The sequence below is a fragment of the Brucella oryzae genome (assembly GCF_041929965.1).
Taxonomy (GTDB): Bacteria; Pseudomonadota; Alphaproteobacteria; order Rhizobiales; family Rhizobiaceae; genus Brucella; species Brucella oryzae.
The window spans coordinates 227835-285505 of record NZ_JBHEEO010000003.1; the positions used below are offsets into that span (position 1 = coordinate 227835).

Consider the following 57671-nt stretch of genomic DNA (forward strand, 5'->3'; position numbering starts at 1 on the left):
TCTGGTGGAAATACCGCTGATCCAGCCTGCCGATCCATTTCTGGATATGGCGGGCGAGGATTTGCGCCGTCGTATTTTCCTCACCGAAAATGAAAATGGCGACAGCCTGTGCCTACGGCCGGAATTCACCATTCCCGTCTGTCGCAACCATATTGCGCTCAATGCAGCGACGCCGAAACGTTACGCCTATCTCGGCGAAGTGTTCCGCCAGCGTCGTGATGGCGCGGCGGAGTTTCTTCAGGCTGGGATCGAAGATCTTGGTGCTGCCGATGAGGCGGCTTCGGATGCGCGCTCGATTGCCGATGCGCTGTCCTGCGTCCGCGCTGTCGCGCCGCAAGCCAAGCTCGAAATCGTGCTGGGCGACCAGTCGGTTTTTGCCGGTATGCTCAAGGCGCTCGGTCTGCCGCAGGGCTGGCGCAAGAAGCTGCTGCGCTCCTTTGGCGATGCGCATTCCATGCAGCTGGCTCTGGCCGAGCTGACGGGGGCAAAGCCGCGCGATTCCCTGCCGGAAACGCTTGCCGTTCTCGTTGCCGAAGGCGACGAAACCGGGCTTGCGCGGATGCTGGAAGCAGAAATGCTGGAAGCTGGCATTTCGCCGGGCGCTGGCCGTTCGCCTGCGGAAATCGCCCGCCGCCTGATCGAAAAGGAAGATCTGGCCGCCACGCGCTTCCCCGCTTCGGCGCTCGATCTGCTCAAGCAGTTTCTGGAAACCCATGTCACACTGGATTCCGCATCGGTGACATTGCGTGCATTTGCGTCCGAAAATGCGCTCGATCTTGGTGCCGTGCTTCAGAAGTTTGAAGCCCGGGCCGAAGCGATTGCTGCGGCTGGCATCAAGACCAGCGATATCGTCTATGACGCCTCGTTCGGGCGTCCGCTCGATTACTACACCGGCCTTGTCTATGAAATTCGCGCCGCTGGCGTGGAAAAGGACGCGGTTCTGGCAGGCGGCGGGCGTTACGACCGGCTTTTGACCATGCTCGGCGCTTCCGAAAACATTCCCGGCGTCGGCTTCTCCATCTGGCTGGACCGGCTGCAAGCGCTGGCGGGAGCAACGAAATGAGCGTCACACTGGCATTGCCGTCCAAGGGGCGGCTGAAGGAACAGACGCTCGCCGTTCTTGAAAAGGCCGGATACAAGGTGATCCTGCCGGATGACGACCGCAATTACCGCGCGCGTGTTGAAGGCGAAGACGATCTCGATATTCTCTTCCTGTCGGCTTCCGAGATTGCCCGCGAGCTGGGCTATGGCAGCGTGGATATGGGCGTCACGGGGGAAGACCTGGTGCGCGAAACATTGGCCCATGCCGATGAGCGCGTGGCCATCGAGGCGCGACTTGGCTTCGGTCACGCCGACGTCGTCGTCGCGGTGCCGGAAGTCTGGCGCGATGTGACCAGCATGGCCGATCTTGACGATGTGGCAGCCGATTTCCGCCAGCGTCACGGTCGCCGTCTACGCATCGCCACCAAATACTGGCGTCTGACGCAGCAGTTTTTCTCGCAGAAGCACGGTATTCAGGTTTACCGCATCGTGGAAAGCCTTGGTGCGACCGAAGGCGCTCCGGCGGCAGGCTCCGCCGACATGATTGTCGATATTACGTCAACCGGTTCCACCTTGCGCGCCAATCGCCTCAAGGTGCTGGAAGATGGCGTCATCCTGCGCTCGCAGGCGTGCCTCGTTTCGGCGCGCCGCAGCCACGGCAATGCTCGTGTAGCGGAGGTAGCATCGCGCATTCGTAAGGGATTGGAGAACTAAAAGCTTTTTTAGGCACGTGCAACTCGAAAAGAAAAAGCCGCGCCAAATCAGATGGCGCAGCTTTTTATTTTTCGCAGGGCATCTAATCAGCTGCGCTTGGCGTCAATTGAAAACGAACCGGCGCCATGCAAGGCAAGGATGAAGAGACCGCCAGCAATTGCGAGGTTCTTCTGAGCCATCATGGCATTCATGCCCTGCGAAAAGTCCATATGAGCAATAAGTGTCGCGCCAATTGTAAAGAGGCCTACAATGGCAGCAGCGATGCGGGTCTGAAAGCCAACGAGAATTGCAAGGCCGCCGACAAACTCCACCAGGCCTACAATGACAGCCGTAACGGTCGGAACCGGAAGGCCAAGGCCAGCGAAATAACCTGCGGTGCCCGATATGGCGGTCAGCTTGCCATAGCCAGCAAGAATGAAGAGGATCGAAAGAAAGATGCGGGCGATGAGCGTTACAGCGCCATTGGACTGTGGAGTAATAGAGGACATGCGGGGCTATCTCCTGTTGAACTGGGGCATCAATTAACGATTGCTGACTGTCAAGGAAAGCCGTCTAATCCTCGACAGTTTGTTTACAGTATGAATACCAATTCACTCTGGTGCAATCATTCTCTCTGCGCGCACCAGCCGTTCGTAGTCTTCTTCTGACACCAATCCGCTCGCTAATGCCTCTTCGCGTAAGGTCGTTCCGTTCTTGTGTGCAGTCTTGGCAATCTTGGCTGCATTGTCATAACCGATCGCTGGAGCCAGCGCGGTCACAAGCATCAGCGAGCGGTCCAGCAGTTCCTTGATACGGCCCAAGTTCGGCTCGATTCCCTCGATGCAATGATCGGCAAACGACACCATGGAGTCGCCAAGAATACGGATCGATTGCAGAACATTATATGCGATCACCGGCTTAAACACATTCAGTTCAAAATGACCCTGGCTTGCAGCGACCGTAATTGTTGTCTGATTGCCAAATACCTGGGTTGCCACCATCGTCAACGCCTCGGCCTGCGTCGGGTTGACCTTACCCGGCATAATGGACGACCCTGGTTCGTTTTCTGGCAGCGACAGTTCACCGAGGCCGGAGCGAGGCCCCGAACCGAGGAAGCGGATGTCGTTGGCAATTTTGAAAAGATCCGCTGCCAAAGCATTTAGACTGCCATGGAAGTTGAGAATGGCGCCGTGACTGGCTAGAGCTTCGAATTTATTGGGTGCTGTCTTGAACGTAAGGCCTGTAATCTCGCTCACGGCCTCAGCGAAGCCCGTATCAAAGCCGATTGGTGCATTCAGGCCGGTGCCGACTGCAGTCCCGCCTTGCGCGAGCAAAAAGACGTCTGCGAGTGATTGCTCGATACGATGACGCGCATATTCCAATGCGGCGCGATAACCGGAAAACTCCTGTCCGAGTGTGACCGGCGTTGCATCTTGCGTGTGAGTACGACCGATCTTGATGATATCCTTGAAGGCCTCTTCCTTGACCTTGAGCGCCTTGGTTAGCTGTTCCAGCGCCGGGTAAAGGCGATTGGTCGCTTCAACCGCTGTGGCAATGTGAATCGCTGTCGGAAAGCTGTCATTGGAGGACTGGCTCATATTGACGTGGTCATTCGGATGAACCGGTTTCTTGGACCCCATTTCGCCACCGAGAAGCTCGATAGCCCGGTTTGAAATGACCTCATTGGCATTCATGTTCGATTGCGTTCCCGAACCAGTCTGCCAGACGACCAGTGGGAAATGGTCATCGAGTTTTCCCTCTATAACTTCCGAGGCCGCTACCGCAATGACTTGACCGATAACCGGATCGAGTTTGCCGAGGACGATATTGGTTTCTGCCGCTGCGCGCTTGACGACACCCAATGCACGAACCAACGGAAGCGGCAAGCGCTCTCCACCGATCTTGAAATTTTGCAGTGAGCGTTGCGTTTGTGCGCCCCAGTAACGGTCCACAGGAACATCAATCGGTCCGAAAGTATCTGTTTCGGTACGCGTAGCGGTCATTTCAGGTCTCCGGGGTAACTTGGGCTCGACACCGAGCTATCTAAAGCGAATATAGCACCGTCAGGTCCTTGGCGGACTAATGTTTCTTCGTAAAACCTTTATAACGCAATCATTTGATAAAATATGAATATAAAAGTCAATTTTTATTGACCAGGTCCGCGGTGGTCAAACGTCATCCTCTTCGCCGCTATCATCCGTTTCCGAAATCCAGGCGGTCGGTTCGATCTTGCGCTGGGTTTTGCTATCGGTGAACGTCCACCAGCCTGTGTCTGTCTCATCCCATTGACCGCCGCCAGCCTGTAATTGCGCTAGCGTTCGATACTGTGCAATGGACTCGTTGCGCTGATCGTCCTCGTCGGTCCAGACGACTGTTATCTTGCGGCCGTCTTTCGGGGCTGTGATAATAGGAAGTTCCTTGCGCATATAATCATCCATTCCATTGTGACTGCAGATAATCATAGGGCATACAATGCTAGCGGCAAGCCGGAACACTAACGTTCCGGCTTGGCGTGTTGTTTATGCTGAACGTGCAGACTTAAGAGCCTTGCCCCACCAGATCAGCTGATCCAGCATGTTTTTGGCTGCTTCTCCAAGATGTGGGAAATCGTCCAGCTTGTTCTCGCCTTTGACGACGGCGAGATAGTCAGGGAAAAGGATATGAACGCCAGTTTTGACTGACATGGAAGACATTTCGACTGCAATCATCCGCAGTTGTTCGACAGCACGAGCGCCACCGACGCCACCATAACCGACAAATCCCATTGGCTTCTGAATCCAGTCGCCATAGTCGATGGCGTTCTTCAGAACAGCGGTAGGAGCGTGGTTGTATTCAGCAGCAGTCAGAATGTAAGCATCGAATTCGCGTAGCTTGGTTTTCCACTTGTCCGCAGTTTCTGCTTGCGCAGTCGTAGTGGAGGTGTCGCCATAGAAGCTCATCGGATAGTCGGCGACATCAAGAATTTCCACGTCCAGTTCCGGCCGCTCTGCAGCGAGTTTCGCAATCCACTGAGCGGGAACGGGAGCAAAACGTTGTTCGCGCGTGCTGCCGATGATGACGGCGACTTTGAGCTTAGGCATAGATAGCACCTTTATTAGTGTGGTAACCATTGGAAACTGACGCTATAGAAGTGACTGATAGATGGCGCAAGGAGGCACTTTTATGAAACCCAGTGACTTCAAGGAAACCAGCGCATGCAGGACCGTAACCGAGATTTTGTCTCGCGTTGGCGATAAATGGACGGTGCTTGTGGTGAGTTATCTTGGCAATCATCCAATGCGGTTCAACGAATTGCGCCGAACGGTGGATGGTATTTCGCAGAAAATGCTGACGACGACGTTACGTAATCTGGAGCGGGATGGTTTCGTCAAGCGCACACTTTTCCCGACAATCCCGCCAAAGGTCGAATATGAACTGACTGAAATGGGGTGTGATCTCTTGCGGCCTGTACGCGCACTGGGTGAGTGGGCAATCGCCAATGAAGCGAAAGTGCTAGTCGCTCGTGCCCGCTATGATGCCCTGGCACCTGGTAAGGAGCAGATCGAAGCTGCGCAATGAGAGCTAGTTGTTGAGGAGTGCAAGTGGAAAGACAGGCCGAAGCCCGTCTTTCCTGTTGCCTGAGACAGGACTTCCAAAGTGCGGGGGCAAACAGGAAGTCCATCTCTATATCATTCGGGATTGACCATGATTGGCGGTTATGAGTCAATCAGAAGTTTCTAAAATAATGACTTTGCTGCCGCAAAGCGCGAGCAGAGTAAATTTTTTATAAATCACAAATGGTTACGCAACGTAAAAAGAAAGGCGACCCAAGGCCGCCTTTCTCGTATTTTCATCAAAGTAAGGTTATGGACTTTTTAGAAGTCCATACCGCCCATGCCACCCATGCCGCCAGGCATGCCCGCAGGAGCTGCGTCCTTCTTCGGCAGTTCGGCGATCATGGCTTCCGTCGTGATCAGGAGGCCGGCAACCGATGCTGCGTTCTGCAGAGCAGTGCGAACGACCTTGACCGGATCAACAACGCCAGCCTTGATCAGGTCGCCGAATTCACCATTGGCGGTGTTGTAGCCATAGGTTTCAGAGGCGTTCTCAAGGATCTTGCCAACGATAACCGAAGCTTCTTCACCGGCATTGGTCGTGATCTGGCGAGCCGGAGCCTGCAGCGCGCGACGAACGATGTTGATACCAGCTTCCTGATCGGCATTGATGCCCTTGGCAGAGATCTTGGCCGAAGCACGGAGCAGAGCGGTACCGCCGCCAGCAACGATGCCTTCTTCAACCGCAGCGCGGGTTGCGTTCAGGGCGTCGTCAACGCGATCCTTCTTTTCCTTCACTTCGACTTCCGTTGCACCGCCGACGCGGATCACGGCAACGCCACCGGCGAGCTTGGCAAGACGTTCCTGAAGCTTTTCACGGTCATAGTCCGAAGAGGTTTCTTCGATCTGCTGCTTGATCTGACCAACGCGAGCGTCGATTTCAGCCTTTTGGCCTGCACCGTCAACGATCGTGGTGTTTTCCTTCGAGATCGAAACCTTCTTTGCACGGCCGAGCATGTCGAGCGTAACGGTTTCGAGCTTGATGCCAAGGTCTTCGGAGATAACCTGACCACCGGTAAGGATCGCGATATCTTCGAGCATTGCCTTGCGGCGATCACCGAAGCCGGGAGCCTTGACAGCAGCGATCTTCAGGCCGCCGCGCAGCTTGTTGACGACGAGCGTTGCAAGAGCTTCGCCTTCGACGTCTTCAGCGATGATGACGAGCGGCTTGGAGGTCTGAACGACAGCTTCCAGAACCGGCAGAAGAGCCTGGAGGTTCGAGAGCTTCTTTTCGTGCAGAAGGATGTAAGCGTCTTCGAGGTCAGCAATCATCTTTTCAGGATTGGTGACGAAGTATGGCGACAGGTAGCCGCGGTCGAACTGCATGCCTTCAACGACTTCGAGTTCGGTTTCAGCCGTCTTGGCTTCTTCAACCGTGATCACGCCTTCATTGCCGACCTTCTGCATCGCATCAGCAATCATCTTGCCGATTTCAGCTTCGCCGTTGGCGGAGATGGTGCCAACCTGAGCAACTTCTTCCGACGTGTTGATCTTCTTGGCCTTGCCGAGAAGTTCAGCAACAACTTCGGTTACCGCGAGGTCGATGCCGCGCTTCAGGTCCATCGGGTTCATGCCGGCAGCAACAGCCTTTGCGCCTTCCTGAACGATTGCTTGGCCAAGAACCGTTGCAGTCGTCGTGCCGTCACCGGCAGTGTCGTTGGTCTTGGAAGCCACTTCGCGCAGCATCTGTGCGCCCATGTTTTCGAACTTGTCTTCCAGTTCGATTTCCTTGGCGACCGACACGCCGTCCTTGGTGATGCGCGGAGCGCCGAAGGACTTGTCGATGACAACGTTACGACCCTTCGGGCCGAGCGTTACCTTAACAGCGTCGGCGAGGATATCGACGCCGCGCAGCATCTTTTCGCGCGCAGTGCGGCCGAATTTTACGTCTTTTGCAGCCATTTTACTCTCCTGGGAATATCCCGGTCAGATTATGGTGAATTGGATTTCTTGGATAAAAGCGAAATGCTTCTGGCTAATCAGCCAACGATACCCAGAATGTCGGATTCCTTCATGATCAGCAGGTCTTCGCCGCCGATCTTGACTTCGGTGCCCGACCACTTGCCGAACAGAACCTTGTCGCCAGCCTTGACTTCCAGAGCGATCAGCTTGCCAGCTTCGTCACGGGCGCCAGCGCCAACAGCGACGATTTCGCCTTCCTGCGGCTTTTCCTTGGCGGTGTCAGGGATGATGATGCCGCCAGCGGTCTTGGCTTCCGATTCAACGCGGCGAACGACGACGCGGTCATGAAGCGGGCGGAACTTGATATCAGCCATGGTATAACCCTTGGTGTTATAGACGTTGAACCCTGTTAACGGATCGAGCCGATCCGCGCTTATTAGCACTCATACTGTGAGAGTGCTAACACGGCTCTGAGATAGAAGCCGGACCTTATCTTGTCAAGATTGCCTGAGAAATTTGACAGACAAATGATGGTTAGTTTGCACCATCCTTAACGCGGAGCAGCCAGAGGGTTCTAACCAACCCGGCATATGGTGATGTCGTTGGCAATATCAATCAACGAGACGCAGGTTGGACAGTTCGTCTCCGATCTGCCGGAAGGTTTCGCTCAATTCGCCACCAGTTGAGTTCCAGAAAAGCTTTACCGGTTTACCGCTTTCCATACGCACGCGTGAATTTGAAGAGCATGACCTCAACAGATCTATTTGCGCTTTCTCTGTGCTGTCCGTCGCGCTGAGATCCAGCGCAACTGTCATGACGATGATATTTGCAGACTTTGCATTGTCGCAAAGCTTTGCAAAGCGGGCGTTCATAGCCTTGGTGTACGTGCTGTTGTTTTGCGAAACCGAAACGCCGCTTTCCTGAAACAAACGGGTCTGACTGTAGTTTTTGGTTATGCGAGCAGTATAGCCATGTGCCGAATAGTACGACAAGTTTCCTGCGCGATCCGGCCCTGAACCAGCGAGCCCGTCATATTTATAGTAAGTGTTGGCACCATCGGTCAGTACGATTACGACCTTGTCGTTACCCCGCTCAGTTGCAGCGCGGGCCTCTGTGAACGGCGCGCCTTGGACGATTGTTCGCCATCCCCAGGCCATCGCTTCGGGGACGTTTGTACCGCCGGCTGGCACCATCGCCTTGATTGCGGTTTGGATCGTTTTCATCCCTTGTTCGGTCGTAACGTCTGTCAAGGGTGTGAGAGGTAAGGATGTGCAACTATAGTTAGGGCCGCCGTCTTTGGATCTTCCACCTCTGTAAATCTTGTCGAGGGAATCACGCAGGTAGTATTTTTTGAGGTCGCTTTGTCGTGATGAATAAGTCAAGGATATATCGTCTTGCCACCAGCTGTTCAAAGCGGTGGAGGTGACGTTTCCTCTACTGTTGGTGTTGTAATATTCAGCCGGGCCAAACATGGGTACAAACAACGTGTTTGGATTATTATCAGAAGGAGGAGTCACATCCAGAGCATAGGTGCCGGGACGAGACTCAACACAACCCTGCCAAGGTAGCCAGGTTTCCTTTGACCGCTGTGAAAGGTCGGCATAGAGTTCCGCGCGCGAAAAAGGCTTGTTATTACGCGCTCCCCAACCTGTACCTGATTTGTAGTATCGTCCGCTGCCTGCCGGTTTTTCTTCTATCTTGCGCGTACTGTCGATCGTGACTGGCAGTGTGAAGTTTTCGAGATTTACGGAAGACTTGCCTTCCGGGTCCATCCATGCTGCATTCAAGTATTGCGGGCCAACATTCACGGAACCTGCAAAAGGAACTAATGAAAACTGCACGGGTCTTTCGACGTGCGTTATGAGTGCAGATTGCGCGGCCATCGTCTCGACAAGCTGCGAAGCGGCTTCCTTTAGAAGATCAATGCGTTTTTTTGTTGATCCGCTTCTTGTCTCATTCATTGAACGGGAATTATCGAGGACCAGTGCAACTTCAATCGTGTTCTTAAGTCTGACGGAAGAGTTGAGCTTATATTGGTATTGGTCCCAGTTATCTCCTGTGAGGCGTGAAGCTACTATGCCAAACAGAGATCTGTAGGTAAATGCAGCAGTAGCCAGTATCTGTTGATCAGTCGTTTTATTCTGGGGGAAGGCAATCTGGAAATTGACTGCATCTGCGCTCAGCACTGTGAGGTTGGCGGTAAAAATTTTCGCGCCATAAACCTCCACGACAGTCTGACTTTCCCCGGTGGAAAACCTCTTGCCTACTGCCAGTGCTGCAGCATCAAGCGAAGCCTGCACATTGTTTCGCACGCGCATGAGATTGGCTGTGTCAACCGCAACCATACCGGCGAGAAGCAGAGGTACCAGCACCAAAGCCGTTATCATCGCAAAATTACCACGCTCGTCCTTGGTGAAGCGCGCGCTCGGTGATTGAAGCAGATGTTGAGAAAGCCTGAGGGCTTGAGTGATCCAGTTTTTCAATTTGGCCCCCGCCGACGGTTGTGTCTGTGATACATGAAATGAAAAGTTGTATCCGCTTCTATCAGCATCTTTCTAACAGTCAGTCACGAAGCACGGTAAACGATCGATGAAACACAATGTGGGATAATTGGACACGTTCTGCAGTTTGATATCTACGCCAAAGGCCGTGACAGATGTGATTGGCTGCGTTAGATGGAGCGCTGGCTGCCTTTTCGGCAGTCTTCCAGATGCCCATAGCGGTTCTCGCCTTACAGATGGATTATCAAGAGGAAATCATGAAGCAGCTCGAACGCCTCGACGATCTGACCGACCAGTACGATGTGCTCTTCTGCGATGTATGGGGTGTGGTGCATAACGGCGTGTCGGCCTATCCGGCGGCAATCGAGGCGCTAAAGCGCGCGCGGGCCAAAGGTATTACGGTTATTCTCGTGACGAATTCTCCAAGGCCGCATCCGGATGTAGAGAAGCAAATGCTGGGTCTTGGCGTTCCCACCGATACCTATGACCGTGTAGTCACTTCGGGTGACGTAACTCGCGATCTGATCGCGGAAGGTCCGCGTAAGGTATTTCATATAGGCTGTGAACGTGAGCTGACCATCTATGACGGTCTCGATGTTGAACTGGTAGAGGAATTTGAAGCTTCGGGTGTCGTCTGCACCGGACTTTATGATGACGAAAGTGAAACGCCAGCCGATTACAAGGAATTGTTGGTTCGGTTGCGCTCGCGCAATCTTCCGTTCATCTGTGCCAATCCGGACATTATGGTTGAGCGTGGCACGCGACTCATCTGGTGCGCGGGTGCCCTTGCACGCGAATATGGCCAGCTCGGCGGACGCACCCTTATAGCTGGAAAACCTCATCGCCCGATTTATGAGGCAGCACTGCGGTTTGCCGAAGATATTAGGGGCGAAAAAGTCGAGAAAAGTCGAATTCTCGGTATCGGTGACGGGGTTCTGACTGACGTGAAGGGTGCCGCTGACTTCGGGCTGGATGTGCTTTACATCTCCGGCGGAGTTCATGCAGCGGACTACACAACTGACGGTACGGTTGACATTGGCCGAATGGAAGCGTTTCTCCAAAAACACGGCAACCGCCCAGCTGCCTCGCTTAATGCTCTTGTTTGATTCCGGATAATCTTTTTACGATCAATCGAAGTTCAGACCAAATGACCAAATCCAGCTTTCAGCGCCTTTCTGGAACGGATTCCTTGCCGGAACGCTTGCACAATTGCGTAGTGGCAATTGGCAATTTCGATGGTGTCCATCGTGGCCATCAGGCTGTACTCGAGCGTGCACTGGAGATCGCTGAAAAACGCGGTTTGCCTGCAGTTGTCCTGACTTTCGAACCGCATCCGCGCAGTTTTTTCAAGCCAGATGCGCCGATCGACCGTTTGACCGCGGCGGCAAAAAAGGCTGAAATTCTGCGTGTGATGGGGTTTGACGCCGTGGTAGAACAACCGTTTACCGGTGAGTTTTCATCCCGCTCGGCGGAAGATTTTGTAGAACACATTCTGGTTGAAAGGCTGCGCGCGCGTTGCGTGGTCACCGGTTACGACTTTCATTTCGGTAAGGGGCGGCGTGGAACGCCCGAGTTCCTTCAGAAGGCAGGAGAAACGTCCGGATTTACGGTCACGCTGGTCGATGCTTTTACAGATGAAGGGCACAACCTTGTCTCATCGACTCGCATTAGAAGCCTGCTTTGTGAAGGTGATGTCGTCCAAGCCGCGGGGCTTCTTGGTTATCGCTATATGGTCTGCGGCGAAGTCATTCACGGCAAAAAGCTTGGTCGAACGCTTGGATTTCCAACAGCCAACATGAAAATTGATGCACAGGCGGGCCTGAAGCATGGAATTTATGCGGTCAGGTTCAGGCGCGAAAATGGCGACCTTTACGATGGAGTCGCAAGTTTGGGTCGTCGCCCGACTGTTGATAGTGACGGTACGCCTCTTCTTGAAACATTTCTTTTTGATTTTTCGGGCGACCTTTATGGTGAGATCGCTTGTGTATCTTTCTTCGGCTTTCTGCGTGGGGAGATCAAGTTTGATGGCCTTGATCCGCTTATTGATCAGATGAAGCGCGATGACGCAGAGGCACGAGCCCTGCTTGCAAGTGCGAAGCCACTGTCAGAACTAGATCGCTTGCTTTCTTTTGAGTGAGGCGAAGTTCTGGTTTCGTTTTCCACTTAAGATTTAAATCAAATTTTACTTATTCTCGACAAAAAGGGATAAATGCCTCAAAATTTGTTGGGCGCTTTTTGTTGGAGTTTAATGTGGCACGTATTGTTCCTCTGGCGCTCGTTGCGGGTGCCGCATTCCTAACGAGTAGTTCGCTCGCTTTCTCCGCCGATGTACAGCAAACCGATATTTATACGGCGGAAACCGTTCAGCCCGCGCGCAAGCATTTCTGGTCCGGCGATTGGTACCTCAAGGTTGGTGCAGCAGGTCTCGTTGCGCCCAAGTTCGAAGGCTCGAATAAATATCGCTTTTCCGCGCAGCCGCTGATTTCGCTTGGCCGTCAGGGCGAGGCGACGCGGTTTTCCTCGCGCAACGACAATGTCTCCTTCGCTCTGATCGACAATAACCGTATTCGCGCTGGTCTGGCAGGCAAGCTGCTGTTCGAACGCGACGACGACATTCACGGCCTGAAAGACACCAAGTTCGGTGGTGAAGTGGGTGGCTTTGCCGAAGTCTATCCGGCCGACTGGATGCGCGTGCGCGGCGAAGTGCGTCAGGGTATTCGCGCGCATAAGGGCGTGGTCGCCGATATTTCTGCTGACGCCTTTTATGATGTCACGCCGGTCATCCGCGTTTCGGCGGGTCCACGTGCGACTTTCGCGTCGAAGGACTATTTCAAGACTTATTACGGCGTCGATGCCGAGGAATCGACTGCTTCCGGCCTGTCGGAATATAATCCCGGTGGCGGTTTCAAATCGGCCGGTTTCGGCGGTGCCATCAACTGGAAGGCGACAGATAAGATCGATACCAGCCTGTTTGGCGAATATACGCGCCTGCAAGGCCCGGCCAAGGATTCGAGCATTGTCAGGGAGCGCGGGTCCCCGAACCAATTCATGGTAGGTGTTTCAGCGACATATCGCTTCGATTTCTCGCTGGATTGATCTCAGCCGTATCATTGTGAACATTTTCCGGGGCAGGGATGCGGTTTTATTGCGTCTTTGCCCCTCTGGCCTCTTTATTCCTGTGAAGCTCATTGCTAAAAGCATGCCCATGATGACGGATTTTCGGCTTATCATGACGGCCATACGAATTATTGGCCCGGCCTCCCGCTTTGCCTGAACGGCTGTTTTGCCAGGCAATATCTGGCGCGGAGGTCCGGGAGCGACCGGCTGTGTTCTACAGTCCCCTGTTTTCTTTGATCCACATGCCCGCCATTTCCGGCCGGGGCTTTACAGGCGAATACCCTCATGACTGAGACGACCAAAATCGATTATTCCAAAACCCTTTATCTGCCGCAGACCGAGTTTCCGATGCGCGCGGGCCTGCCGCAGCGCGAACCGCTGTTCGTCGAGCGCTGGGAGGGGATGAACCTCTACAAGAAGCTGCGCGAGCAGGCGAAGGATCGCCCACTCTATGTGCTGCACGATGGTCCGCCCTATGCCAACGGCAATATCCATATCGGCCATGCCCTGAACAAGATTCTCAAGGACGTCATCACGCGCTCCTTCCAGATGCGCGGCTATAACTCGAATTACGTTCCGGGCTGGGACTGCCACGGCCTGCCGATTGAATGGAAGATCGAAGAAAAGTATCGCGCCGAGGGCAAGAACAAGGACGAAGTTCCGATCAACGAATTTCGCCGGGAATGTCGTGAATTTGCTTCCAATTGGATCAAGGTCCAGACGGAAGAGTTCAAGCGCCTTGCAATTCTTGGCGATTTTGAAAATCCTTATACCACGATGAACTTCCACGCTGAATCGCGTATCGCCGGTGAACTTCTCAAGTTCGCGGCTTCCGGTCAGCTTTATCGCGGCTCCAAGCCGGTGATGTGGTCGGTCGTCGAGCGCACCGCGCTTGCTGAAGCCGAAGTCGAGTATCACGACGTTGAGTCGGATATGATCTGGGTCAAGTTCCCGGTAGCCGGTGAGAATGATCTCTCCGGCAGCGACGTGGTGATCTGGACGACCACGCCCTGGACCATCCCCGGCAACCGTGCCGTGTCCTATTCGTCGCGTATCGAATACGGGCTCTATGAAGTCACGGAAGCCGAGAACGACTTTGGCCCGCGTCCGGGCGAAAAGCTTATCTTCGCGGACAAGCTGGCCGAAGAAAGCTTCGCCAAGGCAAAGCTCCAGTTCAAGCGCTTGCGCGGCATTGCGGCAGACGAGCTGGGCAAGATTGTACTCGACCATCCGTTGAAAGGCTTTGGGGGCGGCTATGAATATGCCGTTCCGATGCTCGACGGTGATCATGTCACCGACGATGCGGGCACAGGCTTTGTGCATACCGCGCCAAGCCACGGTCGCGAAGACTTTGAAGCCTGGATGAATAGCGTGCGTGAACTGGAAGCGCGCGGTATCGATCCGAGCATCCCGTTCCCGGTCGATGATGGCGGCTACTATACCAAGGATGCGCCGGGCTTCGGTCCGGACCGCGAAGGTGGCCCCGCACGCGTGATCGACGACAACGGCAAGAAGGGCGACGCCAACAAGTCGGTGATGGATCAGCTCATCGCCCGTGACAAGCTCTTTGCCCGCGGTCGTCTGAAGCACTCCTATCCGCATTCCTGGCGTTCCAAGAAGCAGGTCATCTTCCGTAACACGCCGCAATGGTTCGTCTATATGGACAAGAACCTCGGCGATGGCACCACGCTGCGCTCGCGTGCACTGAAGGCCATTGACGATACGCGTTTCGTTCCAGCTGCCGGTCAGACGCGCCTGCGTTCGATGATCGAAGGCCGCCCGGATTGGGTGCTTTCCCGTCAGCGCGCCTGGGGCGTGCCGATCTGCGTTTTCGTCGACGAAGAAGGTAACATCCTTCAGGACGATGCGGTCAATAAGCGTGTTCTCGATGCTTTCGAGGCCGAAGGCGCTGATGCATGGTTTGCAGAAGGTGCGCGCGAGCGTTTTCTCGGCAACCGCGCCAATGAGCCCTGGATGCAGGTGCGCGACATTCTGGACGTGTGGTTCGATTCCGGTTCGACCCACACCTTCACGCTGGAAGACCGCCCGGACATGAAGTGGCCGGCAGACGTCTATCTCGAAGGCTCGGATCAGCATCGCGGCTGGTTCCATTCATCACTTCTGGAAAGTTGCGGCACGCGCGGTCGTGCGCCATACAATGCCGTCGTGACCCATGGTTTCACCATGGATGAGCACGGCAAGAAAATGTCGAAGTCACTCGGCAATACGGTAACACCGCAGGACGTCATCAAGGAATCCGGCGCGGATATCCTGCGTCTCTGGGTCATGACGACCGATTATTGGGAAGATCAGCGCCTCGGCAAGAGCATCATCCAGACCAATATCGATGCTTATCGCAAGCTGCGCAACACGATCCGCTGGATGCTGGGTACGTTGGCGCATGACAAAGGCGAAAACGTCGCTCATGCCGATCTGCCGGAACTTGAGCGCTTGATGCTACACCGTTTGACGGAGCTGGATGAGGTGGTGCGCTCAGGTTATGACGCATTCGACTTCAAGCGCATCGCGCGTTCGCTGATCGACTTCATGAATGTCGAGCTTTCGGCTTTCTATTTCGATATCCGCAAGGACGCGCTTTACTGCGATGCGCCGTCGAGCGTTCGCCGCAAGGCGGCATTGCAAACCGTGCGCGAAATCTTCGACCGCCTGACAACCTGGCTTGCGCCGATGCTGCCTTTCACCATGGAAGAAGCATGGCTCGACCGTTATCCGCAATCAGTCTCGGTTCACGCCGAGCAGTTCCGCCCGACGCCTGCCGAATGGCGCGACGACGTGCTGGCCGAAAAGTGGCGCAAGGTGCGCGCGGTCCGCCGCGTCGTGACCGGTGCGCTTGAGCTGGAACGCGCAGACAAGCGCATCGGTTCGTCGCTGGAAGCATCGCCGGTGGTCTATATATCCGACAAGAGCCTGAGCGATTCGCTTGACGGTCTCGATTTTGCGGAAATCTGCATCACCAGCGGCATCTCGTTCAGCGATGCAGCAGCACCGGAAGGCGCTTTCACGCTTGGCGATGTGAAGGGCGTGGCCGTTGTGCCTGCCCGTGCTGAAGGCGAAAAATGCGCGCGTTCGTGGCGCTACACGACCGATGTGGGTTCCGACCCGGAATTCCCGGAAGTGTCGGCTCGCGATGCCGAAGCGCTGCGCGAATTAAAGGCGCTCGGCAACCTCGACGCCTGATTGCAAGATCGCAATCCGCTCCGATTTTGTCTGGGGCGGATTGTTTGTTTGTGCGACAGGGCTTGCGGCTTCCCGCGTGAACATGGTGAAATAGCAGTTAATGCCGGATTGCCGCATGGGTTGCTCTCATGTACAAGGCAGTCCTCGGATAATTTCAATATCTGCCTTGGAGTTGCCGGTTTCTTCAGTCAAGGCTCGACGGAGCAAATTTTGGTGAAGATAAAGTCGGCAAGCGTAAAAGAAGTGGCGCTAATGAAGATTGAAGGACGAGTTCTGGTACTTATGACGGCGATAGCGGGTCTTTCGCTGTCGGGCTGCGTGTCTTCGCCAACCTACGGAACCGACAAGACGGCGGGCGCACAGCTCTTCGATGACGTTTCCAATATGGCGAGCTTCGGCCAGGGCAGGAACAAGAAAGAACGCATAGATTACAAGCCGCGGCCTGATCTGGTACGGCCAGCCCCGGGTGACAAGGGGCAGCTGCCAGCGCCACAGCAAAGTCTTGCAAGTGCCAATGATCCAAATTGGCCGGAATCGCCGGAACAGCGCCGGAAGCGCCTGCGTGACGAGATTACTGCGAACCGCGACGATCCGAATTTCGTGTCACCGGTCGTTCAGGACGGTCCCGTTGCATCCAATATTCAGGCTGCATTGCCGCGAGGCAATAGTCGCCGCGAAGATTATGAATCCCGTACACCGACGTTCGATCCGGCGAAGGTTGCTGCCTATAAAGCCGCACGCCAGCAGCAGACTCAAGGGTCCTCCACGACGCGCCGTTATTTGAGCGAACCACCGCTCACTTATCGCGAACCTGCGTCTACTGCGGCAGTTGGCGAGCTGGGAACGGATGAAGCGCAGAAGGAACGTGAGCGCAAGAAGGCCGCCGGAAAGTCCAAGGGCTGGCGTGATTATCTGCCCTGGAACTGATGGATGCCCGGATTTATTCGAGCTAATAAAAACCGTAGTAAATTGTATTTGCTGCGGTTTTTTGCGATCCTTTCGTAATTGTCGTCATTCCTGTGATTACTATTCTCATTTCTTTTAAAGATAAATGATTAAATATTTTTAATGTTTATATTTCTGACATTTACTTGATTTCAATCAAAGTTTTGTCTTGTGCATACCATATCATGCCAAAATCGGGATATAAGGTATGATATAATGAATAACACGAACACTATTTATGATACGTCATCAGGATACGGTCTGATTAGTAGGGCCCTACATTGGCTGATGGCGATATTGTTCCTTTGGCAATTTGTGTCTGCGCTCTTACGCGTTGCGGCTAAAGATACGCCGATTTACAGTTTCTTCTGGTCGGCCCATCATCAGCTTGGCTTTGTACTTCTAGTGCTTGTAATACTGCGTGGTGTGTGGGGCATACTGAATTTAAATTGCCGCCCGCACAAATCAGGCCATGTCGGCAAACTGGCTGCGCTCGGACATATTGTTATCTACGTGCTAATGTTTGCGGTCCCGTCACTGGCTTTGCTGCGTACCTATGGCAGCGGGCGAGGGTTCTCATTTGTTGGCATCCATATTTTCGAGCAGACGGGCGTGCAAGATGCTGCGCTGACCGCCCCTGGCAATGCATTACACGGTTTGCTGGGCTGGGCTTTGCTTGCAGTCATTATGGGGCATATCCTGATGGCTTTTATCCATCACTTCGCGCTACGGGACGATACGCTGCGCCATATGACTGGACGTAGGGTTCAGAGCCGAGGCTAGCGTCTGTCACGGAAGAAATCCCGCAGGATTTTCTGCGAATCTCCTTCGGAGAAGCCCGTATAAATCTCCGGCACATGATGACAGGTGGGCTGTGTGTAAAAACGCGGCCCGTGTTCTACGCCGCCGCCTTTTGGATCAGAAGCTCCATAATAAAGCCGACGGATGCGGGCAAAGGAAATGGCTGCTGCACACATCGCGCAAGGCTCCAAGGTCACATATAGATCGCAGTCAGTTAACCGCTCGGATTGTAACGCGTCACCAGCGTTGCGAATTGCCAGTATTTCTGCATGGGCGGTGATATCGTTGAGTTCGCGCGTGCGGTTGCCTGCTCGCGCGATAATTGTTCCCTGATGTACGATGATTGCACCGACTGGTACTTCGCCACGTGCACTTGCGGCGCGCGCTTCTTCCAGCGCGAGCTCCATCGGAGTGGCCGAATTTACTTCTAGGTTATTGGCAACCTTTTTCATGCCTGTTTCATTTCGTGCATCTTTCGGAAATTTCGCTCGCAAGCCACGGAGCGATTTGTTACTGCATAATCCTCGAAATCGGAACCGATTTGCGAACAGATTTATACGGCGTTCCTGTTTCCAGTTGTCCCTTGCCTGTCATTAAAGGTGTATGGTGACACGGCAGCGCTGTTGAAAGGCCAATATCAGATGACTACAGATGACGACAACACGGATGGCAAGCGTCCGCATGGGCGGGGGGGACGCGCAGAACGCCCCGACCGTGGCAACCATCCGCGCCGTGATGACGCTGGGCGTGACAAGCCACGTAAATTCCAACAGCGCGGTAGTGATGTGCAGGAGGATGCGAGTGAGCGCATCGCCAAACGTCTGGCACGTGCAGGTATAGCTTCACGTCGCGAAGCCGAGACCATGATAGCTGCCGGTCGTATTGCGGTGAATGGCAAGGTGCTGGAAAGCCCGGCAGTTAATGTCAAACGCACAGACATTATCACAGTCGACGGCAAACCGTTGAAGCCGACCGAACGGACGCGCCTTTGGCTTTATCACAAGCCAGCCGGTCTCGTGACGACAAATCGTGATCCCGAAGGGCGCCCAACGGTTTTCGAGGCGCTGCCCGCTGAAATGCCACGTGTTCTTTCGGTTGGCCGTCTCGATATCAATACCGAAGGGCTTCTGCTTCTGACCAATGATGGCGGATTGTCACGAGTTCTGGAGCTTCCGTCCACCGGATGGCTGCGCCGCTATCGGGTGCGCGCTCACGGCAAGGTTACGCAACAGCAGCTGGATGAGTTGAAGAACGGTATAGCGGTCGATGGTGTGTTCTATGGCAGCGTGGAAGCGGAACTTGAGCGCGTTCAAGGCGCGAATGTCTGGATTTCTATCGGACTGCGCGAAGGCAAGAACCGTGAAGTGAAGAATATTCTCGGTGCGCTTGGGCTCACGGTGGGGCGGCTTATTCGTGTTTCGTTCGGTCCTTTCCAGCTTGGCGATCTTGAAGAAGGTGCGGTACGCGAAATCAAGGGGCGCACCTTGCGCGATCAGCTTGGCGATAAGCTGATTGAGGAAGCGGGCGCTGATTTCGACGCGCCTGTCCTGAACGAGTTTTCCAATGCCGCTGTTCAGGGCCGCACTCGTCGGGAGATGGAAGAAGGCCAGCCGGAGCAAGATGGCGAAACTCGCCGTGCACCGCGTGAGCGAGAATGGATTTCTAGCCGCCCCGAACGCCGTCGCGGACGGGAAGACAAGACAGAGAAAGTCGAGCCGCGCCGTCGTGGAAACGCCAACGTCTGGATGGCTCCAGGCGCCCGCCCCAAGGGCGAGAAGGCGGCTGCAAAGCCGGCTCGTGTTGAACACCAGGTTCCTCATCGTTCGGCAAAGTTCAGTGGCGATCTGCAAATGCGGCCGCGCCGGGCTGGCGAAGAGGAACAGGGCCGCGAAGATGGCGGCGAACGTCGCTACAACAAGCGTCCGGAAGGCCGTTTCGACAAGGATTCTCGGCCACAGCGTCCACGCCCGGCAGGAAATCGTTCGGAAGAAGGACGTCCAGAGCGCCGTGAACCACGTGAGGATGGACGCAAAGAACGTCGTCCCGGCAAACGTGAGCGCGCAGAATTGCGCGATGCGGAAGGCCGAACTACAGAGCGCGGCAAGGGTAGCTTTGAGGGGCGTAAATCAGGCAAGCCGAGTGGACCGCGCGGAGAAGGCCGTTTTGGTGCTTCAGACCGCGATACACGTTCAGGTCCACGCAGCAGCGGACCGGGTAATAAGTCCCGTAGCTTTGATGATGGTCCGCGTCGCGGGCCGGGTAACAAAACGGGCGGTAAGCCTGGCGGAAAATCAGGTGGTGGCAGAACTGGGGGCGGCGGTGCGGATCGTCGGCGGTAAGTTTCGTGGGCGTGCGCTCGTAACGCCTTCGACCAACGCTATTCGTCCCACCACCGACCGCACACGCGAAAGCTTGTTCAATATCCTCGCGCATAATTTTCCGGACAAGGTGGAGGGCGCACGTGTCCTCGACCTGTTTGCCGGAACTGGTGCCCTTGGTCTGGAAGCTTTGTCGCGTGGCGCGCGCTACGCGATCTTCGTGGAAGAATCTGCGGAAGGACGGGGATTATTACGCCAGAATATCGAGGCCTTCAGTCTTCAGGGGCATACCAAGATTTTGCGCCGCGACGCCTGCCAGTTAGGTATTGTCGGCACGATGGAGCCGTTCGATCTGGTTTTTGCTGATCCGCCTTATGGACGGCGCATGGGCGAAAAGGCTTTTTTATCAGCACTTCAAGGCGGCTGGCTTAATCCTGACGCACTTTTGGTGCTTGAAGAGGATGCAGAGGCTGCGCTTGAGCTTGATGAACGATTCGTCATACTGGAAGAGCGCGACTACGGGGGCACAATCATTCGGCTGATCCAGCTGAAAGCCGCCGGTTGAATTAGCGGGCGATTCTGTTCGCATAAAAATATAACATACCGCCCGGAAGGGCCGGGCGGAAATAAAACCGATTGGAGATGTCGCTTGGTGAATAACCCCTCACTCCGGCGCTTGCTATTGTCCACAGCCTTGGGTTTTGTGCTGGTTTTACCGCTGGCAAGCGGTGTTGTCCAAGCCGAGAACCAACCTGCTACTAACAGCGAAACGCAACCGGCGCCTGTTTCACAGCCAAGTGCCGAGCAAGCAGCGCTTCCCGAAATTATCCGGTCGGATGGGGTCAGTCATTTTACCTTGCCGAATGGTCTGGAAGTAGTCGTTATTCCCGATCATCGTGCCCCGGTCGTGACACAGATGATCTGGTATCATGTGGGTTCGGCCGATGAAGCTCCGGGTGTTTCAGGTATAGCACATTTCCTCGAGCATCTGATGTTCAAGGGAACGAAGAAGCATCCGGCTGGTGAGTTTTCGGCAAAAGTTGCGTCCATTGGCGGACAGGAAAACGCTTTCACTTCTTATGATTATACAGCGTACTTCCAACGTGTATCTCCTGAAGCCCTGGAGATGGTGATGCAATTTGAATCGGACCGGATGGAAAATCTGGTGCTCAATGAAGAGGCAGTGAAAACGGAACGTGACGTCATTTTGGAAGAGCGTCGGATGCGGGTCGATTCCAACCCGGCGTCTATATTGATGGAAAACACCGACGCTGTTCTTTTCTATAATCATCCCTACCGCAAGCCCGTCATTGGCTGGCAGCAGGAGATGGAAAAGCTGAGTCTCAAAAACGCCATCGACTTCTATCAGCAATATTACACACCAAACAACGCCACGCTCGTTATAGCTGGAGACGTTTCACCGGAACGCGTGCGCGATCTGACTTTGAAAACTTGGGCAAATGTGCCGAAACGTGCTGAAGTCTTGCCGCGTGAGCGTCCGCAGGAGCCCGCGAAGCACGCGACTCGTATTGTGACTCTGCACGATGAGCGCGTTAGCACGCCGTCGTTCCGGGTGTCCTGGTTGGTACCGTCCTATGCAAATGAAAAGCGGTTTCCGAATGTAAAAACGGGAGATGCTCCCGCCCTTGATCTTTTGAGTGAAATTCTCGGAGGTTCGTTGCGCTCGCGTCTTTATCAGGAATTGATCGTCAAACAGGGTATTGCTGCAAATACAGGAGCCAGTTATGGCGGCGACGCGCTTGATGACGGCACATTCTCTGTTTACGGCACACCGCGCAACGGTGCTACGCTGGGAGATGTCGAAAAAGCCGTTGAAGCCGAAGTCGCGAGGATCATCAAGGACGGCGTCAGTCAGGCCGAGCTTGATCAGGCCCGTAATCGTTTCCTGAAAGCAGTTATCTTTGCGCGTGATAGCCAGACCGGTATGGCGCGGATTTATGGCTCGACGCTCTCCGTTGGACAGACTGTAGATGATATTCAGAAGTGGCCGGAAGTCATCAAGGGTGTCACAGTTGATCAGATCAGGGACGTGGCAACACGCTATCTCGTCAAAAGCCAATCGGTAACAAGTTATCTGCTTCCGCCAGATGCCGAGCCGGAAAGTGCTCGCGAGAACCCAGGCGCATCTGTAGAAGGTGCGGGGGCAAATGGTGCGGGGGGAGCGATCCAATGAAGAATATTATTATGTTGAACTTCAACCGTACCCCGGGACGGAGCTTTATCCAGTCCGTTGCCGCCATATTAGCTGCTTCTCTTACAGTGCTGATCGTGTGCGCCTTGCCCGCGCGCGCCATTGAAATTCAAGAAGTTGTTTCACCAAAAGGTATCCATGCCTGGCTCGTAGAAGATAATTCTGTCCCGCTTATCTCCATGCGGTTCTCGTTCAAGGGCGGCACATCGCAGGATCCTTCAGGTAAGGAAGGGTTGGCTAATCTGATGACCGGGCTATTCGACGAAGGCGCCGGTGACTTGAAATCGGATGCATTCCAGGAGCGAATGGATAATCTGGGAGCGGAAATGAGCTTTTCTGCAACGCCGGATTCCGTTTCAGGTGGTATCCGTATGCTTGAGGAGAACCGCGATGCAGTAACGAGTTTGCTCGCTCTTGCAGTCAATAAACCTCGCTTCGATCAGGATGCTGTAGACCGCATTCGTCAGCAGGTTGTTGCAAGCATTGAAGCTTCACAACGCAACCCCTCGACGATTGCATCGCGCAAGTTTTCTGAAGTCCTCTATGGTAACCATCCTTATGCGCGTTCCGATGATGGCACGGTGAAATCACTGCAGTCGATTACCCGTGACGATCTACTGAACTTTCATCGAAAGAATTTTGCGCGTGACCGTCTGAGTATCGGCGTGGTGGGGTCCATCAATGCGAAGGATCTTGGTGCGTTGCTGGACAAAGTGTTCGGCGATTTGCCGGCGATGGCAGAACTGGTTCCTGTGCCGGATGCCAAACTGGCACTTGGTACGACGACCAGTCTCAATTTCGATATACCGCAAACCTCGATCAGCTTCGTTTATCCGGCTATTCCGCGCAAAGATCCCGAATTCTTTGCCGCGTATCTGATGAATCATATTTTGGGTGGCGGCTTTACATCTCGTCTTTATGCCGAAGTACGTGAGAAGCGCGGCCTTGCCTATTCGGTATCGTCATCCATGATCATGCGTGACCATGTTTCGGCATTGATGATTTCGACTGCAACCCGTCCCGATAAAGCGCAGGAATCGTTAAAGATCATTCGTGAGCAGGTTGCGGCAATGGCAACGGGTGGACCTACGGAAGCAGAATTGGCCGCTGCAAAAAACTTCCTCAAGGGATCTTATGCTGTAAACAATCTGGATTCGTCTGCCGCGATCGCCGAAACTCTGGTTAGCTTGCAGGAGGCAGAACTTCCGCGCGATTATATCGACAAGCGTTCAGAGCTGATTGATGCCGTGACGCTAGATCAAGTGAAGGCTATTGCCAAGAAGTTACTTGAAGCCGAACCAGCTATTCTGATCTTTGGTCCAGCCCAAAGCTGAAAGGTGCCAAGTTGGAAAAAACAGTGCCGCCATCTCCCCGAATTGCCGTCGCTTTCGGCGGCGGCGGAGCGCGCGGCATTGCCCATATCCATATCGTTGAAGTGCTCGACGAACTTGGTATCAAACCAGTAGCTATCGCAGGTTCTTCGATAGGTTCGATTGTCGGTGCCGGTATGGCCAATGGGATGGCCGGCAACGAAATTCATGAATATATGGCGGCGATTTTCAATCGTCGCTTCGAAGTCGCGAAACTAATGTGGCAAACTAGGCCAGCTCACTGGGTAGAATTATTGAAGGGTGGCTTGCGCGTCAGTCAGTTCAACGTCGAAAAGATACTGAATGTCTTTTTGCCGGTAAGCTTGCCGACGAATATAGAAGAGCTGAAAATTCCAATGACTATTACAGCAGCGGATTTTCATGCTGCTCGGGAAATTCATATCCGAGATGGTGATCTGCGTTCTGCAATTGCTGCCTCTTGCGCTATCCCACCTGTATTCGCTCCGGTACGCCGGAATGGCCGTATTCTGGTAGACGGCGGACTATTCAATCCGGTGCCCTTTGATCTGTTGTTTGATAAAGCTGATATTGTCATCGGCATTGACGTTGTGGGTACACCAGTTGGGACGGAAGATTATATGCCGACCACGTTTGAGGCGATGATCGGCGCGAATCAGCTGACCATGTGCTCCATAATCGAAAACAAATTTCGCATTCGCCCCCCACATATTTTCATTCGTCCCAATGTCGAGCGGATCGGGCTTCTGGATTTCCTGAAATTCGAGCAAATCCTGTTACAAAGTGCCAGTGTTCGTGATGAACTGAAACGCGCTATCGAACTGGCAGTCGAGGGAAAGATTGTACCGATGAATTCAAGTATTACGACTTGAGGTCATCGGCATAGTAATGCGTTTTGCTATTCCGCTGGAATTGGTGATCCAATTGTGTCGCTTGACGTGGCCGTGGATACGATATCATCAGCGCCTTTATCAATGCGCTTTCCTTCGCGGGCGGGTTTGACCAGAGGTTCAGGGGTGACCGGTTTGTTGAAGAGCAGATGGCGGCCAGCCATGATGCCTTCCGAAGCCTGCACGTGGAGACGATCTTCGTCGCGCTGACGAACGTCTTCGCGAATTTCGTAGGCTTGGGTTTCGGCTATGCCGAGTCCTTCGAGCGTCCGCTGACCAAACAGCAAACCGGATTCGAATGTTTCGCGCAGCTCGTATTCCACGCCCTGAGCGCGGAGTTGCAACGTATGTTCCCGATCATATGAGCGAACGAATAATCTTACGTCTGGATATTCCGATTGTATGAGGTTGACGATGTGGTTGGTCGTTTCCTTTTTGTGGGTACAAACGGCGACAATCTTTGCTTTTCGAATTCCAGCAGCTTCCAGCACGTCCTTGCGGGTGCCGTCCCCGAAATAAATGCGAAAGCCGAATTTCCCGGCGGCACGAACACGGTTGGGAGAGCTGTCGATTACAGTTACATCGATACCACCGGCCAGAAGAATCTGCGATGCGATCTGGCCATAACGCGAGAAGCCGACCATCAGTACGTCGGCACTGGCGCCTTCGAAGTTTTCTTCAATTACATCGACTGCCTTGTCTTTGATAAGCAGCTTCGAGCCGATGGCCACTGAAAGCGGTGTGAGCGCCATTGAAACAGTGACTGCGGCGACAAGCTCCGAACCAAGCGCGCTTGAGATTATGGCCGCAGCAGAAGCTGCAGAGAACAGAACAAATGCAAACTCGCCACCCTGCGGTAGAAGAAAAGCAATCCGTACCGCATCGTTATGGTTGGACCGGAAAATGCGGCATAGTAGATAAATAATGGCAATCTTTGTTGCCATGAAGATGGGCACTGCAAGAAGGATAATCTTCCAGTATTGCAAGATCACCGTGAGGTTCAGCGATAAGCCGACAGCAACAAAGAACAATCCAAGGAAAATACCGCGAAAAGGTTCGATGTCCGCCTCAAGTTCGTGTCGATAAGAAGATTCTGCAAGCAGAACGCCTGCAATGAACGCACCCATGGCCATTGACAGACCGGCAGCCTGAAGCAGTCCGGCTGATCCCAGCACCACAAAGAGCGCTGCGGCGATCATTACTTCGCGGGCGCCTGTGTTAGCGATAATTCGAAACATCGGATTGATGAGATAGCGCCCTGCGATCACCAGTGCTGCGATAGCTGCTATTGCCGTGGCGAGATGGAAACCTGCGCTCGCCTGCGACGGCTCGTTTGGCGAAAGTGCCGGAATAATCGCAAGGATTGGCACTATAGCGAGGTCCTGGAACAGCAGGATCGAAAAGGCACGCTGACCGTGTTTCTGGTTCGTTTCGGCCCGGTCTTCCAGAACCTGCATGGCAAAGGCCGTGGACGAAAGTGCGAGGCCGAAACCGATGATGATCCCTGCTTCAGGGCTGAGGCCAGCAAAATAAATGCCAAGAGCGGTCAGAGCTGCCCCACAAAGCAGAACTTGGGCGGTGCCAAGACCGAAGATCGATTGGCGCAACGCCCAAAGTCTTGAGGGTTTCAGCTCAAGTCCGATAATAAAGAGAAGAAAGACAACACCGAGCTCGGAGAAGTGCAGAAAATCTTCTCCGTCGGCAATCAGGCGAGCTACAGGTCCAATCGTGATGCCAGCCGCGAGATAGCCGAGGACTGTACCGAGCCCCAATCGCTTGAACAGTGGTGCAGCGATAATGGCGCCGCCCAAAATCATCAGACACTGTAGGTAGAGACTTCCGCCAGTTGCAACCATGCCAAGCTCTTGGAATTTGGAGAAATGTAGGAGGGCCTGCCTTGAAGCCCTTTGATTTCGGCAATATACAAACAAGATATGGCTGTAATCAGCCCGATGTCGAACAATTTGACGATATTTTTAGTAAGTCCCGGTTGCGGTCCCGCTGTAGATTATAGCGAGAGGTTGAACCGTGATGAACTTGGGAAGTTCGGATTATATAATGATTTCAGATAATTCGGTGGAGAAACTTGTCGACCAGGCAGCCGCTCTTGTGGCTGCGGCTAAACGTGCCGGTGCCGATCAGGCTGACGCAGTCGTGATGCGCGCGCGCGCTGTTAGCGTGTCGGTGAGGTTAGGTAAGATTGAGGGAACCGAATCGTCTGAAAGCGATGATTTCGCTCTGCGCGTTTTCGTGGGACGTCGCATTGCAAGTATTTCGGCCAATGCTAGCGCCGACCCCGACCGCCTTGCCGAGCGAGCCGTCGCAATGGCGTGTGTTGCGCCGGAAGATCCCTATGAACAACTAGCCGATCCTTCGTTGCTTGTGATTTCTCCTCGCGATCTTGATCTATACGATTCGACGGAAATCGCTTCCGAACGTCTGACGGAGGACGCGCTTGCGACGGAAGCAGCGGCGCTTGCCGTCAAAGGTGTAACAAATTCAGGCGGGGCTGGCGCTTCGCGCAGCTTGGGTGGTCTGGTACTGGTCACGTCGACAGGTTTTTCAGGGCACTATGCTGCTACACGCTTTGGACGATCGGTCTCAGCCATAGCGGGCGAGGGCACAAAAATGGAGCGCGATTACGATTTCAGTTCACGCTTGCATTTTTCTGATCTTGATACGCCCGATGATATAGGTCGTCGCGCTGGTGAGCGCGCTGTGCGGAGGCTGGGCGCACGTCAGGCAAAGACGGGACCTGTTACAGTCGTTTATGATCCTCGTCTTGCGCGCGGTATCGCTGGACATCTTGCAAGTGCCATTAACGGCGCTTCGGTTGCGCGCAAGACGAGCTTTCTTCGCGATAGTCTGGGTAAGCAGGTTCTCAAACAGGGCGTAAACGTTACCGACAATCCGCTGCGTGTGCGTGGTTCTTCTTCGCGTCCGTTTGACGGCGAAGGGATTGAGGGGCAGCCTTTGACGATGGTTGAAAATGGGACTCTCAACCATTGGTTGCTTTCTGGATCGAGCGCCCGCGAGCTTGGCCTGCAGAATAACGGCCGTGGTGTTCGTTCTGGCTCTGGTGTTTCTCCTGCGTCAACCAATTTTGCCATCGAACCCGGTTCACAATCGCCGGAAGAATTGATCCGTGCAATCGACACAGGTTTTTATGTAACGGAGGTGTTCGGGCAGGGTGTTGACATGATCACCGGCCAGTATAGCCGCGGCGCATCGGGGTTTTGGATCGAAAACGGCGAACTTGCCTATCCGGTTAGCGAAGTGACGATTGCTTCGAACCTCAAGGACATGTTCCTCAATATGACACCTGCGTCCGATATCGACCGAAACTTCGGGATGACGGCGCCGACACTCGTAATTGAAGGCATGACTCTTGCCGGAAACTGAAAAACACGACGATATTTCCGGGGAACTGGTACTTCTGCGGGATGCCGCGCAGGAGGCTGGCCGCATTGCGATGCGCTATTTTGGTCGTTCCCCGGAAGTTTGGCTGAAGGATGGTTCGTCGCCCGTCAGTGAAGCGGATCTGGCTGTCGACCGCTATTTGAAGGATGTCCTTTTGAACGCGCGGCCAGATTATGGCTGGATATCTGAAGAGACCGTTGATGAACGGGTGGCGGAAAAACGCAGTCGCGCCTTCGTCGTCGATCCGATCGACGGCACCCGTGCTTATATCGCTGGACAGGATCAATGGTGTGTTAGCATAGCCATTGTTGAAAATGGCCGCCCGTTGGCCGGCGTCCTGGAGTGTCCAGCGCGTACAGAACTTATCGAGGCTGGTAAAGGCATCGGCGCTTCGCAAAATGGTGCTGCCATTCATGTCAAGTTACCATCGTCAGGTGAACAAGTCACCATCGCATCAGCCCGCAACATAGTGACGGCACTCCCAGAAAGCTGGCGAGACCGTGCAAAGGTTCATCCCTATGTTCCCTCTCTCGCTTACCGTATTGCGATGGTGGCACGGGGAGATATAGCGGGTACCTTCATTCGGCCAAATTCGCATGATTGGGATCTGGCAGCGGCTGATCTGATCTTGGGTGAGTCGGGCGGGGCAATCCTGACCAGCGATGCCTTACCGATCACATATGGTGGTCCGACGTTGAGCCATGGCGCTCTCGTTGCCGCCAGCGGGGACCTTCTGCAAGAAATGTTGAGTGTTGTCGCGGACTGACCCTTGGGTTAATCATGCCGCGAACCAAATTTATTCAGGGATAATTGTCATGAGCGTCGAAGGCGACAAAAAGCAGCTTCTTCATCTGGTGTTCGGCGGCGAGCTGCAAAAGCTCGGTACTGTTAAATTCCGTGATCTTGAGAACCTCGATATCGTTGGCATCTACCCGGATTACGAGTCGGCCAAGACTGCGTGGAAGTCGAAGGCGCAGCAAACCGTGGACAATGCTCATATGCGTTATTTTATCGTGCACCTGCATCGGTTGCTCGATCCTGAAGGCGTCACGCTGAAGGCGGATTGAGCAGTTTGCCTGCTCCCGGCCAATATCGGATGCAAAGCGGAGATAGCTCGGGTCGGACCACCGGGCATAGGAAGCAAGGCTTCGCGAAACGCCTCTGGCGGCGTATTCGCGGGCCGTTGGCACATTCTGCCGTGGTTAAAGCCATGCTGGTCTGGCTGATCACCGCATACTTCAAATTCGTCTATATGACCAATTCGCGTCTGAAAGAATCGGCCGATCCGCAAGCGCTGGTTGGCAAGGACGATCCTTTCATCGTGACGTTCTGGCACGGGCAACATCTCATGGGGCCGTTCATTTGCCCAAAGGGAATTGAACTGGTTGCCATGTTTTCGAGAAGTGCCGACGCGGAGTTGAACGCTCGTGTTGCAGAAAAGCTTGGATTATTGACGGTACGCGGTTCCGGAGGACGAGGTTCTCGTTCCAAGCCTGAGAAAGGCGGGGCACGCGCGCTTCTGACGTTAAAGAATGCGCTAAGAAAAGGCCAATCGGCGTCGATAATTGCAGACATTGCTCACGGCAAAGCGCGTGAAGCGGGGGAAGGCATCATTTTATTGGCGAAATTGTCCGGTCGTCCGATAATACCGGTTGCTTATGCTTTCTCACGGAACCATGTTTTGGAAAAGTCCTGGGACAAGACGGCGATTCCGCTGCCCTTTGGGCGTTCGATTATCGTGCGCGGCGACAATGTATGGGTCGACGCGGATGCCGATGAAACGCAATTGGAAGAAAAACGCATGGAGCTAACGCGCCAACTCAACGACGCGACCGCCAAGGCCTATGCTGCGTTGGAGAAAGCGAAATGAGCGAACGCTGGGCGCGCAATATGTTGTCTGTCTACCGCGTACTCGGCTCCGCGGCCTATCCTTTTATGGGGCCTTACATCGCCTATCGCGCTTCTCGGGGTAAGGAAGAGCGCATGCGTCGCGGCGAGCGCTACGGCAAATCTGCCATCGCACGTCCGCAAGGGCCGATTATCTGGGCCCATGCGGCAAGCGTTGGTGAAACCGTCGCGATCACACCATTGATTGAGCGGATTGCTGCAACGGGTATACATATCGTGCTGACGACAGGTACTGTGACGTCTGCAAAAGTTGTCGCGGATCAGTTGGGTAACAAGGTTATCCATCAATATGCGCCGCTGGATTTACAACCGGCAGTTAACAAATTTCTCAACCACTGGAAGCCTGATCTTGCCATCGGTTGCGAGTCCGAAGTCTGGCCCGCAACCGTTCTTTCGCTTGGCAGTCGCCATACGCCGCAGGTTCTGGTTAATGGGCGCATGTCCGACCGCTCCTTTGCAGCCTGGCAGAAGAGACCGGCTGTGGCCGAAGCGCTTTTTGAAAATTTCGCCTATGTGGTCGCACAGTCGGAACTTGATGCAGATCGCTTTCGGACACTGGGTGCACGACCGGTTAGTGTTTCAGGTAATCTCAAGGTTGATACGAATCCTCCGCCTGCTGATCCGCAGGCTCTGGCCGCATTGCAACGCCAGATCGGTGGACGGCGGACATGGGCCGCAATTTCGACCCATGACGGCGAAGAAGCGATCACGGCTGAAGTTCATCAGATGCTGAAAGTACGCTATCCGCATCTCATCACGATTATTGTTCCGCGTCATCCGGATCGCGCTCCTGCCATTGAGGCCATGCTGGTTGAAAAGGGGCTCAAGGTTGCGCGTCGCAGCGCCAATGAGCCGATTGAAGCCGATACTGATGTCCTGCTGGGAGACACTATCGGGGAGATGGGGCTTTATCTCCAACTGACTGAAATAGCGTTTATTGGTAATTCACTGACCAAGGAAGGCGGACACAATCCGCTGGAACCCGCGATGATGGGAACTGCCGTGTTGACGGGGCGCAATGTCCAGAATTTCCGTGAATCCTTCCAGCGCCTCATCAAGAACGGTGGCGCACGCATTGTGAAGGATCGCAATATGCTCGCAGGAGCGATCAATTTCCTGTTCAACAACCCTCAGCATCTCCGTGCCATGATCAATGCCGGGGTGAGCACGGTGAGGGACATGCGCGGTGCATTGGATCGTACGCTTGTCGCACTCGAGCCGTTTATCCAGCCGTTGATCCTGCAAGCGCAGTTGCCCGGTAATCGCAATGAGGCTGCCTATCAGACGGGCGGTCACTGAGCATGGTGAGTGAAGCACCGCCTTTCTGGTGGGAGAAACCTGATTGGCGCGCTTTGTCTCTTGCGCCTGCTGCCTGGCTCTACGGAGCGGTGGCGGGGCGCCGGCTTTTGAAAGCGAAACCACCAAAAATTTCTCTGCCGGTTCTTTGTGTGGGCAATTTCACCGTAGGTGGAGCAGGAAAAACGCCGACTGCAATTGCTTTTGCTGCTGGCGCAAAAGCGCGAGGTCTAAGCCCCGGCATTGTGTCACGCGGCTATGGCGGCGCTTACAAGGGACTACACGTTGTTGATCCCGCGCATGACAGTGCGCGTTATGTCGGGGATGAGCCACTCCTGCTGGCACGTCATGCCTCGGTGGCTCTTTGCCCTGATCGGCTAAAGGCGGCTCGACATTTACAGACGCTCGGTTGCGATTTCATCATCATGGATGACGGTTTCCAGAGTGCGCGGCTTTTTGCCGATTTTTCGCTGCTGGTTGTGGATGCCGCGCGTGGTATTGGCAATGGAAAGGTCATACCGGCAGGCCCCCTGCGTGCTCCGCTGACAGACCAGATGCGTAAGACCGACGCTTTGCTGCGTATAGGCAAAGGCGATGGTGCTGATTTCGTTATCCGTCAAGCGGCACGGGCTGGTCGGCCGATATATGAAGCGCAGCTTGAACCGTCGTCCTCCGCTCCGATAGCGGGCAATCGATGGCTCGCATTTGCGGGTATAGGCAATCCAGAAAAATTCTATGCAAGTGTTGCACAGGCAGGCGGTGAGATTGTGGAGACGCGCTCATTCCCCGATCATCATAGTTTTGATGCGGATGATATTCGCAATCTGATGGACACAGCTCGCCGTCAAGGATTGGGATTGATTACAACAGCCAAGGATCAGGTGCGTCTGGCAACGATGATTGGCGTTCCTGTCGGCTTTCTGGCGAAACTCGCGGTTCTCGATGTCGATCTCAAATTTGACCGCAACGACGGGCTTGACCACATTCTGGATACGGTCGTCGAGCGTTTCAAAAGCCGTGTTACGAGCTAATTTTAAGCCTTCTTACGGCTACGTAGTTCGGGATTGACTTCCAACTCACGCTCAAAAGAAATCAGGCCAGTTGCGTAGGGTTCCTGCCGCGCAACGCTCCAATATTTGAGTTCATCGAGCGGGATATGGGCACCGGTCACCGCGCAAGCGACATAGGCTCCGTGCCTGACGATCTCATAATCACCGTCGAGATAACGCAGAACAGCTTCGGAAGAGCGGGGCGATTCAAATTTATTCATGTGTCTAATACCTTTGTGGCTGACTCTAGCAAGTGCCGCGCATTGCGTCCAGCAGTACCGGCATCTTGCTTGGTCGTAATTCTATCAACGCCTACCAAAAAGCCGTTCGATATCTGTCAGTTTCAATTCGATGTAAGTCGGGCGACCGTGATTACATGTGCCTGAACCGGGGGTGGCTTCCATTTCACGCAGCAGGGCATTCATTTCTTCGGGCTTCAGCCGCCGTCCCGAGCGAACGGAGCCATGACAGGCCATGGTTGCCGCCACATGGTTCAGCATGGCTTTTAGCCCGTCCGAAGTATCGTGTTCGGCTATTTCATCCGACAGATCGCGGATCAGCTGCTGTACATTCATTTCTCCCAGCATTGCGGGCGTTTCCCGCACTGCAATGGCACCCGGCCCGAATTGCTCGATGCCGAGGCCAAAGCGTAAAAGCGTTTCTGCGTGGGTTGCCAACCGCTCGGCATCTTCTTCCGGCAAATCCACGATTTCAGGAATGAGCAGCATTTGTCCCGGTATCGGGCGAGAGTGCAGGGCGTTTTTCAACGCCTCATAAACAAGGCGTTCGTGAGCCGCATGCTGATCTACAATAACGAGGCTGTCTTCCGTCTGCGAAACAATATAATTCGCGTGGATTTGTGCGCGGGCGGCACCAAGCGGCTTCTGCTGGAGTTCAGCCGGGGCTTCATCGAGCGTCGCGCGGGCATCCGCGGCAGGCACATCGACGGTTGCAAGCGTCGCCTGATCGCTTTCCTGAAAAGACGATACGGCTGCGAAGTCAAGCGGACGATGTGCCGGATGCGCAGTCTGTGGCGACCATTCGTTTCGGGGGGCGGAGGCTGCGGGGCGCCAGCTCCCGGATGCATAGCCTGTCGAAGAAGGACGCGATGTGAAGGATGGCGCGGAGGCCTGGAACCCCTCCGCGCGGAAGGCTTGCAGCATGGCATCCGCACCGCTGGTCGCCGGTCGAATGCCCGATTGCGCCAATGCCTGCTTGATTGCTCCGACGATCAGTCCGCGCACAAGACCCGGATCTCGAAAACGCACATCAGCCTTGGCAGGATGCACATTAACGTCGACCAGTGCGGGGTTCAGCGTCAAAAACAATACGGCAACCGGATGACGATCGCGTGCCATGACATCAGCATAGGCTCCGCGCAACGCGCCGAAAAGCTGTTTGTCACGCACCGGACGGCCATTCACATAAGCGAACTGATGCAGGGCGTTGCCGCGATTGTGGGAGGGGATGCCGACAAATCCGGCCAGACGCACGCCGTCGCGCTCGGCGTCGATGGCAAGCGCGTTTTCGCCGAACTCTTTTCCAAGCACCTGATTGATACGCTCAAGCGTTGCATCTGCGCCGGTGCCGGTTGCTGCCAGTTCCAACGGTGTTCTGTCTGTCCCTGCAAGCGAAAAGCGGACATGCGGGAAGGCAATTGCGATGCGCTTGACGATATCGGTTATCGCTGAAGCTTCCGCGCGGTCCGTCTTCATGAATTTCAGACGGGCGGGCGTCGCGTAGAAAAGATCGCGCACCTCGGCGATTGTTCCGCGGTTCAGTGCGGAGGGGCGGGGGCCGTCGAGGTGCCCAGCGGAAACCGAAACTTCAAATCCGGAATCAGCGTCCTGCGGACGGGATTTGAGCGTCAGTTTTGCGACCGAACCGATGGATGGCAGCGCTTCTCCGCGAAATCCAAGTGCGCGAATGTCATGTACATCATCAGCAAGCTTGGAGGTGCAGTGGCGGGAGACTGCCAATGGAAGCTCATCGACGGGAATGCCGGAACCATTATCCGTCACGCGCAGCAATGTCTTGCCGCCGCCGCCGGTGACGACCTCGATACGGGTCGCGCCAGCGTCAATGGCGTTTTCGACAAGTTCCTTGATGACGCTGGCAGGGCGCTCGATGACTTCGCCCGCCGCGATCTGATTGATGATGGTTTCGCTTAAGTGTCGAATTGGCATGGACGGACTATAAAAGGATTCGCTCGCGTAAAGAACATGCTTCTACAGCCCGCCCAGACTGTCTTGTGTGCATCTGCGGGTGCCGCTGAAATACACAAGATCGTCAGCAGATAATCGCCTTACTGCGGGGCATAATCCTTATATGCTGGCAAATTCAAATCCGTGAGGCTGTCTGCGTTGATGACTGCACGTGCTACGGCTTCTGCCATAACAGTCGCTGCAATCGCACCGATGGCGGTCACATCGGCTTCCACGCCCTTTGCCTTTCCGGTGGAAAGGGCGAAGATCGTGTCGCCGTCCCACATCGTATGGATGGGGTTGATCGTGCGGGCGAAGCCATCGTGCGCCATGCCTGCGATCTTTTTCAGTTGAGCCTTGTCGAACGAGACGTTGGTCGCTATTGCGCCAATCGTTGTGTTGGCGCCGCCTGACTTTACTACACCGTGGCCCTGCATGATGGCGGACATTGTATCACGGAAGCCCTTGCCGTCCTCTGTCCTTGCACCAGCCAGAATCTGGCGTGAGTTCGGCGCATAGACATCACCGACAGCGTTGACAGCAACGATTGCGCCGACAACGATTTCGGTGCCGGGCACCTTGTAACTGGCAGTGCCGAGTCCGCCCTTCATGGCGTAATCCATGCCAAACATTTTGCCGACAGTCGCGCCTGCACCAGCACCGATATTGCCTTCTCTGGAAGCCTCGGCCTTTGCGGCCTTGCATGCCAGATAGCCGGCTTCTTCATCGGGGCGCACGGAAAAATCTCCGACGCCGAGATCCATCAGGATTGCTGCCGGTACAATCGGAACGACGCCTTTGCCGATCTTGAAGCCGAGATTGTTTTCTTCGAGGTAACGCATGACACCGGTTGCAGCCGCCAGACCATAGGCACTACCGCCGGAAAGCAGGATGGCCTGAACCTGTTGCACATAATTGATCGGATCGAGCAGATCAGTTTCGCGCGTGCCAGGGGCTGAACCGCGCACATCAACGCCCGCGGAAGCGCCTTCCTCGCAAAGAAGGACGGTGCAGCCGGTCGGGCGTTTTTTCAGCGTGTGGTGCCCCAGCTTGATTCCGGGTACATCCGTGATGCTTCCACCCATAAGTTCCAGCATGCTTGTTCCTCCCTCAGTAGCTGCCGATGCGGCATTGACGACAAAGGGTATTGCCCCAAGTCCCGCAAGCGACTTGGTAAATGTTCTGCGATCCATGAACAGTTTTCTCCTCCATTTTTTGCTCTATTGAGAGAGCGTATTCTTTTCGCGTGCCCGGCGCTGGCGCAGAACGTCGGCCACATAGTCACGTGACAGGGCATGATAGAGGGGCTCGTGAGAAATTAGCCGCGCAGTGCCGTAGCCCAGCATTGATGCACACATGAGTGGAATGACATTGTTATGATTGCCGGTCATTTCCAGAATGATGACGAATGCCGTCATGGGCGCTTGCACGACACCGGCAAAATATCCCGCCATGCCAAGAACGGCAGCAAGGCTGGCGCTGGTTCCAAGAACAAAGCCGATTGTGCTGCCCAATCCCGCGCCGACCGATAAAGACGGCGCAAATATCCCGCCCGGTATTCCCGAAATCATGGAGAGGAGTCCGGCAAGAAACTTCGCGATAAAGTAGAGAGGCGGAAGAGCCAGCCCTTCCACGGCGCTTCGAGCTTGGTCGTAGCCCGCACCGAAAGTCGATCCGCCGGATGCGATACCGATGATCGCGACGAGGAGGCCGCAAATTCCTGCGAAAAGCACCGCGTTGCGAAGGGGAGCTTTTTGAACACGACGTCGCACACGGCGTCCTAGTTCAAGCGCGAGCGCACTGAAGGCTGCCCCGAATGCTCCGCCGATTACACCGCAGGCAATAACCAGAACCCAATCCCCGCCAGTCGAAGCCGTAACGGTGGTCAGTCCGAAGTAATTATAGTTTCCAACAAGACCAAGCGAGGCGAGACCAGCGAGAATGACAGCGGACAGCACAAGGCCGTTGGTTCGGGCCGCATAGGCACGCCCCATCTCCTCGATCGCGAAGACGACACCCGCCAGAGGTGTATTAAATGCTGCGGCGATACCTGCAGCAGATCCTGCAAGGATGAGGCCGCGTGCCTGCTCCATGCCGCCGAAACGCGCTGACTGCATCATAATGGAGGCACCGATCTGCACGGTCGGTCCCTCACGTCCGATGGAAGCGCCGCTGAGAAGCCCCGCCAGAGCGAGAACGATTTTACCGATGGCGGTTCTGAGGGAAAGCAACAGAGTTCGATCTTCATGATCTTGCAGGTGGCGCGCGGCAATTGCTTGCGGGATGCCGCTTCCGCCTGAGTTGGGAAACCAGGCCAAGGCGACCCAGGAACAGGCCATAAATCCTAGCGGTGTGATAAGCAAAGGAAGCCAGGCCCGCCAGCAGTTTCCGCTCGTGAGCGTCTTGAACCAATCCTGTGCAATGTCAGCGGCTTCTGCAAAGCCGACGCTGATCAGGCCGATGGCCAGTGCGCCGCACCAAAAGACCAGCCGCGGTTTCCAGACATGTGGCGACATCCACATGGCTTTTGACCGTCTGACAAGCGGAACGCGTCTATAGGATTTTCTCACTTTGCCCCTGCAAAACTGCTGCTGCCCGATTTCGATGTGCAGAGATTTATCACGCAAATCCTTATCGGTAACTGAAACTTGTCAGTAAAAGGCTTTCCATTTGGTCATAACCGTGTTACCAGCCGGTGCCAATTCAACCTAGCAAATCAGATGTGTCGCTGCTCCCGGACCCATTTCCGGAGAGGCGGCTTTTCTCATTCGATAAAACCGGCAAAGGAATTGGCAATGGCTAAAATCGTGGAATCGCCCACTGGCGCTCTCGCTCTCACGTTCGATGACGTGCTGTTGCAGCCGGGCCATTCCGAAGTAATGCCGGGGCAGGTCGACCTGCGCACGCGCATCGCCAAGGATATCGAGCTCAATCTTCCTCTTCTTTCCGCCGCCATGGACACGGTGACGGAATCCCGTCTGGCCATTGCAATGGCACAGGCTGGCGGCATTGGCGTCATTCACCGCAATCTGACGCCCGAGCGTCAGGCCGAAGAAGTCCGTCAGGTCAAGAAGTTCGAATCCGGTATGGTCATAAATCCGGTCACCATAGGGCCGGATGCCACATTGGCCGATGCGCAGGCCTTGATGAGGGCGCACGGAATTTCCGGCATTCCGGTCGTCGAGAATGCAACCAAGGGCCCGGGACGTCTTGTCGGCATTTTGACCAATCGCGACGTTCGCTTTGCGTCCGATCCAAAGCAGAAAATCCACGAACTGATGACACGCGAGAAACTCATTACTGTTCGCGAGAATGTCAATCAGGACGAGGCAAAGCGTCTCCTGCACGCTCATCGCATCGAAAAGCTTCTCGTTGTCGATGATCAGGGCCGTTGCGTCGGCCTCGTCACCGTCAAGGACATCGAAAAGTCGCAGCTCAATCCAAACGCCGCCAAGGATGCCCAGGGCCGCCTGCGCGCCGCTGCGGCAACGAGCGTCGGTGAAGATGGCTACGAGCGCGCCGAACGCCTGATCGATGCCGGCGTCGATCTTCTGGTCGTGGATACGGCGCATGGCCATTCGCAACGCGTTCTGGATGCTGTCGCACGCATCAAGAAGGCTTATCCGAATGTCGCAATTCTCGCAGGCAATGTAGCAACGACTGCCGGTACGCAGGCGCTGATCGACGCCGGTGCTGATGCGGTCAAGGTGGGTATCGGACCGGGCTCGATCTGCACCACGCGTATCGTTGCCGGTGTCGGCGTTCCACAGCTTTCGGCTATCATGTCAGCCGTCGATGCGGCGCAGAAGCAGAACATCCCGGTCATCGCCGATGGCGGCATCAAGTTCTCCGGCGATTTCGCCAAGGCGCTGGCAGCGGGCGCGGTTGCGGCGATGGCCGGTTCGCTTCTGGCCGGGACGGAAGAAAGCCCGGGCGAGGTTTATCTGCATCAGGGACGCTCGTTCAAGGCCTATCGCGGCATGGGTTCGGTCGGCGCCATGGCGCGCGGTTCGGCTGACCGTTATTTCCAGGCTGAAGTGCGCGATGAGTTGAAGCTCGTGCCCGAAGGCATCGAAGGACAGGTCGCCTATAAGGGGCCGATTTCCGCTGTTCTTCACCAGCTTGCAGGCGGTTTGCGCGCCTCCATGGGCTATGTTGGCGCAAAGACGCTGGAAGAATTCCGTGAGAAGGCGACCTTTGTGCGCATTTCCAATGCGGGCCTGCGCGAAAGCCATTCGCACGGCGTCGCCATCACCCGTGAAAGCCCGAATTATCCAGGCGGTATGTAATAGCGTATCAGATGGTTGGTGAAGAAAAGGCGGCCCGGTTGGAGCCGCCTTTTTTGTTTTCAGTTGCTCGCAGTCTTCAGCTTCTTGACCTCGGCCCGGATTTCCCCGAAAGGGCCGACCTTATGCATTTCCGCCGGAAGGCTATCGGCATAGGGACCGTAGCTGGCGTCCACGGGCTTCTCCAGCCGGTTCGGGAAATCACCCTCAAGATTGGCTTTCGCAGGGCGCGGCTTTGACTGGAAGAAGGCAGCAATGTCCCATGCATCTTCCGGTTCCAGTTGCGGCTCTTCCAGCGACACGCCGTTGGGCATATTGGCATGGATGAAGTTCGCAGCCGAGATCAGCCGGTTCATGCCTGCGCCGTCGTTGAAACTGTCTGGTCCCCAGAGCGGCGGAAATTCATAGCCCTTTGCATCGCCTACGACACCGACACGTTTGCCTTGACCATCCGCCCCATGACAGGCCGCGCAAATTTCGGCATAGAGTTTCTCGCCGTGCGTCGGATCGGCCGGGCGTTTCAGTTCCGGTATTTTGCCAGAGCCGCGACCCTCGGTGTTTTCGCCGACAGTCGTCCCTGCGGAGACATATTTAATATAGGCGACCATGGCCTTCATCTCCGGAGAATCGATAGGCAGTGCTGTGCCGTTCAGGCTTCGGGTCATGCAACCATTGACGCGATCTTCAATCGTGCCGACCTGACCTTCACGCGAGCGATACTGCGGAAAGTCACCGTAGACCCCAACGAGCGGTAGTCCATATTTCTTGGTTCCGGCTTCCAGATGGCAGCTCTGGCAGGAAAGATTGTTGCCTGCAAAACGTTTCGTTTCATCAGCTACTTCCGGACCCATATGCGCATAGGTCTCGGTAATAAGATCGCGGCCATGGCGCACAATTCGCCCCCACGCATCGTCAGGCAGTGTGTCGGGATCTGGTATGTCCCAGGCAGCGTCTTCGATTGTGGCTGTTTTTGCGGGCACGTTTCCTGTGCTTGCTGCCGTTACCGAATTTTGCGGCGCTGTTGCCGTATTCTTAGCGACAGCATGGTTTGTACGCGGGGTAACTGAAGAGCGCGAACTGTCGCTCGTTACCGCGAAATAAGTCAAGCTTAGGCAAAAGACGACACCATAGGCCGCCAAATCGGACCACCTCATTATCCCCTCCAGGCAATAGGTTTCAGAATCAAAACGTTGGGTGGCTATGCTTCCAAGCTTAATACAGCCTTAAGAATGTGAGGGGTGGTCAATTCAGGGCAGCGAGAAATCCTGGTCTATTTTCAACCCACTTGCACTTTCGGTAATGCAGTCGGCGAGAGCTTGAAAATCCTTCCGACGCATGCTCTGTCTCCGCCAGAACAAGGCAATTTCCCGTTTCGGTTGTTCGCCTTCAAATGGCACGATGCGCATATGATTACTGCGTGTTTCAGCACGCACCGCGATTTCTGGAATGAGTGTAAGGCCCATGCCATGGCTCACCATTTGTAAAAGCGTGGTCATGCTGGTGGCACCATATTTTACGAACTGACGGTGCGAGGGCAGCGAGCAAACGGCTAATGCCTGATCCCGCATGCAATGCCCCTCTTCTAACAGGAGCAAACGGTCGAGAGCGACATTGTCCTGCGTCATCGGTGAAGCAAGAACCGTTTGATCGTTGGTGGAAGTCGCGATCAGAAAGCGATCATCGAACAATTTTCTTTGGGTAAGCCGTTCATCATCTATGGGGAGAGCAGCGACAATAGCATCGATTTCTCCCGCATGCAGCTCATCAAGAAGTTTGGCGGTTACGCTTTCTCGCAATTGAAGGCGGAATGATGGATGCCGTTCATGCAAAAGCGGAATAAGAACCGGGACCAAATAGGGGGCAACAGTCGGAATGATACCTAGCCTTAGCCGTGTCTGCAGCAGGCCTCTGCTTTGCGCAGCAATTTCTTCAAGTGCATGGAGTTCGCGCAACACTGTTTGGATGCCCGGATAAAGTTGCTTGCCGATCTCTGTCATTATGACTTGTCGTTGAGAGCGCTCGAAGAGCAGTGCGCCTGCAGCGGCCTCCATTTCCGCAATCTGGGCTGACAGCGCGGGTTGGGACACATGCGCCAATTGCGCGGCTTTGCGAAAATGTAGCGTGGTGGCCAGCGCTTCGAAATAGCGCATCTGACGTACAGTAAACATGATAGGGAAAACTTATCAAAAATAATCGGAAAAGCAATTGGAGATTATGATTGGAATAGGTCTAATCTGAGCGAGTTACCTAGCCACGGCGTGACACGGACGGACTGTGCCATGCTTTTAGCAAGGCTAGCCGTATTCCAATATTGGCTTTTCAGGAGGGAATTCCCATGACAGATCGCCCAATTATGACGACGAGTGCAGGCGCTCCGATACCGGACAACCAGAATTCCCTGAGCGCGGGCGAGCGTGGCCCGCTTTTGATGCAGGATTATCAGCTCATTGAAAAACTGAGCCACCAAAACCGCGAACGTATTCCGGAACGTGCTGTCCACGCCAAGGGCTGGGGCGCATATGGTACGCTGACAATCACTGGCGATATTTCGAAATACACCAAGGCCAAGGTTCTGCAGCCAGGTGCCAAGACGCCGATGCTGGCGCGTTTTTCGACCGTTGCCGGAGAGCAGGGTGCGGCTGATGCCGAGCGCGATGTGCGCGGCTTTGCTCTCAAATTTTATACAGAGGAAGGCAACTGGGATCTGGTCGGCAATAACACGCCCGTGTTTTTTGTGCGCGACCCGGTCAAATTCCCGGATTTCATCCACACCCAAAAGCGTCATCCCAAGACGAACCTGCGTTCAGCCACCGCCATGTGGGACTTCTGGTCGCTCTCGCCGGAGAGCCTGCATCAGGTGACGATCCTGATGTCCGATCGCGGCTTGCCGACTGACGTGCGTCATATCAACGGATACGGCTCTCACACCTATTCGTTCTGGAACGATGCCGGGGAGCGCTATTGGGTCAAGTTCCACTTCAAAACCATGCAGGGGCACAAGCATTGGACCAATGCTGAAGCCGAGGGTGTGATTGGCCGCACGCGAGAATCCACGCAGGAAGACCTGTTCACCTCCATCGACAAGGGCGATTTCCCGAAGTGGAAGGTTCAGGTGCAGATCATGCCGGAACTCGATGCGGATAAAACGCCATACAATCCGTTCGATCTTACCAAGGTCTGGCCGCATGCAGACTATCCGCCGATTGATATCGGTATCATGGAGCTGAACCGTAACCCGGAGAATTACTTCACCGAGATCGAGAATGCGGCTTTCTCGCCGTCGAATATCGTGCCGGGGATCAGCTATTCGCCTGACAAAATGCTGCAGGCGCGTATCTTCTCCTATGCAGATGCCCACCGTCATCGCCTTGGCACGCATTACGAAAGCATTCCAGTCAATCAGCCGAAGTGCCCGGTTCATCACTATCACCGCGATGGCCAGATGAATGTCTATGGCGGCATCAAGACCGGCAATCCGGATGCCTATTACGAACCGAATTCATTCAATGGGCCAGTGGAACAGCCATCTGCCAAAGAACCGCCGCTACGTATTTCAGGTGATGCGGATCGCTACAACCACCGCATCGGAAATGATGATTACGCGCAGCCGCGGGCCCTGTTCAATCTGTTCGATGACGGACATAAACAACGCCTGTTCTCCAATATTGCTGCGGCAATGGGGGGGGTGCCGGGCTTCATCGTCGAGCGTCAGCTCGGTCACTTCAAGCTGATCCATCCCGACTATGAGGCTGGTGTGCGTAAAGCCTTGAAGGATGCTCATGGTTACGAAGCCAACACGATTGCCACGAATGAAGAGGCAACAGCGGCTGAGTAAACCGTCTTAATAAGATAGAAAGAAAGCCGGAGCTCACCACTCCGGCTTTTTGTTTTGATTTGCCGATTGCCTTTTCCCTGCAAGGGAGGCTATGCCCAAGCAGGCATTCGAGAAGGAGACACAATGCGGCTTGGCGGACGCCTGCAGGCGGCTATCGAGGTTCTGGGCGAGATTGAAGCGGGCGCGCGCCCGGCTTCTGATGTGCTGAAGGATTGGGGGGCTTCCCATCGTTTTGCAGGCGCGGGTGACCGCGCTGTGATCGGCAACATCGTCTATGATGCGCTGCGCCGCAAACTGTCCATCGCGTGGCGAATGGACGCCGATGACGCGCGCGCTCTGGCTTTTGGTGCTCTGCTGGCTGATGGTGGTATGGATATTGCGGCTCTCGATGCGGCTCTCGATCGAGATAAGTTCGCGCCGGAAGTACTGGAGCAGCCGCGCCGTGTTGCCTGGGAAAGCCGGGACGTCGCCGAAGCTCCTGCCCATGTTCAGGCAGATGTGCCGGAATGGTGCGCATTGTCGCTGAAGGAACTTTTCGGCGCGCGCTGGATCGAGGAAGGCAAGGCGCTTGCCACCCGCCCACCGGTCGATCTGCGCGTCAACAGCCTGAAGGCGAAGCCTGAACAGACGCTTGCGGCCTTGGAAAAAGCCGGCGCTGCCCCTGCGCCATTTCTGGCACAGGCATTGCGCATTCCGCCGATTGAAGCGCTGGGCCGTCATCCGAATGTGCAGGGCGAACAGGCCTTTCTCGATGGCTGGTTCGAGGTTCAGGATCTGGGGTCACAGCTCGCCGCGCTCTTTGCCGGTGCCACGCCTGGCCAACAGGTACTGGATTATTGCGCTGGAGCTGGTGGCAAGACATTGGCTCTGGCTGCTGCGATGCAAAACAGCGGTCAAATTCACGCCTATGATGCGGAACGCGCCCGATTGTCGCCGATGCATGAGCGACTGCAGCGTGCAGGGGTGCGCAATACGCAGGTCCATGGAAATCTCGATGCGCTCGACTCACTCAAAGGACAGATGGACCTCGTGCTGACTGATGCACCTTGCACGGGTTCCGGCACATGGCGTCGCCGTCCTGATGCGAAATGGCGGCTGAACGACCAGCAGCTTGAGCGGCGCGTTCAGGACCAGAAGGACGTGCTGGAATCTGCCAAGCAATATGTGAAACCGGGCGGGCGACTCGCCTATGTCACCTGTTCTCTATTTGCGGAAGAAAACACGCGACAGGTTGCGCGGTTTCTCACAGGTAACGCTGATTTTTCGGAAGTCGCGCCACAGGCGATCTGGGACACAATTGTTGCCGATGCTGGTGAAGTGGAGCCGGTATTTCCGTCGCATGGCGCGGTATTTTCGCCATTGTCCACTGGCACTGACGGCTTTTATGTGAGCATTCTGCAAAGATTAAAATAAAACGGGGGAGACGATGTCAGCGCACCGCGTAGCAGAACCGGATTTCAAAGAGCGCGTCGAGGAAAGCTTTGGTCGACAGGCGGCCATGAAGCTGATCGGCGCTGAACTGACACGGTGTGAGCCTGGTATCGTTGAAGTCGAAATGCCGTTTCGTGAGGAACTGACGCAACAGCACGGTATTTTGCATGCGGGCATGATTTCTGCTGCGCTCGATTCTGCCTGCGGCTATGCGGCGCTGACGCTGATGCCTTCCGATGCGGCAGTACTGACCATCGAATTCAAAGTGAATCTGCTTGCCCCCGGCAAAGGGGAACGGTTCTTGTTTCGTGGTGAGGTTACGAAACCCGGTCGTACAATCATGGTTAGCGATGGACAGGCATTTGCGGTTACCGACACGGAAGTGCGGCTGATCGCAACCATGACTGGAACAATGATGGTCGTGCAGGACAGAAAAGGCCTGCAAGGATGATGAAGATCGTCGCCGGAAAGCGTCTGCTCTACGTTATGGCTGTTGATGCCGAATATGGGCGTCATTTGGCGAAGCTCTTCACGCCGGTCATGATCGGGGTAGGGCCGGTGGAGGCGGCTGCCAATCTCGCCTATGCTCTTGCAGCTCTGATGCAGGCGGGAGAAAAGCCTGACCTTGTGGTTTCACTTGGCTCTGCAGGCTCAGCCAGATTACCACAAGCGGAAGCGTTTCAAGTATCTTCCGTATCCTATCGCGATATGGATGCTTCGCCTCTCGGGTTTGAAAAAGGCGCAACACCATTTCTTGATCTTCCCAAAGTGATCGAACTCCCGGTTTCCGTACCGGAAATCCCTGCTGCATCGCTTTCAACAGGTGCAGATATCGTCTCCGGCAAAGCCTATGCGGCGATTGATGCGGATATGGTCGATATGGAAACCTATGCCTGTCTGCGCGCATGCCAGCTTGCAGGAATTCCGCTTTTTGGACTTCGCGGTATCTCCGATGGTGCAGGCGAGTTGCAACATGTCGGGGACTGGACACAGTATCTGCACATTATCGATGAAAAGCTGGCCTATGCGGTCGAGCGACTGGAGGCTGCAATCGCGGATGGTCTCCTGTCGGATCCTGACAATGGTATGTCAGTATAGGTCGATTTTTGGCAACGCACTTGTTGAGCATGGCGTCTATAATCCATATAGGCATTGCATCCCGGTCACTTTTTAAATAGATGCTGCACATGAGCACCACGGCACATCCCGACACAATCCTAATTATCGACTTTGGCAGCCAGGTTACGCAGCTGATTGCGCGTCGCGTGCGCGAAGCCAACGTCTATTGTGAAATCGTCCCTTTCCAGTCTGCGGAAGGGGCTTTCAAGCGGCTGAAGCCGAAAGGTGTTATCCTTTCAGGCAGTCCCCATTCGACGACTGATATTGGGTCGCCGCGTGCGCCACAGGCGGTCTTCGAAGAAGGCATCCCGGTCCTTGGAATCTGCTATGGCGAGCAGACCATGTGCGCTCAGCTGGGTGGCAAGGTGGAAAGCGGTCACGACCGTGAGTTCGGTCGTGCTTTCCTGGATGTGCAGGAAGACAGCCCTCTCTTTGAAGGCATCTGGGCCAAGGGCACTCGTCATCAAGTCTGGATGAGCCACGGCGACCGCGTAACATCGCTGCCTGATGGTTTCACAATTGTCGGTACGTCGCCAAATGCACCATTTGCCGCAATTGCGGATGAGAAGCGTAAATATTACGGCGTGCAGTTTCATCCTGAAGTCGTGCACACGCCGGACGGCGCAAAGCTTCTTCAAAACTTCGTTCATCGCATTGTCGGCGTGAAGCCCGGTTGGACGATGGGTGCTTATCGCGAACAGGCCGTCGAAGCCATCCGCAAGCAGGTCGGCAGAGGCAAGGTTATCTGCGCGCTTTCCGGCGGCGTTGATTCTTCCGTTGCGGCACTTCTGGCGCATGAGGCTATTGGCGATCAGTTGACCTGTATCCTCGTCGATCACGGTTTGATGCGTAAAAACGAAGCGCAACAGGTCGTTGAAATGTTCCGCGAACATTACAACCTGCCGCTCATTCTGGTTGATGCTGCTGATCGTTTCATCGGTGAGCTGGAAGGCGAAACCGATCCTGAAAAGAAGCGTAAGACGATTGGCCGTCTCTTTATCGAAGTGTTTGAGGAAGAAGCCAAGAAGCTGGGCGGTGCGGATTTCCTCGTGCAGGGCACACTCTATCCGGACGTGATCGAAAGTGTCTCGTTTACCGGTGGTCCTTCGGTCACGATCAAGTCGCACCACAATGTTGGCGGTTTGCCGGAGCGCATGAAGATGCAGCTCGTCGAACCACTGCGCGAATTGTTCAAGGATGAAGTGCGCCTGCTCGGCAAGGAACTCGGCTTGCCGGACAGCTTCATTGGTCGTCATCCATTCCCGGGTCCGGGTCTTGCGATCCGCTGCCCGGGCGGCATTACGCGCGAAAAACTTGAAATCCTGCGTGAAGCCGACGCGATCTATCTGGATGAAATCCGCAAGGCTGGCCTCTATGATGCCATCTGGCAGGCGTTTGCCGTTCTGCTACCTGTCCAGACTGTAGGTGTTATGGGGGATGGCCGTACCTACGAATTCGTCTGTGCGCTGCGCGCCGTGACTTCGGTGGATGGCATGACGGCCGATTTCTACCACTACGACATGAACTTCCTTGGCAATGCGGCGACCCGCATCATCAACGAGGTCCGTGGCATCAATCGCGTTGTCTATGACGTGACTTCAAAGCCGCCTGGAACGATCGAGTGGGAATGATCCCGCGTCCGGCATAGACCTGCATCAAAGAGCACTAAAATACCTCTAAGCCCGTGTAACTGCGGGCTTTTTTCATTATTGGCTTGGCATAGTCTGGCAAATTTTCGCATCGCTAAGCACCCGGTTTTTATGGCATGGTAGATGGTACGATTTGAACCTGATGCCATGTTCAGCACTCGATACCATGTTGCTCCTGATGGGGTGGTCATGGTATTGAATTCATATAGCGCATTGTTCTGTAAGGAGTTTTTATGGGAGATGCGAGGCTTTTTGAGCATGGTATTTTTGAGAGGAAACCCAACCCGACCATGCTGACTGATACCAAGCTGCGCGACCTCAAGCCAAAGGACAAGCTCTACAAAGTGAATGACCGTGACGGCCTCTACGTGGCCATCACGCCAGCGGGTTCGATTTCATTCCGCTACAACTACTCGATCCACGGCAGGCAGGAGACAATCACCTTTGGCCGCTACGGTGTCGGAGGGATCACGCTAGCGGAAGCCCGCGAACGGCTGGGCGAAGCCAAGAAGATGATCGCCGCAGGGAAATCTCCAGTCAAAGAGAAGGCGCGGGACAAAGCCCGCATCAAGGATGCTGAGACATTCGGCGCGTGGGCCGAGAAGTGGTTACGCGGCTATCAGATGGCCCCCAGCACCCGCGACATGCGCCGCTTAGTCTACGAACGTTAGCTAAAGCCGAAATTTGGCAACCCAAGCTAGCGGAGATTACTCACGAAGACCTGCGAGCGCTGGCTGACGCCATCGTGGAGCGGGGGGCACCGGCGACCGCAGTGCTTTGTCGCGAAGTCGTAATGCAGGTCTTTCGTTGGGCCATCGAGCGCGGTCAGAAGGTTGAGAACCCAGCCGATCTGGTGCGCCCCTCGACCATCGCCAAGTTCAAGCCGCGAGATCGAGCGCTGGCGCCCGATGAAATCGCCTTCATGTACCAGTACATGGAGCGCATTGGCACCACGCCTTCCATTCGGGTGGCCGCCAAGTTGCTGTTGTGTCAATCGGCATCTAAACGGGCCCCCTTATCGGCGTCCCAAAAGGGTTCCGTTACAAAAATTCACACTGCATGGAACACATCTGAACTTTGGACACGGCTATGCTGTGAGTTCCGTGAGTTGTTGTTGAGCGAGAACGGTTTCGCTGTTGCAAAGACGCCTTGTTGCTTGCGCATCATGTGAATCAGTTCGATGCCGGAAAGTGTGATGTCGACCGCGACTGCGGACTTGAAGCCGAGCATGGATCGGATGCGTCGTTTGACACGGTGATGATCCTGTTCAATGGCGTTGTTCATGTATTTACTGGACAGAATAGCGATAGGGTTACCAGCCTGTAACAACCGGTTTTCAGCGTCGTACCGTATGATTGCCACGCGATTGGTGTGACTGCCGTCAATAGTGATTTTCTCTGCCTGCCATGCCGGGCCAAAGCCTTGCGGATAAAGCGTTTGGCAGCTTTCAGGTCTCGGGCTTTGCTGAACAGGAACTCGACCGTATCGCCATTGCTGTCGATGGCGCGATACAGATAAAGCCATTCGCCTTTGACCTTTTATGTAGGTCTCATCAAAGTTCCATCTTCGCGTGACCGTTCGCTTTCTCCGGTGGAAGCGTTCTAACAATTTGGGGCTGAAGTGCAAAACCCAACGACGTACGACCTGTGAAATTATTAAGTTTGGTACTGGATAATGTTCAAAGCTGCATCGCTCCAGCGATGCGAGAGCAAACCGATGACTAAGATGTGCACGAGGGCCTTTGGGACCAACCTTTGCGGTTAGTCGTATTTGCAGGCTTGGTCTTCAGGCGGTGGCCGCTGCAATTCTTGGTTTCCAGCGCAGGCGGATCCATTGCCGGATATCGTAGGCCAGCAGGGCTCACAGGGCTTCCGTTCCTGCCTTTGCCAACCCGCGTACACGAAAGCGCCGCAGTCCCAGCTTGTCTTTCAGCCACGCATTGACGAACTCTGCGACACGTCCACGTTCGCGGACTAACGCTTTTGTCTCTGGCGAATTTTTCCGAGAGCGGAACACACTCACTACAGGGTCCTCGTGTGTAACGACAATCGATCGCCCATAGCGCTGGTTGCCTGAGCAACATTGGCGGCGACTGGGGCATGGCCGACAATCAGTCGGGCTGGCCAGATAACGCACCATCCTTCTTCCAGGTCGCACATGGCCATAGCGAGCGGTGAGTATCTTGCCTTCCGGACAAACGTAGCTGTCGGACGCCGTATCGTACTGGAACTTATCGGGCAGGAAAGCGTCCGTTACCCCAACACGAGCAAACCGTTGCTTGGCGCGGCCATCAGTTTCAGTCCATGGCCCGACAAGTTCAATGTCTCTGTCATGCGCGGCCAGAATGTTCGCCCGACTGGTATAGCCTGCATCCACCACCATCTGATCAGGTGACTGACCCAATCGCTTTCTAATCTGCTCAATTGCTGGAGCAAGGTATTCGTAGTCAGGGGCCGTTTGCCCAATATCCAGGCCCACGGCAATGCCATGAGCTGCGTCAGTCGAGATCTGGACGTTATAACTCAAGGCGTAGTGGCCATCGCCATGACGCATGATCCGCGCTTCCGGATCTGTCGAACTAACGCCGGTCTGGCGCTGGCGGGTGCGCGCATAACCCGGGCGCTTGGCTACACTTATCTGTTGGGCATGGAGAAGCGCCTGCTCAAGCCGTTCGATGCGTTCGCGACCAGCCCGTTCGCGTGCAGCGGCCTGCCGGACTGTTGCCTCCCCGTTACGAGGATCTCCCATCGAAGCGACATGATGCCGTGCTGCGGCCAGATGCTTGACGATCTGCGCTTCCTGCTTGAAAGAGCCTGGCCCCGCCTGCGCTGTGATTTTCGTGCCGTCATGCATGATGCTCTGCAGAGCGATCAGACCCTCGGTGCTTAACACGGCGAGCACTTGGGTGAACATTTCATCAAGAGCTTCGCGATGGGCAAGGCGAAAGTCGGACAGGGTATGATGATTGATGACAAGGAGCCCCATCAACCAGGGAAAGTCCGGATCGTGCTCACAGCGACGCTCCACCTCACGGGCAGATCCGATACCTCGGCTATAAGAGTAAATCCATAAGCTCACCAGTAGCCGTGGATCATAGGCGGGTCGCCCGGTAACACCTTCAAGTGAGCCAATCCCTGCCGCAAAGGCGGACAGATCAAGTTGGCCAACCAATTCCCAGATCGCCCGAACAGGATGATCTTCTTCCAGCAACCGTTCAACATCCAGCATCTCCCAACAAAGCTACCGACGATCCGCTTGCACCAGTCGAACTGGCCTGCTTCGCGATTGAGTTATATGACCGTTAGATGCCGCGGCAACATTCACTGATGCTTTCGGACCTATGCGATTCATCCCCAAATCCTCCCCGAAACACTGCCAGAACCATAGCGTATTTCAGGTCCAAACAGGATTTTTTCACAGGTCGCGTACCGTCGCATGATCCAGCGCGATGCCGCGCTCGGCCATCATCACCTTCAGATTGGTAGGCTCAGATTGTAAGCCAGGTACCATCGAACACACAGAAGGATGACGGATTTGTCGAAATGGCGGCCTTTGAACATTGATTATACCCTGCTAACGTAAAGCCGAGAGGTTACTCCTGCCGCCCTTGACGAAACGTTTGCAACACATCCCAAACAAGTAGTGGGGGAGACGCTTGCTATGCTCGACAAGTCGTGGGATGCTGTAGAAAGTGTATTAACGCGCCTGTTCATCCGCTCCGACGTCGGCGATCAAGTCGACAAGAATGGCGCGCGGGATTTCATACCTGACCTCAAGGCAACATTGTTCCAGCCATACGCTCCGTACAACGGGATCAGAGAAACTTGAGAGCGCCTGCCACAAGCGAGGGCAGACATTCTGCACTTTTTGTCAATCTGACCTTTTCCCAGCCAGCAGCCCGAGTCTTGGAGAGACTATGCGCTACCCCAGGAATACCCGACTTCGTTTGAGCACGATAAATCAGCTCCACTTTCGATCGGAAGTCATTTTCTGGCTGTTAGAGCTAAGGCATCCCCTGCCGCTATCGCCGCTTCTTCAATGCTTGAGCTTTTTCCCATGGTGGGAAAACCAATCTGGTTGACGAACAGGAAGAGAAATCAGAATTTTGTGAGCAGCACACGCAAAGTTTCGTCACGCAGTTCAAAAACATCGAACACGCCTAGTGCATGCAGCGCAGGCATTGCGCCTACCATTTCCTCAACGAGTGCCTTGTGTGCATTCTCATCAGTCCCCGGATCCATCCAACGCAAGGCATTTTGCAGAAATGCAGCATAGTACCTTTACGAATTGTCATTCCGTCAACCTGGGCACAATTGACCGCGTCCGGCAGCAAGTCCTCCGGGCGCATGACAATCGCCCTTCTGACATTGATTTGCTTTGGCATTCTTTACACTCCGTCAGTCTGTGATTTGAGTCTAAGATCATCGTTCTGGTGAAACTACCTGATAAATGTCATTCAATAGCGTGAATCGGCCATGTCTTTACCGCTCGTAGACCAATTAATGTTCAGGGATCTCTGCTTGAACGGTTCGATCTTCGCGGTTGAACGGTGTGACGGGGACACTCGCCAAACAGTCAGTCGTGCGCACGCGCCGGGCCAGCTCTTCGGCAGTCTTGCTGGCCTTCTTTCTGCTCAAACCCCGTTGGCAACTGGGTCGTTCCAGCGACCCACGCTGTTTGGATTCCACCGCTGGTGTCTCATACGCTACGGTCGTATGGTTCCTTTATGGGCTCTGGAGCGTCTATATCGAAGAAGCTGCTTGCGCCCGGTTGGCAACGGAGCCACAGGTGATCCGCGTCAGTGGGCTTCTGAGGGAGGCAGTACATCGCATTGTCGCATGGGGCCGCGGACCTCGAAGTGAAAGCGAGCATAGGCTGGGAAATGTGCTCATCGATGAAATAGCTATGCTCCCGCCAGAACCGCTCAGCCTAGCGTACCCAAACGATTTTCGCTTGCGCCAAATCACCGATGGCATTCTGTCCAATCTTGCAGACGAGCGCGGGATGGAAGACTGGGCGCGCCTGGCTGGCATCACCACACGCACGCTTGCAAGACGTTTTGTTGCAGAAACCGGTTTTGGGTTTTCGGAGTGGCGCCAGCGGGCAAAGGTGCTACGCGCCATCGAATTGCTTGCGGAAAATATGCCCGTCACGACGATAGCCGTCGATCTCGGTTATACTAATGTTAGCGCATTTATCGCAATGTTTACCCGGATACTGGGGACGACGCCGGGTTGCTATGCCCGCTCACAGCTGGAGAGATCGGGTCGATCAATACCGGGGCACTAGGATGGGGACCTGATCAAACTATTGCCGCTATTGACTGATTGCTTTCTTTTCAGGTCTGGCCAGCAGGGAGAGTGATGATGAGCGATCTTTTTTGGCTTTCGGATGGGGCTTGGTCGGCGATTGAGCCTCATCTTCCAACGAACCAGCTGGGTGCTCCGCGCGTCGATGATCGGCGGATCATCTCGGGCATTCTCCACGTCCTCAAGGATGGTTGCCGCTGACGCGATGCGGCGGCCGAACCCACCCACGAGCGTACAGGCAGCCCGACGCCCACTCGAAAGTGGCTATAAACTGCGGTTTATTGACAGTTTGCTATTAAAGCGGTTGATTTAACCGACGAGGAGGCTGATTAAGCAAGGCAGATTTTGTGGCTATACGTATTACTGAGATTACGTGCATTCGATTGTGAATCTTTACGAGGCTTACTTACAGATACTATATTATATTTTTAGGGCGACGCCTCTTTCATTGACCTGGCTAAGTTTTTCCCTATCCGAAGGTCGGAAGGCTTTACGATTGGCCTCTACTTGCTTGATGATAAAATCTTTTACTCTTTCAGTACGCACGCGGTAACGTGGGTTTTCGTGCGTGACAATGAAATATGTGCGCAGAAAACTAATTTCGCCGGGCAGCAGCCGGATAAGTTGCGGATTATGCGCCGCGATAAAGCATGGTAAAAGCGCGATACCCACACCGCTGGAAGTAGCGTCCACCTGCGTGAGAATATTCGAAACCTGCAAGTCGGCTTCACGATGCGGAAGATAGTTCCGCAGATAATCATGCGCAGGCGTCGGAAGCAGGTCCGGTATATATCCGATGATGAAATGCCGATCGATGTCGGCGACCGTGCGAATTGCCTCATGCGGTCGTAAATAGTCCTGACTGCAGTACAGTCCGTATTCATAATCGCAAAGTTTACGCGATACCAAAGGCCCGAGCGTCGGACGCTCCATCATGATTGCAATATCGGCTTCGCGCTTCGTAAGGCTTACAATAGAAGGATCGGCGATCAGCTCAATCCGTATATCTGCCAGTTCCGGTGGTAACAGATGCAACTGACGCACGAAAAAATTCGATGAAAATCCTTCCGGTATCGTCAGGCGTAACGGGCCTGCGAGGCTGTTTACCTTGGACGACATGTCCGTCTGAATACGAATAACAGCGCTTTCCATCTGCTGCACCTCGGTAGCCAGCTTCTCGCCCGCTTCGGTGATCTTGTAGCCGCCGGGGGAGCGCTCGAATAAGGGTACCCGCAAGCTGGTCTCCAACGCAGTGATACGTCGGCTAAGCGTGGAATGATCTAGGCCAATATGCCGAGCCGCAACCGTCAGACGCCCCAAACGGGCGACGGCGAGAAAGGCTTTCAGGTCGTCCCACTTTAGATCGGAGGTATGGGAATTAGCGCACATGCAGATTGTATGTATGCGAATTTACAGCAAAGCAAGCAATTTGTAACGCTATCTGTCACCTGTCGAACCTGAAAAGAGCCTGTCAGGTCCGCAGAAAAGAATACTGGGAGCAATCAATGTCCATGTTCGAAAAACTCCGCGCACTTGAAGCTGCGGGCAAGCCGGTCCGCGTCGGTATCATAGGTGCTGGAAAATTCGGATCAATGTATCTTTCGCAGGTCAATCGTACGCCGGGTGTGCATCTGGTCGGCGTTTCCGACCTCAACCCATCCAATGCCCGTCAATCGCTGCGCCGTGTCGGCTGGACGGAGGAGCAATTCGCAGCGGTCTCATTCGAAGACGCCGATAAAAACGGCTCGACTTTCGTGACAGACAATGCCGCTGACATGCTTGCCAGCCCCTTCATCGATATCGTCATCGATGCAACCGGTCATCCGGCAGCAGGCGTGCGCCACGTGCTTCTGGCTTGCGAGCACAAAAAGCATATCGTGATGGTCAATGTGGAGGCCGATGTTCTGGCTGGTCCGCTTCTGGCTAAAAAGGCCGAGGAAGCTGGCATCATTTATTCTATGGCAGCGGGCGACCAGCCTTCACTGATCGCCGAATTGTGCGACTGGGCCCGTTGCACAGGCTTCAACGTTGTGTGCGCTGGCAAGGGCACGAAATATCTGCCCATTTATCACAAATCGACACCCGATACGGTATGGGGCTATTACGGATTCTCGCCAGAACAGGTGGCGGGCGGCGATTTCAACCCGAAGATGTTCAACTCGTTCCTCGACGGCACCAAGTCCGCGCTGGAAATGGCGGCGGTCGCCAATGGTTGCGACCTCCTGCCGCCCGATGACGGCTTGCTCTTTCCGGCTTGCGGCGCGGATGACCTGCAAACCGTCCTGCGTCCCGTGGAATATGGCGGCATCCTCAAACGCCGCGGCACGGTCGAGGTCGTTTCCTCGATCGAACGCGACGGTCGCCCGGTCTTTCGCGACCTGCGCTGGGGCGTCTATGTCGTGATCGAGGGAGAAACCCAATATGTTCGCGACTGCTTCAAGCAATACGGCCTTCTGACCGACCCGACCGGTCGCTTTGCCGCGACCTACAAGCCCTATCATCTGATCGGCCTGGAACTCGGCGTCTCGATCGCTTCGATCGCAACCCGCCAGGAACCCACCGGGCGTACAAAAGGCTGGAGCGCTGACGTGGTGGCTGTGGCCAAGCGCAGACTGGCGGCAGGCGAGATGCTCGATGGCGAGGGCGGCTATACCGTTTACGGCAAAGTGATTCCCGCCGCCACCTCCTCGAAGCTGGATGCCGTTCCGATTGGTCTCGCCCACGGCATGAAGCTCAAGCGTGATATCGAGGACGGGCATGTCGTCTGCTGGTCAGATGTCGAATATGATGAAGACGATGTCACCATTCGCCTGCGAAAGGAGATGGAGCGGGAGTTCCTCGCCGTAAACTGACGTCGCTCTCCAGCGATTAGACGTAGAATCTCAACGAATAGAGGGGCAGTATGGCCTGTCACGACACCTCCCCGGTTCAGGGGCAACTTCTGGGCGTGAAGCTCGACAACGGTACGCGCGTAACACACGGTACAGGCGCCAACATCAAGGTTCCGCTGTCGGGATTTCCAGTCACGATGCATGAACTCTATAGCGGCTATGACGAAGGTGCGAAACTTTCGTTCGAAGGCCAGTTCGGCTTCATCGAGTTCCACACTGACTGCCGGTTGCCGCGCCATGTGCACATGATCCATGACGAGGCAACGGGCAAACCGAAAATGCTGCCCGAGCGCATTCTCGTGCTTAACGGCGTCGGCGTGACCGAGCTTTGCGGCGAATATTTCATCATAGCGCCGGGAACGCTTGTCGACATTCCGCCAGGCGTGCCCCACACATGGAATGCCTGCCCGGCCGGAGTGAAGCTGCCCGACGGCACCGTCTCGGACGGCGGCTTCACCATGATTTACAACTATTCCGACCAGACCAGCTTCTTTCCGACCGAGCAGACGGAACTTCTAACCCGGGCAGACGAATACATCGCTTATGAAGGCGACCTCCAGGATATCCGCTTCCCAGTCATGACAGCCGGAGAAGTAGCCAGAAGGGCGCGTTTGGTCTGGAACACGGAACTATGTCGGGATCTGGAACTGGCGTGAACAACCGCAGCAGCCCGTTCAGGAGAGAAGCCGGTACGAGCCACCATGCGTTTTCCTGAACGTATGGTGCAAACGGGCATTGGAGCACATCCCGAAAAGTGTGAAGCGGTTTTCGGGATGGGCGTAAAAAACAGACAGTCAGAGAGCCGATCTGATCGAAACGCACTCCAGGAATAGCCTGCTGCTATTTGAAGATGAATTCACTTTGGGAGGATTGAATGAGTCCGATAAACAAAAAGAACCGAGGCATCGTCTCCTTGATTGGCGGACCGCTTGGCAAGATCCCGGGGGCCATGATGATCGTGCCGCTGTTCCTGGGCGCGACCATCAATACGTTTTGGCCGGAACTTCTGGGTATCGGCAGCTTTACCACAGCGCTTTTCCGGGACGGGACGGGCGCTCTGCTCGGTCTGTTCTTCTTTTGTATGGGCGCGCAGATTGATTTTCGCCAGACCTCGGCCACCCTGCAGAAGGGTACGGCGATTCTTTTGGGTAAGGCCTTCGTCGGCGGCAGCATCGGTCTATTGGTCGCCTTCTATATGCCGGGCGGTACGCTGTGGGGGCTGACACCACTTGCCATCATCGCTGGCATGACCAATTCCAATTCCGCGCTCTATGTGGCGCTCACCAAACAATTCGGCAATGCATCCGACCGGGGTGCTGTATCGGTCATTTCGCTGAATGACGGTCCGTTTATCACACTGCTCATCCTCGGCACAGCCGGGCTTGCTGCCTTTCCGATGACCATGCTCATCGGCTGCCTATTGCCGCTCGTCATCGGTTTCATCGTCGGTAACAATTCGTCCAAGGCGCGTGAGTTTCTCGCGCCCGGCGAAATGCTTTTGATCCCGTTCCTCGGTTTCGTCGTCGGCCGTGGCATTGATTTCTCCATGCTGCTACAGGCTGGTGTGCAGGGGGTGTTTCTGGGCGTCGGAACAGTTATCTGTTCGGGCCTGTTCGCCATGCTGTTCCTACATGTCATGCACATTATTACCCGCCGCCCGAAAGCGACGCGCAACCTGATCTCGGGCGCAGCCGAATCGACGGTCGCCGGCAATGCCGTCGCCACGCCCGCTGCGGTGGCGCTGCTTGATCCGAGCTACAAGGCCATCGAGGCGATCTCCACCTCACAGGTTGCCGCCGCCACCATCACCACGGCGCTTCTCGTTCCCTTCCTTGTGATGTTCGTTGCACGCTGGCAGCAATCCCGCGGCATCTCGTCGGCGGCTGAAGAGTACTGGATTAATACAGGGAGTGTAGAGGGCGCGCCTCTATCCTCTCCCCGGCAACAGGCAGTCTGACGGCCGCCGCGCCCCGCAACAGAGCGATGCGATCCGTCGCATGCCTTCCCTCTTCCCTCGTATCCCTACGACCATCAAAGGAGCAGACAATGAACACGACTGCGTTCATCGGCCTTGATCGCGCTTATCGCAACTATATCAACGGTACTTTCGTTGATGCCGCAACCGGCCTGATCGACGTCACCAATCCCGCCACCGGCACCGTCATCGCACGTGTGCCGGATTCCGATGCAGCCGAAGTCGATCGTGCCGTCACCGCCGCCCGCCAGGCGCAGGGGGGCTGGGAGCGGTTGACAGCCATCGAGCGCGCCGGATATCTGCGCAAGATTTCCGCCAAGATCCGCGAACACCGAGTTGCGCTTGCCGATATCATCATCAAGGAACAGGGGAAGGTTCGGGGCCTGGCACAAGTCGAGGTTGATTTCACAGCCGACTATATCGACTACATGGCCGAATGGGCCCGACGTATCGAAGGTGAGGTTCTAACCTCCGACCGACTGAATGAAACCATGATCCTGCTGCGCAAGCCGGTGGGCGTCGTCGCCGGTATTCTGCCCTGGAACTTTCCATTTTTCCTGATCGCGCGCAAGTTGGCGCCTGCGCTGGTAACCGGCAATACGATCGTTATCAAGCCGAGCGAAGAAACCCCGATCAACGCGTTCATCTTTGCCGAACTGGTTGCCGAAACCGATCTCCCGAAGGGCGTCTTCAATCTTGTTGGTGGTCGCGGCCGCACCTGCGGCGAAGCGCTCGCCTC

General features: G+C 55.0%; 51 protein-coding genes and 3 pseudogenes (2 of these 54 cut by a window edge). 35 read left to right on the forward strand and 19 right to left on the reverse strand.

All coding sequences use genetic code 11. From position 1 onward, the window contains the following. Positions 1-1063 carry the 3' portion of an ATP phosphoribosyltransferase regulatory subunit gene (locus JNC70_RS04540; RefSeq protein WP_104755528.1) on the forward strand. It extends 68 nt beyond the left edge of the window, so only the last 1063 of its 1131 coding nucleotides appear in the window; the start codon falls outside the window, past its left edge; it ends in the stop codon at positions 1061-1063. Beyond that, positions 1060-1755 (forward strand): ATP phosphoribosyltransferase, encoded by a 696-nt coding sequence (hisG, locus tag JNC70_RS04545; RefSeq protein WP_104755527.1) that lies wholly within the window; start codon positions 1060-1062, stop codon positions 1753-1755. The genes JNC70_RS04540 and hisG overlap by 4 nt, the downstream gene beginning before the upstream one ends. 86 nt (positions 1756-1841) lie before the next feature. Here hisG and JNC70_RS04550 read toward each other — a convergent pair whose 3' ends face one another. The 4 genes from JNC70_RS04550 to JNC70_RS04565 form a co-directional block, all read right to left on the reverse strand. Next, positions 1842-2243: a DoxX family protein gene (locus tag JNC70_RS04550; protein ID WP_104755526.1), complete on the reverse strand. Its 402-nt coding sequence runs from the start codon at positions 2241-2243 to the stop codon at positions 1842-1844. A 102-nt stretch (positions 2244-2345) separates the two neighbouring features. Then, on the reverse strand, positions 2346-3737 hold the full coding sequence (fumC, locus tag JNC70_RS04555) for a class II fumarate hydratase (RefSeq protein WP_104755525.1): 1392 nt from the start codon (positions 3735-3737) through the stop codon (positions 2346-2348). Between the two features lie 165 nt (positions 3738-3902). After that, the gene (locus JNC70_RS04560) at positions 3903-4160 is read right to left on the reverse strand and encodes a hypothetical protein (protein ID WP_104755719.1); all 258 of its coding nucleotides are present in this window, start codon (positions 4158-4160) and stop codon (positions 3903-3905) included. A 93-nt stretch (positions 4161-4253) separates the two neighbouring features. Further along, complete coding sequence (locus tag JNC70_RS04565; protein ID WP_104755524.1) at positions 4254-4814, reverse strand: NADPH-dependent FMN reductase; 561 nt, start codon at positions 4812-4814, stop codon at positions 4254-4256. 82 nt (positions 4815-4896) lie between these two features. Between JNC70_RS04565 and JNC70_RS04570 the strand changes: the two genes are divergently transcribed. Beyond that, positions 4897-5292, forward strand: a complete 396-nt coding sequence (locus JNC70_RS04570) for a winged helix-turn-helix transcriptional regulator (RefSeq protein ID WP_104755523.1) — start codon at positions 4897-4899, stop codon at positions 5290-5292. A gap of 296 nt (positions 5293-5588) precedes the next feature. Here JNC70_RS04570 and groL read toward each other — a convergent pair whose 3' ends face one another. The 3 genes from groL to JNC70_RS04585 all read right to left on the reverse strand — a co-directional run bounded on the left by groL (position 5589) and on the right by JNC70_RS04585 (position 9712). Continuing rightward, a complete protein-coding gene (groL, locus tag JNC70_RS04575; protein ID WP_104755522.1) occupies positions 5589-7229 on the reverse strand; it encodes a chaperonin GroEL in 1641 nt (546 codons plus the stop codon). 77 nt (positions 7230-7306) lie between these two features. Continuing rightward, a complete protein-coding gene (gene groES / locus JNC70_RS04580) occupies positions 7307-7603 on the reverse strand; it encodes a co-chaperone GroES (protein ID WP_006472506.1) in 297 nt (98 codons plus the stop codon). 237 nt (positions 7604-7840) lie between these two features. After that, positions 7841-9712: a pilus assembly protein gene (locus JNC70_RS04585; RefSeq protein ID WP_245414751.1), complete on the reverse strand. Its 1872-nt coding sequence runs from the start codon at positions 9710-9712 to the stop codon at positions 7841-7843. Between the two features lie 275 nt (positions 9713-9987). Here JNC70_RS04585 and JNC70_RS04590 point away from each other — a divergent pair, with 275 nt between their 5' ends. From JNC70_RS04590 to JNC70_RS04615, 6 genes are all read left to right on the forward strand, one after another. After that, the gene (locus tag JNC70_RS04590) at positions 9988-10836 is read left to right on the forward strand and encodes a TIGR01459 family HAD-type hydrolase (protein ID WP_104755717.1); all 849 of its coding nucleotides are present in this window, start codon (positions 9988-9990) and stop codon (positions 10834-10836) included. A 41-nt stretch (positions 10837-10877) separates the two neighbouring features. Beyond that, positions 10878-11867, forward strand: coding sequence for a bifunctional riboflavin kinase/FAD synthetase (locus JNC70_RS04595; protein WP_104755521.1), 990 nt, complete (start codon positions 10878-10880; stop codon positions 11865-11867). 113 nt (positions 11868-11980) lie between these two features. Next, positions 11981-12826 (forward strand): MipA/OmpV family protein, encoded by an 846-nt coding sequence (locus JNC70_RS04600; protein ID WP_245414750.1) that lies wholly within the window; start codon positions 11981-11983, stop codon positions 12824-12826. A 306-nt stretch (positions 12827-13132) separates the two neighbouring features. Further along, a complete protein-coding gene (gene ileS, locus JNC70_RS04605; protein WP_104755519.1) occupies positions 13133-16045 on the forward strand; it encodes an isoleucine--tRNA ligase in 2913 nt (970 codons plus the stop codon). 252 nt (positions 16046-16297) lie between these two features. After that, positions 16298-16972, forward strand: coding sequence for a hypothetical protein (locus JNC70_RS04610; RefSeq protein WP_104755518.1), 675 nt, complete (start codon positions 16298-16300; stop codon positions 16970-16972). A 234-nt stretch (positions 16973-17206) separates the two neighbouring features. After that, positions 17207-17773 (forward strand): cytochrome b, encoded by a 567-nt coding sequence (locus JNC70_RS04615; RefSeq protein ID WP_104755517.1) that lies wholly within the window; start codon positions 17207-17209, stop codon positions 17771-17773. On the opposite strand, the gene JNC70_RS04620 is transcribed toward JNC70_RS04615, so the two are convergent. Next, positions 17770-18243 (reverse strand): nucleoside deaminase, encoded by a 474-nt coding sequence (locus JNC70_RS04620; protein WP_104755516.1) that lies wholly within the window; start codon positions 18241-18243, stop codon positions 17770-17772. The two genes, JNC70_RS04615 and JNC70_RS04620, sit on opposite strands and share 4 nt — an antisense overlap. A gap of 189 nt (positions 18244-18432) precedes the next feature. Between JNC70_RS04620 and JNC70_RS04625 the strand changes: the two genes are divergently transcribed. From JNC70_RS04625 to JNC70_RS04645, 5 genes are all read left to right on the forward strand, one after another. After that, the gene (locus JNC70_RS04625; protein ID WP_104755515.1) at positions 18433-20130 is read left to right on the forward strand and encodes a pseudouridine synthase; all 1698 of its coding nucleotides are present in this window, start codon (positions 18433-18435) and stop codon (positions 20128-20130) included. Continuing rightward, positions 20111-20674 (forward strand): 16S rRNA (guanine(966)-N(2))-methyltransferase RsmD, encoded by a 564-nt coding sequence (rsmD, locus tag JNC70_RS04630; RefSeq protein ID WP_245414757.1) that lies wholly within the window; start codon positions 20111-20113, stop codon positions 20672-20674. The genes JNC70_RS04625 and rsmD overlap by 20 nt, the downstream gene beginning before the upstream one ends. A gap of 87 nt (positions 20675-20761) precedes the next feature. After that, positions 20762-22303 carry a M16 family metallopeptidase gene (locus tag JNC70_RS04635; protein ID WP_104755716.1) on the forward strand — a complete coding sequence of 514 codons (1542 nt, stop codon included), beginning with the start codon at positions 20762-20764 and terminating at the stop codon, positions 22301-22303. After that, complete coding sequence (locus JNC70_RS04640; RefSeq protein WP_104755513.1) at positions 22300-23655, forward strand: M16 family metallopeptidase; 1356 nt, start codon at positions 22300-22302, stop codon at positions 23653-23655. Before JNC70_RS04635 ends, JNC70_RS04640 begins: the two co-directional genes overlap by 4 nt. Before the next feature lie 11 nt (positions 23656-23666). Continuing rightward, complete coding sequence (locus tag JNC70_RS04645; RefSeq protein ID WP_104755512.1) at positions 23667-24542, forward strand: patatin-like phospholipase family protein; 876 nt, start codon at positions 23667-23669, stop codon at positions 24540-24542. Between the two features lie 26 nt (positions 24543-24568). Here JNC70_RS04645 and JNC70_RS04650 read toward each other — a convergent pair whose 3' ends face one another. Next, complete coding sequence (locus tag JNC70_RS04650; protein WP_104755511.1) at positions 24569-26416, reverse strand: monovalent cation:proton antiporter-2 (CPA2) family protein; 1848 nt, start codon at positions 26414-26416, stop codon at positions 24569-24571. Between the two features lie 202 nt (positions 26417-26618). Here JNC70_RS04650 and JNC70_RS04655 point away from each other — a divergent pair, with 202 nt between their 5' ends. From JNC70_RS04655 to lpxK, 6 genes are read left to right on the forward strand one after another with little or no spacing between them, the layout of a single operon-like run. Then, complete coding sequence (locus tag JNC70_RS04655) at positions 26619-27962, forward strand: TldD/PmbA family protein (protein ID WP_104755510.1); 1344 nt, start codon at positions 26619-26621, stop codon at positions 27960-27962. Then, positions 27949-28746 carry a 3'(2'),5'-bisphosphate nucleotidase CysQ gene (locus JNC70_RS04660; protein WP_104755509.1) on the forward strand — a complete coding sequence of 266 codons (798 nt, stop codon included), beginning with the start codon at positions 27949-27951 and terminating at the stop codon, positions 28744-28746. The genes JNC70_RS04655 and JNC70_RS04660 overlap by 14 nt, the downstream gene beginning before the upstream one ends. A 49-nt stretch (positions 28747-28795) precedes the next feature. Next, positions 28796-29047: a DUF4170 domain-containing protein gene (locus tag JNC70_RS04665; RefSeq protein ID WP_104755508.1), complete on the forward strand. Its 252-nt coding sequence runs from the start codon at positions 28796-28798 to the stop codon at positions 29045-29047. A gap of 29 nt (positions 29048-29076) precedes the next feature. Further along, the gene (locus JNC70_RS04670) at positions 29077-29850 is read left to right on the forward strand and encodes a lysophospholipid acyltransferase family protein (RefSeq protein ID WP_104755507.1); all 774 of its coding nucleotides are present in this window, start codon (positions 29077-29079) and stop codon (positions 29848-29850) included. Then, a complete protein-coding gene (gene waaA, locus JNC70_RS04675) occupies positions 29847-31187 on the forward strand; it encodes a lipid IV(A) 3-deoxy-D-manno-octulosonic acid transferase (protein WP_104755506.1) in 1341 nt (446 codons plus the stop codon). The genes JNC70_RS04670 and waaA overlap by 4 nt, the downstream gene beginning before the upstream one ends. 2 nt (positions 31188-31189) lie before the next feature. Beyond that, positions 31190-32215, forward strand: a complete 1026-nt coding sequence (gene lpxK, locus JNC70_RS04680; protein WP_104755505.1) for a tetraacyldisaccharide 4'-kinase — start codon at positions 31190-31192, stop codon at positions 32213-32215. 2 nt (positions 32216-32217) lie between these two features. Here lpxK and JNC70_RS04685 read toward each other — a convergent pair whose 3' ends face one another. From JNC70_RS04685 to JNC70_RS04700, 4 genes are all read right to left on the reverse strand, one after another. Next, positions 32218-32454 carry a DUF2093 domain-containing protein gene (locus JNC70_RS04685; protein WP_104755504.1) on the reverse strand — a complete coding sequence of 79 codons (237 nt, stop codon included), beginning with the start codon at positions 32452-32454 and terminating at the stop codon, positions 32218-32220. An 84-nt stretch (positions 32455-32538) separates the two neighbouring features. Then, positions 32539-34419 (reverse strand): DNA mismatch repair endonuclease MutL, encoded by a 1881-nt coding sequence (gene mutL / locus JNC70_RS04690; protein WP_104755503.1) that lies wholly within the window; start codon positions 34417-34419, stop codon positions 32539-32541. Between the two features lie 119 nt (positions 34420-34538). After that, positions 34539-35630 (reverse strand): P1 family peptidase, encoded by a 1092-nt coding sequence (locus tag JNC70_RS04695; protein WP_104755502.1) that lies wholly within the window; start codon positions 35628-35630, stop codon positions 34539-34541. A 27-nt stretch (positions 35631-35657) separates the two neighbouring features. Then, complete coding sequence (locus tag JNC70_RS04700; protein ID WP_104755715.1) at positions 35658-37007, reverse strand: chloride channel protein; 1350 nt, start codon at positions 37005-37007, stop codon at positions 35658-35660. Positions 37008-37232: 225 nt separating this feature from the next. On the opposite strand from JNC70_RS04700, the gene guaB reads away from it, so the two are divergent. Further along, on the forward strand, positions 37233-38726 hold the full coding sequence (gene guaB / locus JNC70_RS04705) for an IMP dehydrogenase (RefSeq protein ID WP_104755501.1): 1494 nt from the start codon (positions 37233-37235) through the stop codon (positions 38724-38726). Positions 38727-38785: 59 nt separating this feature from the next. On the opposite strand, the gene JNC70_RS04710 is transcribed toward guaB, so the two are convergent. Continuing rightward, positions 38786-39877 (reverse strand): c-type cytochrome, encoded by a 1092-nt coding sequence (locus tag JNC70_RS04710; RefSeq protein ID WP_104755500.1) that lies wholly within the window; start codon positions 39875-39877, stop codon positions 38786-38788. A gap of 93 nt (positions 39878-39970) precedes the next feature. Further along, positions 39971-40891 (reverse strand): hydrogen peroxide-inducible genes activator, encoded by a 921-nt coding sequence (locus tag JNC70_RS04715; protein ID WP_104755499.1) that lies wholly within the window; start codon positions 40889-40891, stop codon positions 39971-39973. Positions 40892-41058: 167 nt separating this feature from the next. On the opposite strand from JNC70_RS04715, the gene katA reads away from it, so the two are divergent. From katA to JNC70_RS22855, 7 genes are all read left to right on the forward strand, one after another. Beyond that, positions 41059-42558, forward strand: coding sequence for a catalase KatA (gene katA, locus JNC70_RS04720; protein WP_104755498.1), 1500 nt, complete (start codon positions 41059-41061; stop codon positions 42556-42558). Between the two features lie 123 nt (positions 42559-42681). Continuing rightward, a complete protein-coding gene (locus JNC70_RS04725; protein WP_104755497.1) occupies positions 42682-43971 on the forward strand; it encodes an RsmB/NOP family class I SAM-dependent RNA methyltransferase in 1290 nt (429 codons plus the stop codon). Between the two features lie 13 nt (positions 43972-43984). Then, positions 43985-44440, forward strand: coding sequence for a PaaI family thioesterase (locus JNC70_RS04730; RefSeq protein WP_010661020.1), 456 nt, complete (start codon positions 43985-43987; stop codon positions 44438-44440). Then, positions 44437-45087 carry a 5'-methylthioadenosine/S-adenosylhomocysteine nucleosidase gene (locus tag JNC70_RS04735; RefSeq protein WP_104755496.1) on the forward strand — a complete coding sequence of 217 codons (651 nt, stop codon included), beginning with the start codon at positions 44437-44439 and terminating at the stop codon, positions 45085-45087. Before JNC70_RS04730 ends, JNC70_RS04735 begins: the two co-directional genes overlap by 4 nt. Before the next feature lie 89 nt (positions 45088-45176). Next, positions 45177-46739: a glutamine-hydrolyzing GMP synthase gene (gene guaA, locus JNC70_RS04740; protein ID WP_374788549.1), complete on the forward strand. Its 1563-nt coding sequence runs from the start codon at positions 45177-45179 to the stop codon at positions 46737-46739. Positions 46740-46990: 251 nt separating this feature from the next. Continuing rightward, a complete protein-coding gene (locus JNC70_RS22850) occupies positions 46991-47428 on the forward strand; it encodes an Arm DNA-binding domain-containing protein (protein ID WP_425350156.1) in 438 nt (145 codons plus the stop codon). Next, entirely contained in the window at positions 47362-47928 is a 567-nt protein-coding gene (locus JNC70_RS22855; protein WP_445433024.1) for a phage integrase central domain-containing protein, read from the forward strand. Before JNC70_RS22850 ends, JNC70_RS22855 begins: the two co-directional genes overlap by 67 nt. A 41-nt stretch (positions 47929-47969) precedes the next feature. On the opposite strand, the pseudogene JNC70_RS04750 reads toward JNC70_RS22855, so the two are convergent. The 3 genes and pseudogenes from JNC70_RS04750 to JNC70_RS04760 form a co-directional block, all read right to left on the reverse strand. Then, a pseudogene (locus tag JNC70_RS04750) lies at positions 47970-48271 on the reverse strand (DDE-type integrase/transposase/recombinase); the annotation flags it as partial. A gap of 346 nt (positions 48272-48617) precedes the next feature. Beyond that, complete coding sequence (locus JNC70_RS04755; protein WP_104755495.1) at positions 48618-49985, reverse strand: IS1182 family transposase; 1368 nt, start codon at positions 49983-49985, stop codon at positions 48618-48620. Positions 49986-50183: 198 nt separating this feature from the next. Continuing rightward, positions 50184-50317: pseudogene (locus tag JNC70_RS04760) on the reverse strand (IS6 family transposase); the annotation flags it as partial. Between the two features lie 100 nt (positions 50318-50417). On the opposite strand from JNC70_RS04760, the gene JNC70_RS04765 reads away from it, so the two are divergent. From JNC70_RS04765 to JNC70_RS04775, 3 genes and pseudogenes are all read left to right on the forward strand, one after another. Then, positions 50418-50585 (forward strand): hypothetical protein, encoded by a 168-nt coding sequence (locus JNC70_RS04765; protein ID WP_167394055.1) that lies wholly within the window; start codon positions 50418-50420, stop codon positions 50583-50585. Between the two features lie 1125 nt (positions 50586-51710). Then, on the forward strand, positions 51711-52046 hold the full coding sequence (locus JNC70_RS04770) for a helix-turn-helix domain-containing protein (protein ID WP_208623448.1): 336 nt from the start codon (positions 51711-51713) through the stop codon (positions 52044-52046). 77 nt (positions 52047-52123) lie between these two features. Next, positions 52124-52264: pseudogene (locus JNC70_RS04775) on the forward strand (transposase); the annotation flags it as partial. Between the two features lie 222 nt (positions 52265-52486). Here the strand turns inward: JNC70_RS04775 and JNC70_RS04780 are convergent. Beyond that, on the reverse strand, positions 52487-53455 hold the full coding sequence (locus JNC70_RS04780) for a LysR family transcriptional regulator (RefSeq protein WP_104755494.1): 969 nt from the start codon (positions 53453-53455) through the stop codon (positions 52487-52489). Positions 53456-53571: 116 nt separating this feature from the next. Between JNC70_RS04780 and JNC70_RS04785 the strand changes: the two genes are divergently transcribed. The 4 genes from JNC70_RS04785 to aldA form a co-directional block, all read left to right on the forward strand. Beyond that, positions 53572-54918, forward strand: a complete 1347-nt coding sequence (locus tag JNC70_RS04785; RefSeq protein WP_104755493.1) for an NAD(P)H-dependent oxidoreductase — start codon at positions 53572-53574, stop codon at positions 54916-54918. 50 nt (positions 54919-54968) lie between these two features. Continuing rightward, positions 54969-55613 (forward strand): cupin domain-containing protein, encoded by a 645-nt coding sequence (locus JNC70_RS04790; protein ID WP_104755492.1) that lies wholly within the window; start codon positions 54969-54971, stop codon positions 55611-55613. A gap of 218 nt (positions 55614-55831) precedes the next feature. Then, positions 55832-56914 (forward strand): 2-keto-3-deoxygluconate permease, encoded by a 1083-nt coding sequence (locus JNC70_RS04795; protein WP_104755491.1) that lies wholly within the window; start codon positions 55832-55834, stop codon positions 56912-56914. Between the two features lie 89 nt (positions 56915-57003). Next, positions 57004-57671: the 5' portion of an aldehyde dehydrogenase gene (gene aldA, locus JNC70_RS04800; RefSeq protein ID WP_104755490.1), read on the forward strand. Its footprint extends 793 nt past the window's final position; 668 of the gene's 1461 nt are visible here — the first part of the coding sequence; it begins with the start codon at positions 57004-57006; its stop codon lies beyond the right edge, outside the window.

Bases quoted from the DNA above. Each gene is read 5' to 3' on its own strand.
- hisG (WP_104755527.1), top strand. From the start codon at position 1,060: ATGAGCGTCACACTGGCATTGCCGTCCAAGGGGCGGCTGAAGGAACAG.
- JNC70_RS04550 (WP_104755526.1), bottom strand. From the start codon at position 2,243: ATGTCCTCTATTACTCCACAGTCCAATGGCGCTGTAACGCTCATCGCC.
- fumC (WP_104755525.1), bottom strand. From the start codon at position 3,737: ATGACCGCTACGCGTACCGAAACAGATACTTTCGGACCGATTGATGTT.
- JNC70_RS04560 (WP_104755719.1), bottom strand. From the start codon at position 4,160: ATGCGCAAGGAACTTCCTATTATCACAGCCCCGAAAGACGGCCGCAAG.
- JNC70_RS04565 (WP_104755524.1), bottom strand. From the start codon at position 4,814: ATGCCTAAGCTCAAAGTCGCCGTCATCATCGGCAGCACGCGCGAACAA.
- JNC70_RS04570 (WP_104755523.1), top strand. From the start codon at position 4,897: ATGAAACCCAGTGACTTCAAGGAAACCAGCGCATGCAGGACCGTAACC.
- groL (WP_104755522.1), bottom strand. From the start codon at position 7,229: ATGGCTGCAAAAGACGTAAAATTCGGCCGCACTGCGCGCGAAAAGATG.
- groES (WP_006472506.1), bottom strand. From the start codon at position 7,603: ATGGCTGATATCAAGTTCCGCCCGCTTCATGACCGCGTCGTCGTTCGC.
- JNC70_RS04590 (WP_104755717.1), top strand. From the start codon at position 9,988: ATGAAGCAGCTCGAACGCCTCGACGATCTGACCGACCAGTACGATGTG.
- JNC70_RS04595 (WP_104755521.1), top strand. From the start codon at position 10,878: ATGACCAAATCCAGCTTTCAGCGCCTTTCTGGAACGGATTCCTTGCCG.
- ileS (WP_104755519.1), top strand. From the start codon at position 13,133: ATGACTGAGACGACCAAAATCGATTATTCCAAAACCCTTTATCTGCCG.
- JNC70_RS04610 (WP_104755518.1), top strand. From the start codon at position 16,298: ATGAAGATTGAAGGACGAGTTCTGGTACTTATGACGGCGATAGCGGGT.
- JNC70_RS04615 (WP_104755517.1), top strand. From the start codon at position 17,207: ATGAATAACACGAACACTATTTATGATACGTCATCAGGATACGGTCTG.
- JNC70_RS04620 (WP_104755516.1), bottom strand. From the start codon at position 18,243: ATGAAAAAGGTTGCCAATAACCTAGAAGTAAATTCGGCCACTCCGATG.
- JNC70_RS04625 (WP_104755515.1), top strand. From the start codon at position 18,433: ATGACTACAGATGACGACAACACGGATGGCAAGCGTCCGCATGGGCGG.
- JNC70_RS04640 (WP_104755513.1), top strand. From the start codon at position 22,300: ATGAAGAATATTATTATGTTGAACTTCAACCGTACCCCGGGACGGAGC.
- JNC70_RS04650 (WP_104755511.1), bottom strand. From the start codon at position 26,416: ATGGTTGCAACTGGCGGAAGTCTCTACCTACAGTGTCTGATGATTTTG.
- JNC70_RS04655 (WP_104755510.1), top strand. From the start codon at position 26,619: ATGATTTCAGATAATTCGGTGGAGAAACTTGTCGACCAGGCAGCCGCT.
- JNC70_RS04665 (WP_104755508.1), top strand. From the start codon at position 28,796: ATGAGCGTCGAAGGCGACAAAAAGCAGCTTCTTCATCTGGTGTTCGGC.
- JNC70_RS04670 (WP_104755507.1), top strand. From the start codon at position 29,077: ATGCAAAGCGGAGATAGCTCGGGTCGGACCACCGGGCATAGGAAGCAA.
- waaA (WP_104755506.1), top strand. From the start codon at position 29,847: ATGAGCGAACGCTGGGCGCGCAATATGTTGTCTGTCTACCGCGTACTC.
- lpxK (WP_104755505.1), top strand. From the start codon at position 31,190: ATGGTGAGTGAAGCACCGCCTTTCTGGTGGGAGAAACCTGATTGGCGC.
- JNC70_RS04685 (WP_104755504.1), bottom strand. From the start codon at position 32,454: ATGAATAAATTTGAATCGCCCCGCTCTTCCGAAGCTGTTCTGCGTTAT.
- mutL (WP_104755503.1), bottom strand. From the start codon at position 34,419: ATGCCAATTCGACACTTAAGCGAAACCATCATCAATCAGATCGCGGCG.
- JNC70_RS04695 (WP_104755502.1), bottom strand. From the start codon at position 35,630: ATGGATCGCAGAACATTTACCAAGTCGCTTGCGGGACTTGGGGCAATA.
- guaB (WP_104755501.1), top strand. From the start codon at position 37,233: ATGGCTAAAATCGTGGAATCGCCCACTGGCGCTCTCGCTCTCACGTTC.
- JNC70_RS04710 (WP_104755500.1), bottom strand. From the start codon at position 39,877: ATGAGGTGGTCCGATTTGGCGGCCTATGGTGTCGTCTTTTGCCTAAGC.
- JNC70_RS04715 (WP_104755499.1), bottom strand. From the start codon at position 40,891: ATGTTTACTGTACGTCAGATGCGCTATTTCGAAGCGCTGGCCACCACG.
- katA (WP_104755498.1), top strand. From the start codon at position 41,059: ATGACAGATCGCCCAATTATGACGACGAGTGCAGGCGCTCCGATACCG.
- JNC70_RS04725 (WP_104755497.1), top strand. From the start codon at position 42,682: ATGCGGCTTGGCGGACGCCTGCAGGCGGCTATCGAGGTTCTGGGCGAG.
- JNC70_RS04730 (WP_010661020.1), top strand. From the start codon at position 43,985: ATGTCAGCGCACCGCGTAGCAGAACCGGATTTCAAAGAGCGCGTCGAG.
- JNC70_RS04735 (WP_104755496.1), top strand. From the start codon at position 44,437: ATGATGAAGATCGTCGCCGGAAAGCGTCTGCTCTACGTTATGGCTGTT.
- guaA (WP_374788549.1), top strand. From the start codon at position 45,177: ATGAGCACCACGGCACATCCCGACACAATCCTAATTATCGACTTTGGC.
- JNC70_RS22850 (WP_425350156.1), top strand. From the start codon at position 46,991: ATGGGAGATGCGAGGCTTTTTGAGCATGGTATTTTTGAGAGGAAACCC.
- JNC70_RS04755 (WP_104755495.1), bottom strand. From the start codon at position 49,985: ATGCTGGATGTTGAACGGTTGCTGGAAGAAGATCATCCTGTTCGGGCG.
- JNC70_RS04765 (WP_167394055.1), top strand. From the start codon at position 50,418: ATGCTCGACAAGTCGTGGGATGCTGTAGAAAGTGTATTAACGCGCCTG.
- JNC70_RS04780 (WP_104755494.1), bottom strand. From the start codon at position 53,455: ATGTGCGCTAATTCCCATACCTCCGATCTAAAGTGGGACGACCTGAAA.
- JNC70_RS04785 (WP_104755493.1), top strand. From the start codon at position 53,572: ATGTCCATGTTCGAAAAACTCCGCGCACTTGAAGCTGCGGGCAAGCCG.
- JNC70_RS04790 (WP_104755492.1), top strand. From the start codon at position 54,969: ATGGCCTGTCACGACACCTCCCCGGTTCAGGGGCAACTTCTGGGCGTG.
- JNC70_RS04795 (WP_104755491.1), top strand. From the start codon at position 55,832: ATGAGTCCGATAAACAAAAAGAACCGAGGCATCGTCTCCTTGATTGGC.